The organism is Nocardia sp. NPDC003345 (assembly GCF_053589395.1).
Genome location: NZ_JBSFRU010000002.1, coordinates 1 through 57,671, shown reverse-complemented (window position 1 = coordinate 57,671; position 57,671 = coordinate 1). Strand labels below are relative to the sequence as shown.

The 57,671-nt window shown below is 69.5% G+C and carries 49 protein-coding genes and 1 pseudogene (1 of these 50 running past the window's edge); 30 read left to right on the top strand and 20 right to left on the bottom strand.

Features of this window, described 5'->3' with window-relative positions; all coding sequences use genetic code 11:
• Together ACWDU1_RS00680 and ACWDU1_RS00675 are read left to right on the top strand one after the other, a co-directional pair.
• On the top strand, positions 1-1,340 hold the 3' portion of the coding sequence (locus ACWDU1_RS00680) for a decarboxylase (RefSeq protein ID WP_449994576.1). The gene continues 142 nt to the left of window position 1, outside the view; 1,340 of the gene's 1,482 nt are visible here — the last part of the coding sequence; its start codon lies beyond the left edge, outside the window; its stop codon occupies positions 1,338-1,340.
• On the top strand, positions 1,337-2,656 hold the full coding sequence (locus ACWDU1_RS00675) for a pyridoxal-phosphate dependent enzyme (protein WP_449994574.1): 1,320 nt from the start codon (positions 1,337-1,339) through the stop codon (positions 2,654-2,656). Before ACWDU1_RS00680 ends, ACWDU1_RS00675 begins: the two co-directional genes overlap by 4 nt.
• Positions 2,657-2,660: 4 nt before the next feature.
• On the opposite strand, the gene ACWDU1_RS00670 is transcribed toward ACWDU1_RS00675, so the two are convergent.
• Complete coding sequence (locus ACWDU1_RS00670; RefSeq protein ID WP_449994573.1) at positions 2,661-3,353, bottom strand: phosphatase PAP2 family protein; 693 nt, start codon at positions 3,351-3,353, stop codon at positions 2,661-2,663.
• Positions 3,354-3,416: 63 nt separating this feature from the next.
• Between ACWDU1_RS00670 and ACWDU1_RS00665 the strand changes: the two genes are divergently transcribed.
• From ACWDU1_RS00665 to ligD, 7 genes are all read left to right on the top strand, one after another.
• Positions 3,417-3,728, top strand: a complete 312-nt coding sequence (locus ACWDU1_RS00665) for a DUF6191 domain-containing protein (RefSeq protein ID WP_449994571.1) — start codon at positions 3,417-3,419, stop codon at positions 3,726-3,728.
• 67 nt (positions 3,729-3,795) lie between these two features.
• Positions 3,796-4,419 carry a TetR/AcrR family transcriptional regulator gene (locus ACWDU1_RS00660; RefSeq protein ID WP_449994569.1) on the top strand — a complete coding sequence of 208 codons (624 nt, stop codon included), beginning with the start codon at positions 3,796-3,798 and terminating at the stop codon, positions 4,417-4,419.
• Positions 4,420-4,476: 57 nt separating this feature from the next.
• On the top strand, positions 4,477-4,704 hold the full coding sequence (locus ACWDU1_RS00655) for a hypothetical protein (protein WP_449994567.1): 228 nt from the start codon (positions 4,477-4,479) through the stop codon (positions 4,702-4,704).
• A 25-nt stretch (positions 4,705-4,729) separates the two neighbouring features.
• Positions 4,730-5,836: an SPFH domain-containing protein gene (locus ACWDU1_RS00650; RefSeq protein WP_449994565.1), complete on the top strand. Its 1,107-nt coding sequence runs from the start codon at positions 4,730-4,732 to the stop codon at positions 5,834-5,836.
• A 24-nt stretch (positions 5,837-5,860) separates the two neighbouring features.
• A complete protein-coding gene (locus ACWDU1_RS00645; protein WP_449994610.1) occupies positions 5,861-6,247 on the top strand; it encodes a cold shock domain-containing protein in 387 nt (128 codons plus the stop codon).
• Positions 6,248-6,354: 107 nt separating this feature from the next.
• Positions 6,355-7,440, top strand: a complete 1,086-nt coding sequence (locus ACWDU1_RS00640) for an ATP-dependent DNA ligase (RefSeq protein WP_449994563.1) — start codon at positions 6,355-6,357, stop codon at positions 7,438-7,440.
• Positions 7,437-8,450 (top strand): non-homologous end-joining DNA ligase, encoded by a 1,014-nt coding sequence (gene ligD / locus ACWDU1_RS00635; protein WP_449994562.1) that lies wholly within the window; start codon positions 7,437-7,439, stop codon positions 8,448-8,450. Before ACWDU1_RS00640 ends, ligD begins: the two co-directional genes overlap by 4 nt.
• A gap of 40 nt (positions 8,451-8,490) precedes the next feature.
• On the opposite strand, the gene ACWDU1_RS00630 is transcribed toward ligD, so the two are convergent.
• From ACWDU1_RS00630 to ACWDU1_RS00620, 3 genes are all read right to left on the bottom strand, one after another.
• The gene (locus ACWDU1_RS00630; protein ID WP_449994560.1) at positions 8,491-9,243 is read right to left on the bottom strand and encodes a hypothetical protein; all 753 of its coding nucleotides are present in this window, start codon (positions 9,241-9,243) and stop codon (positions 8,491-8,493) included.
• A 161-nt stretch (positions 9,244-9,404) separates the two neighbouring features.
• Positions 9,405-10,043, bottom strand: coding sequence for a TetR/AcrR family transcriptional regulator (locus ACWDU1_RS00625; protein ID WP_449994609.1), 639 nt, complete (start codon positions 10,041-10,043; stop codon positions 9,405-9,407).
• Positions 10,044-10,071: 28 nt separating this feature from the next.
• A complete protein-coding gene (locus ACWDU1_RS00620) occupies positions 10,072-11,217 on the bottom strand; it encodes an acyl-CoA dehydrogenase family protein (RefSeq protein ID WP_449994558.1) in 1,146 nt (381 codons plus the stop codon).
• Positions 11,218-11,422: 205 nt separating this feature from the next.
• Here ACWDU1_RS00620 and ACWDU1_RS00615 point away from each other — a divergent pair, with 205 nt between their 5' ends.
• The 3 genes from ACWDU1_RS00615 (at position 11,423) to ACWDU1_RS00605 (ending at position 14,722) form a co-directional block, all read left to right on the top strand.
• Positions 11,423-12,853, top strand: coding sequence for an SDR family NAD(P)-dependent oxidoreductase (locus ACWDU1_RS00615; protein WP_449994556.1), 1,431 nt, complete (start codon positions 11,423-11,425; stop codon positions 12,851-12,853).
• A 40-nt stretch (positions 12,854-12,893) separates the two neighbouring features.
• Entirely contained in the window at positions 12,894-13,280 is a 387-nt protein-coding gene (locus tag ACWDU1_RS00610) for a DUF2784 domain-containing protein (protein ID WP_449994554.1), read from the top strand.
• A gap of 95 nt (positions 13,281-13,375) precedes the next feature.
• A complete protein-coding gene (locus ACWDU1_RS00605) occupies positions 13,376-14,722 on the top strand; it encodes a CoA transferase (protein WP_449994552.1) in 1,347 nt (448 codons plus the stop codon).
• Here the strand turns inward: ACWDU1_RS00605 and ACWDU1_RS00600 are convergent, their stop codons facing one another.
• The 3 genes from ACWDU1_RS00600 to ACWDU1_RS00590 form a co-directional block, all read right to left on the bottom strand.
• Complete coding sequence (locus tag ACWDU1_RS00600) at positions 14,723-15,055, bottom strand: hypothetical protein (protein WP_449994550.1); 333 nt, start codon at positions 15,053-15,055, stop codon at positions 14,723-14,725. It abuts the gene before it with no gap.
• A gap of 433 nt (positions 15,056-15,488) precedes the next feature.
• Positions 15,489-16,106: a hypothetical protein gene (locus ACWDU1_RS00595; RefSeq protein ID WP_449994548.1), complete on the bottom strand. Its 618-nt coding sequence runs from the start codon at positions 16,104-16,106 to the stop codon at positions 15,489-15,491.
• Positions 16,107-16,365: 259 nt separating this feature from the next.
• Positions 16,366-17,385 (bottom strand): phage tail tip lysozyme, encoded by a 1,020-nt coding sequence (locus ACWDU1_RS00590; RefSeq protein ID WP_449994546.1) that lies wholly within the window; start codon positions 17,383-17,385, stop codon positions 16,366-16,368.
• A gap of 175 nt (positions 17,386-17,560) precedes the next feature.
• Between ACWDU1_RS00590 and ACWDU1_RS00585 the strand changes: the two genes are divergently transcribed.
• Positions 17,561-18,601: an alpha/beta hydrolase family esterase gene (locus ACWDU1_RS00585; RefSeq protein ID WP_449994545.1), complete on the top strand. Its 1,041-nt coding sequence runs from the start codon at positions 17,561-17,563 to the stop codon at positions 18,599-18,601.
• On the opposite strand, the gene ACWDU1_RS00580 is transcribed toward ACWDU1_RS00585, so the two are convergent.
• From ACWDU1_RS00580 to hpnE, 6 genes are all read right to left on the bottom strand, one after another.
• On the bottom strand, positions 18,588-19,511 hold the full coding sequence (locus ACWDU1_RS00580) for an NAD(P)H-dependent flavin oxidoreductase (RefSeq protein ID WP_449994607.1): 924 nt from the start codon (positions 19,509-19,511) through the stop codon (positions 18,588-18,590). The genes ACWDU1_RS00585 and ACWDU1_RS00580 overlap by 14 nt on opposite strands.
• A gap of 152 nt (positions 19,512-19,663) precedes the next feature.
• The gene (locus ACWDU1_RS00575) at positions 19,664-21,886 is read right to left on the bottom strand and encodes an acyl-CoA dehydrogenase (protein ID WP_449994543.1); all 2,223 of its coding nucleotides are present in this window, start codon (positions 21,884-21,886) and stop codon (positions 19,664-19,666) included.
• Positions 21,887-22,008: 122 nt separating this feature from the next.
• The gene (locus ACWDU1_RS00570; protein WP_449994541.1) at positions 22,009-23,607 is read right to left on the bottom strand and encodes a GMC oxidoreductase; all 1,599 of its coding nucleotides are present in this window, start codon (positions 23,605-23,607) and stop codon (positions 22,009-22,011) included.
• 290 nt (positions 23,608-23,897) lie between these two features.
• Positions 23,898-24,407, bottom strand: coding sequence for an SRPBCC family protein (locus ACWDU1_RS00565; RefSeq protein ID WP_449994540.1), 510 nt, complete (start codon positions 24,405-24,407; stop codon positions 23,898-23,900).
• Complete coding sequence (locus ACWDU1_RS00560; protein WP_449994538.1) at positions 24,404-25,012, bottom strand: TetR/AcrR family transcriptional regulator; 609 nt, start codon at positions 25,010-25,012, stop codon at positions 24,404-24,406. The genes ACWDU1_RS00565 and ACWDU1_RS00560 overlap by 4 nt, the downstream gene beginning before the upstream one ends.
• Before the next feature lie 31 nt (positions 25,013-25,043).
• A complete protein-coding gene (hpnE, locus tag ACWDU1_RS00555) occupies positions 25,044-26,462 on the bottom strand; it encodes a hydroxysqualene dehydroxylase HpnE (protein WP_449994536.1) in 1,419 nt (472 codons plus the stop codon).
• A 16-nt stretch (positions 26,463-26,478) separates the two neighbouring features.
• Between hpnE and ACWDU1_RS00550 the strand changes: the two genes are divergently transcribed.
• The 6 genes from ACWDU1_RS00550 to ACWDU1_RS00525 all read left to right on the top strand — a co-directional run bounded on the left by ACWDU1_RS00550 (position 26,479) and on the right by ACWDU1_RS00525 (position 32,909).
• A complete protein-coding gene (locus ACWDU1_RS00550; RefSeq protein WP_449994535.1) occupies positions 26,479-27,705 on the top strand; it encodes an oxygenase MpaB family protein in 1,227 nt (408 codons plus the stop codon).
• 93 nt (positions 27,706-27,798) lie between these two features.
• Positions 27,799-29,574, top strand: a complete 1,776-nt coding sequence (locus ACWDU1_RS00545) for an acyclic terpene utilization AtuA family protein (protein WP_449994533.1) — start codon at positions 27,799-27,801, stop codon at positions 29,572-29,574.
• A gap of 51 nt (positions 29,575-29,625) precedes the next feature.
• On the top strand, positions 29,626-29,856 hold the full coding sequence (locus tag ACWDU1_RS00540; protein ID WP_449994531.1) for a hypothetical protein: 231 nt from the start codon (positions 29,626-29,628) through the stop codon (positions 29,854-29,856).
• Positions 29,857-29,904: 48 nt separating this feature from the next.
• Positions 29,905-31,026, top strand: coding sequence for an ADP-ribosylglycohydrolase family protein (locus tag ACWDU1_RS00535; RefSeq protein WP_449994530.1), 1,122 nt, complete (start codon positions 29,905-29,907; stop codon positions 31,024-31,026).
• Positions 31,027-31,118: 92 nt separating this feature from the next.
• The gene (locus ACWDU1_RS00530) at positions 31,119-31,880 is read left to right on the top strand and encodes an SDR family NAD(P)-dependent oxidoreductase (RefSeq protein WP_449994528.1); all 762 of its coding nucleotides are present in this window, start codon (positions 31,119-31,121) and stop codon (positions 31,878-31,880) included.
• A gap of 147 nt (positions 31,881-32,027) precedes the next feature.
• Positions 32,028-32,909: an acyl-CoA thioesterase gene (locus tag ACWDU1_RS00525; RefSeq protein ID WP_449994526.1), complete on the top strand. Its 882-nt coding sequence runs from the start codon at positions 32,028-32,030 to the stop codon at positions 32,907-32,909.
• A gap of 23 nt (positions 32,910-32,932) precedes the next feature.
• On the opposite strand, the gene ACWDU1_RS00520 is transcribed toward ACWDU1_RS00525, so the two are convergent.
• Together ACWDU1_RS00520 and ACWDU1_RS00515 are read right to left on the bottom strand one after the other, a co-directional pair.
• A complete protein-coding gene (locus ACWDU1_RS00520) occupies positions 32,933-33,949 on the bottom strand; it encodes an oxidoreductase (protein ID WP_449994524.1) in 1,017 nt (338 codons plus the stop codon).
• Positions 33,950-34,092: 143 nt separating this feature from the next.
• Positions 34,093-34,938 carry an SAM-dependent methyltransferase gene (locus ACWDU1_RS00515; protein ID WP_449994522.1) on the bottom strand — a complete coding sequence of 282 codons (846 nt, stop codon included), beginning with the start codon at positions 34,936-34,938 and terminating at the stop codon, positions 34,093-34,095.
• A gap of 298 nt (positions 34,939-35,236) precedes the next feature.
• Between ACWDU1_RS00515 and ACWDU1_RS00510 the strand changes: the two genes are divergently transcribed.
• The 5 genes from ACWDU1_RS00510 (at position 35,237) to ACWDU1_RS00490 (ending at position 39,835) form a co-directional block, all read left to right on the top strand.
• Positions 35,237-36,514 (top strand): cytochrome P450, encoded by a 1,278-nt coding sequence (locus ACWDU1_RS00510; protein ID WP_449994520.1) that lies wholly within the window; start codon positions 35,237-35,239, stop codon positions 36,512-36,514.
• A 115-nt stretch (positions 36,515-36,629) separates the two neighbouring features.
• Positions 36,630-36,776, top strand: coding sequence for a DUF1059 domain-containing protein (locus ACWDU1_RS00505; protein WP_357421078.1), 147 nt, complete (start codon positions 36,630-36,632; stop codon positions 36,774-36,776).
• Between the two features lie 165 nt (positions 36,777-36,941).
• Entirely contained in the window at positions 36,942-37,655 is a 714-nt protein-coding gene (locus tag ACWDU1_RS00500; protein WP_449994518.1) for a 3'(2'),5'-bisphosphate nucleotidase CysQ, read from the top strand.
• A 51-nt stretch (positions 37,656-37,706) separates the two neighbouring features.
• Positions 37,707-38,528, top strand: coding sequence for a mycofactocin-coupled SDR family oxidoreductase (locus ACWDU1_RS00495; RefSeq protein ID WP_449994516.1), 822 nt, complete (start codon positions 37,707-37,709; stop codon positions 38,526-38,528).
• A gap of 179 nt (positions 38,529-38,707) precedes the next feature.
• Positions 38,708-39,835, top strand: coding sequence for an NDMA-dependent alcohol dehydrogenase (locus ACWDU1_RS00490; RefSeq protein WP_449994514.1), 1,128 nt, complete (start codon positions 38,708-38,710; stop codon positions 39,833-39,835).
• Between the two features lie 26 nt (positions 39,836-39,861).
• Here ACWDU1_RS00490 and ACWDU1_RS00485 read toward each other — a convergent pair whose 3' ends face one another.
• Positions 39,862-40,320, bottom strand: coding sequence for a MaoC family dehydratase (locus ACWDU1_RS00485; RefSeq protein WP_449994512.1), 459 nt, complete (start codon positions 40,318-40,320; stop codon positions 39,862-39,864).
• Between the two features lie 290 nt (positions 40,321-40,610).
• Between ACWDU1_RS00485 and ACWDU1_RS00480 the strand changes: the two genes are divergently transcribed.
• Positions 40,611-41,348, top strand: coding sequence for a sulfite exporter TauE/SafE family protein (locus ACWDU1_RS00480; RefSeq protein ID WP_449994511.1), 738 nt, complete (start codon positions 40,611-40,613; stop codon positions 41,346-41,348).
• A 348-nt stretch (positions 41,349-41,696) separates the two neighbouring features.
• Here ACWDU1_RS00480 and ACWDU1_RS00475 read toward each other — a convergent pair whose 3' ends face one another.
• Entirely contained in the window at positions 41,697-42,767 is a 1,071-nt protein-coding gene (locus ACWDU1_RS00475) for a DNA glycosylase AlkZ-like family protein (RefSeq protein ID WP_449994509.1), read from the bottom strand.
• A gap of 93 nt (positions 42,768-42,860) precedes the next feature.
• A complete protein-coding gene (locus ACWDU1_RS00470) occupies positions 42,861-44,381 on the bottom strand; it encodes an SDR family oxidoreductase (protein ID WP_449994507.1) in 1,521 nt (506 codons plus the stop codon).
• A 186-nt stretch (positions 44,382-44,567) separates the two neighbouring features.
• On the opposite strand from ACWDU1_RS00470, the gene ACWDU1_RS00465 reads away from it, so the two are divergent.
• Positions 44,568-49,178 carry a cation-translocating P-type ATPase gene (locus ACWDU1_RS00465; protein WP_449994505.1) on the top strand — a complete coding sequence of 1,537 codons (4,611 nt, stop codon included), beginning with the start codon at positions 44,568-44,570 and terminating at the stop codon, positions 49,176-49,178.
• 63 nt (positions 49,179-49,241) lie between these two features.
• On the opposite strand, the gene ACWDU1_RS00460 is transcribed toward ACWDU1_RS00465, so the two are convergent.
• A complete protein-coding gene (locus ACWDU1_RS00460) occupies positions 49,242-50,144 on the bottom strand; it encodes a DUF2382 domain-containing protein (RefSeq protein WP_449994503.1) in 903 nt (300 codons plus the stop codon).
• A gap of 410 nt (positions 50,145-50,554) precedes the next feature.
• Here ACWDU1_RS00460 and ACWDU1_RS00455 point away from each other — a divergent pair, with 410 nt between their 5' ends.
• From ACWDU1_RS00455 to ACWDU1_RS00440, 4 genes are all read left to right on the top strand, one after another.
• A complete protein-coding gene (locus tag ACWDU1_RS00455) occupies positions 50,555-52,222 on the top strand; it encodes an FAD-dependent oxidoreductase (protein WP_449994501.1) in 1,668 nt (555 codons plus the stop codon).
• Between the two features lie 13 nt (positions 52,223-52,235).
• Positions 52,236-53,669, top strand: coding sequence for an ATP-binding protein (locus tag ACWDU1_RS00450; protein ID WP_449994499.1), 1,434 nt, complete (start codon positions 52,236-52,238; stop codon positions 53,667-53,669).
• Positions 53,670-53,749: 80 nt separating this feature from the next.
• Entirely contained in the window at positions 53,750-56,470 is a 2,721-nt protein-coding gene (locus ACWDU1_RS00445; RefSeq protein ID WP_449994497.1) for a helix-turn-helix transcriptional regulator, read from the top strand.
• Between the two features lie 128 nt (positions 56,471-56,598).
• Positions 56,599-57,348: an SDR family NAD(P)-dependent oxidoreductase gene (locus ACWDU1_RS00440; protein ID WP_449994495.1), complete on the top strand. Its 750-nt coding sequence runs from the start codon at positions 56,599-56,601 to the stop codon at positions 57,346-57,348.
• A 53-nt stretch (positions 57,349-57,401) separates the two neighbouring features.
• Here the strand turns inward: ACWDU1_RS00440 and ACWDU1_RS00435 are convergent.
• A pseudogene (locus ACWDU1_RS00435) lies at positions 57,402-57,671 on the bottom strand (hypothetical protein); the annotation flags it as partial.

Below are 57,671 nucleotides of genomic sequence, written 5' to 3'. Positions count from 1 at the left end.
TGTTTCCCGAGGTCTTCGCCGGCAACCTCGGCCGGCTCCGCTCGGTACTGGAAGCGTCCCACGCCGGTCACCGGATCTGCTATGCGCACAAGGTCAATCGTTCGCGCGCACTCGTCCGGACGGCCGCCGCCGAGGGGATCGCCGTGGACGTGGCCTCGCCCCAGGAACTGGAATCGGCCCGTGCGGCCGGGTTCGCCGATTCCTCGATCGAGGTGACCGGCCCGAAGGGTGAGGCGTTTCTGCGGGCACTCACCGGTACCGGAATCACCGTCAATATCGACAATCAGTGGGAACTCGACACCCTGGCCCGGCTGGCCGGACCGGCGGCACCGGTTCCGGTGCTGTTGCGGGTCAGTGGTTTCCCCGGGTCACAGCCCAGCCGGTTCGGGATTCCGGTACCGGCGGTCGGCCGGGCGCTCGAGGTGCTGGCCACCCATCGCGACCGGCTGGCGTTCCAGGGGCTCGGATTCCATCTGGATACCGCCGATATCGCGGAGCGGATCCGGGCCGTGGACATTTGCCTGGCTCTGCTCGAACAGGCCTGGGCCCAGGATCTGACCCCGTCGGCGCTCGATATCGGGGGCGGATTACGCCAGGTCTTCACCGGCGACCCGACCCGCTTCGACGAGTACGCGCAGCGGCTGCGCGAATCGCTGGCCGGCCACGGCCCCCGGATGACCTGGGGTTCGGCCACCTTCGGCTACCAGGTGGACGCCGCGGGGGTACGCGGTACTCCGGTGTTCCACAAATACGCGAACACGGTCGGGGCGGCCGATATGCTGGCCGAGATACTCGCGGCGCCGCTGGAGGGGCAGGGCGGGCGCGGTTTCGCCCGGGTCGCGGCCGACAATCTGCTCGATATCTGGCTGGAGCCGGGGAAAGCGCTCGCCGACCACGCCGGGATCACGGTGGCCGGGGTGGAGTTCGTGAAGGAGGCCGCCGACGGCAGCCGGCTGGCCCATCTCGACCTCGGCCGGGACACGGTGACACCGGCCGACCAGGAGGTCATGGTCGACCCGCTGCTGCTGCCGGGCCCGGGGCGATCCGCCCCGGCCGTCGATCCCACCCCGGTGTTCCTCGCCGGGCGCCTGTGCCTCGAACGCGATCTCGTCACCACCCGCGCGGTCTGGCTGCCGTGGCTGCCGCGCCCCGGCGACCTGGTCGTATTCCCCAACACCGCCGGGTACAACATGGATCTCTCGGCCGCCTCGGCGGCCATGCACCGCACGCCGGACAAGGTGGCGATCGAGTTCCGCGACGGTGGTTTCCGGTCCACCCCCGACGCCGACTACCGGCCGCCCGCGTGGCGGCCCGGTTCCGGCCACTCCGAGGTTTCGTGACGATCCATCAGCACATCACCGAACTGATCGGTGATACTCCCCTGCTCCGCCTCGACCCGGCCGTGCACCGGCTCGCGGGCGTCGAACTGTACGCCAAACTGGAATCGCACAACCCGTTCGGTTCGGTCAAGGACCGGGTGGCGTGGGCGATGCTGCGCGACGAACTCACCACGCTGCGCGACGAGCGGCGCACCCTGATCGAGGCGTCCAGCGGCAATACCGCCAAGGCGTTGCGGATACTGGGCGCGATCCACGGGATCGGGCTGCGGGCGATGACCAACCGTATCCGGGTCGGCGAGGTCCGCGACCTGCTGCGGCTGTTCGGCACCGATATCGTCGAAATGCCCGGGCTCTCCGAATGCCCGGATCCCACCACGCCCAACGACGTCTACTCCGCCATCGACGCCGCCATGGCCGCCGAACCGGGCCGGTTCCGTCATCTGTCGCAGTACACGAGCGAGAAGAACATCACGGCCCATCACGACGGGACCGGACGTGAGATCCACGACGACCTCACGGCCGCGGGAATCACCCGGCTCGATTATCTCTTCGGAGGCCTGGGCACCACCGGGTCGAGCCGCGGTGCCGGCACCTATTTGCGCACCCGCCATCCGGCCCTGCGGACCGTCGCGGTGGTATCCGAACGCGCCGATTTCATCCCGGGGATCCGCTCCGAACGCGAGATGTGGGAGGTGGGCCTGTTCCAGCCGGATTTCTACGACGAGATCGTGACCGTCGAATCCGGGCCGGCCATCGAGTCCACTCTGGAACTGGCCACGGGATACGGGGTTCTCGCCGGGCCGACCAGCGGCGCCGCGTATGCCGCCGCCCGCCGGGTGCTGTCCCGGCGCTCACCCGCGGACGAGCCGGTGGTCGCGGTGCTCATCGTCTGTGACCGGCTCGAACCGTACCTGTCCTATATCAAGCAGCGGCGTCCGGAGTTGTTCGGTCACACCGGCGCGCAACACCCGCCGTCCGCGGCCGATATCGCCACCGCCGCCACGCTGACCCCCGCGGAGTTGACGGCGCTGACCGACACCGAGCGGCCGGTGATAGTCGACACCCGCGGCGCGATGGCCTACCGGGTCGCGCATATCCCGGGCGCCGTCAATATCCCCGACGACCGCCTTACCGAACTGTTCGCGCACGGCACCCCGTTCTCGCGCGCGTCCCCGGTGGTGTTCACCTGCCCCACCGGCGATATCTCGCGGCAATTCGCCGCTGCCGCGGGCCGGACCGGGCATACCGCCTTCAGCCTGGACGGCGGTATCGCCGGCTGGCGTGCGGCCGGGTATCCGCTGGAGCGCGGCGGCTGAGCGATCAGGACCCCGCGGAGCCGGTACCGGCCCGATGGTACGCATCCGGCGCGGCGGAGTTCTCCGGATCACGACTGCCGGCGCCGGACCGCGCCCGCCGGTATCGCGTCCGCGCCAGCGCGCCCAGTACCACCAGGAAACCTCCCAGCGTCCAGCCCGCGAGCACATCGGTCGGCCAGTGCACCCCGAGGTAGACCCGGGAGAGCCCGACCAGGATCACGAAGACGGCCGCGAGTATCGCGACCAGCCGGGCGACGGCACGGCGGTGGATGCGGAACCAGCACAGGGTCGCCAATACACCGATCACGGCCGCGGAGCCGGTGGCATGGCCGGAGGGGTAGGAGAGCTCGGCGACCGTGACCAGCCGGTCGGGCGCGGGCGGGCGCTGTCTGCCGATCAGATGTTTCGTCACCGGCACCAGCACCGCCGAAGCCGCCCCCACTCCCGCCACGAGCGCGAGGTCGCCGGTTTCGCCCCGGCGCAGAAGCAACCCGCACACCAGCAGCGCCAGTGCCCACATCGCGACGGACCCGCCCGCATGGGTGATCACGGTCGCCACCGTCGTGAGCGGATCATTACGCCAGCCCAGCACCGCCTCGTGTACCGGCCGGTCCACTCCGGACAGGGCCGCACCGGCGACCACGAAGGCGGTCGTCAGTGCCAGGACAGCGAAGAGCGCGACAGCGAGCACGACCATACGGTTCACCATAGTCATCCGGCATGGGCCCCTCGTGCCCCGCCGCGGCGCTACCCTGACAGCGTGGAATTCCTCTTCCTCGGCGCCCCCGCCCTGATGTTCCTGCTGGGAGCGGCAGTCGCGGTCCGGTGGGTCCACGCCCGTTTCCCCTCGACCCGCCGCGGTGCCCCTGCCGACCGGTCGGCGCGTCTCGCGGCCGCCGGGGTGGAGGAACTGACCGCTTTCTGGTATGGCACCAAGCGGGACGAACTCGATCACCGCGCCGCCCGGACCATGCTCCGTGACGAGGAATCCGACGGCGCCCCGCCGCGGACCCGCGTGGACCTGGACACCCGGCGGGCCGTACTGATCGCCCGCGCGACCTCCGGCACCTGATCGGCCCGCCACCGCCCACGCCGACCACCCGTCGGGCGCCGGCCCGCGTGCCCACTACTGTGGACGGGTGCATGCGGATCAGCGATCGGACGACAGCGGACCCCGGATCTGGGGTGGCACCACGCTTTCGGAGCGCAAGCAGGCACGGCGCACCGCTCTGCTCGAGGCCGCGCTGGATCTGATCGGCGAAGCGGGAGCGGCCGGGGTGACCATGCGCGCGGTCTGCCGCCGCGCCAACCTCACCGACCGATATTTCTACGAAAGCTTCACCAGCCGTGACGAACTGCTCGATGTGCTCTATCGGCAGATCGCCGACGATTTCCTGGAACCGATGACGGCCTTCGCGGTCGCCGACGATTCCTCCCGCGACCGTGCCCTCTCCGAAGCGCTCGTGGGCAAGGTCCTCGAAGACCCGCGGAAATCCCGGCTCTTCCTGGTGGAGCCCTATTCCAGCACCGGCCTCGGCCAGACCACCATCTCGGTGATGCCCGCCTTCACCCGCCTCATCCAGGACCATCTCTTCACCCGTATCGACGATCCGGTCCGGCGGCGCCTCGCCGCGGTGACCATGGCCAGCGGTAACGCGGGCATGTTCTCGGCCTGGCTCAACGGTTCGCTGCGCGCCACCCGCGACGAGATCGTCGACCATCTGGTCGCCATGCTCGGTGCCTATCGCAGCCTGTATCAGTAGGCTTCCGGGCACGGCACGGGTACGGAATCCGGGGTCCGGCAAGGAGGTTCGGGACAATTGCGGGACGAAGTCGTCGGGTCGACCGGTAAGCTGACCTCGCCGATCCGCGGCCCCGGGACGCTGGGTGAGGTCCTGGTGGCCGTACGCGGGGGAACCGAGGGGTACATCGCACGCGCCGCCGAAGCCATTCCGGCCGGCAGCACCGTGCTGATCATCGCTGTCGATTCCGGGCGCATCGCCGAGGTGGTGCCCTGGATACCCCTCGCTCCGGACCCGGCACCGTAGCGAAATACGACGCGAGGAGTCAGACGTGCTGGGCTATCACGTACCGGATCCCGATGAGGCGATGCTGGTCAGCGGCGCGAAGAGCAGCGACGACGCCCCCTTCCGGGTGATCATCGGCCGCGGCACCTGGGTGATGCCGTTGTTCCGCAAGGTCCGGTATCTCTCACTGGCCATGTTCGAGGCCGAGATCACCGAACGCTGTGTCACCAAACAGGCCATCGTCCTGCAGGTCCGGGCGGTTATCGCCTTCAAGGTGGCCAACGACACCGCCTCGATCGTCAACGCCGCCCAGCGCTTCCTCTCCGAGCAGGAGCAGGAGATGTCGGTGCTGACCGGCCGGATCTTCTCCGGCCATCTGCGCTCCATCATCGGTTCGATGACCGTGGAGGAGATCATCCGGGAGCGCCAGCGCCTCGCCGACGAGGTGCTGCTGGCGTCCAAGGTGGAGATGAGCAATATCGGGCTCTGGGTCGATTCGTTCCAGATCCAGTCCATCGACGACGGCAATCTGGGATACATCACCGCGCTCGCCGCCCCGCACAACGCCGCCGTCCAGCGCGACGCCCAGATCGCCGAATCCCAGGCGGCCCAGCGTTCCGCCGAAGCCGAGCAGGAATCACTGCGTAAACAGGCCGAGTACTCCCGGGAAACCGCCATCCTCAAGGCCGGATACCAGCGCGATATCGACAAGGCACAGGCCGAGGCGGCCGCCGCCGGCCCGCTGGCGGCGGCGCTGGCCCAGCAGGAGGTGCTCTCGGCCAAGGCCGCGCAGGCGGTCAAGGAAGCCGAGCTTCGGGAACAGCAACTGCAGGCCGAGGTGGTCAAGCCCGCGCTCGCCGAAGCGGAACGGGTGCGCATCCTGGCCGAGGCGGAAGCGGCGCGCACCCGGATCCAGGCCGAGGCCGCGGCCTCGCACAACCGCATCGCCCTGGATCAGCTGCTGATCGAGCAGCTGCCACTGATCGTCGAACAGGCCGCGCGCGGACTCTCCAACGCCAACCTGACCGTGCTGAACGGCCCGGACGGGGTGGGCGAACTCCTCAACGGGATGGTCGGGCAGGGTCTCACCGTGTTCAACTCGCTGCAAAAGGCACTATCGGCCGACGATGCGGAAAAACCGGAGATAAGGTAGCCGGTAACTGTGGCGAGGAGCGGTGTGGTGGCCAGCGGGAAATTGGTGTCGTTCGACGGATCGCGTGGATTCGGGTTCATCCGTCCCGAGGACGGAGGGCCCGACGTCTTCGTCCACGTGAACGATATCGGCCTGGGTGAAGGGGAACTCCGGCAGGGCCGGGTGTTCGAATTCGATGTCACCGAGGGCGATCGTGGTCCGAAGGCGGTCAATCTGCGGTCCCCCCGCGGCCATACCGCCCGCCCGGCCACCTCGGCGGGCGGGGGCGCCCGGCTGACCGCCGGGGCATACCTCCCGCTGGTCACCGAACTGCTACTGGACGCCTCGCCGGCGCTCACCGCGGGAGAGATCGTGGTCATCCGGGAGCGACTCACCGATTTCGCGGTGGAACAGGGCTGGATCGACGAGTAGCGCGCCGGATCCACCGCGGTGTCGGTGCGAACTCTTATCATCGGACGCGATGAATCGGCGCCGGCCGCGGCGTCGATACGGGTGAGGATCGACCCGAGGAGGATCGTGTGGATCTACCGGTGATGCCACCCGTCCGGCCCATGCTGGCCAAATCCGCGCCCGAGATACCGCCCGGGCCGGGCCTGAGTTACGAACCCAAATGGGACGGTTTCCGCTGCGTGGTCTTCCGCGACGGCGCGGAGGTGGAACTGGGTTCTCGTAACGATCGCCCGCTGACCAGGTATTTTCCGGAGATGGTGGAGTTGCTGCGCGAGGCGTTGCCACCTCGGTGCGTGGTGGACGGCGAGATCGTCGTCGTCACCGAGCACGGACTGGATTTCGATGTCCTGCAGCAGCGGTTGCATCCGGCGGCGTCCCGGGTCGCCAAACTCGCGAAGGAGACCCCGGCCAGTTTCGTCGCCTTCGATCTGCTGGCGCTGGACGACCGCGACCTCACGGACCGGCCCTTCACCGAGCGCCGGGCTCTACTGGAGTCCGTTCTGGACACCGCGCCCGGTCGCGTTCATCTCACTCCGCTCACCGGCGATCCGGATACCGCACGGGACTGGTTCACGCGCTTCGAGGGCGCCGGCTTCGACGGGGTGATGGTCAAGGCCGACGATCAGCCGTATCAGCAGAACAAACGGGTGATGCTGAAGGTCAAACACGAGCGCACCGCCGACTGCGTGGTCGCGGGTTTCCGCTGGCACAAGGACGGTGCGGGGGTGGGCTCGCTGCTGCTCGGCCTCTTCGACGACGAGGGCGCCCTGCACCACGTCGGTGTCGCCAGTAGTTTCACCGCCGCACGGCGCCGGGAGCTGGTCGGGGAGCTCGAACCGCTGCGCGAGAACGCGCTGGCGCGGCATCCCTGGCGCGACTGGGCCGACGCCGCCGCTCAGGCCGCCTCGGGTGGATCCATGCCGGGTGGAGTGAGCCGCTGGAGCGGCGGCAAGGATCTGTCGTGGGAGCCGCTGCGCACCGAACTGGTGGCCGAGGTGCGCTACGAGCATGTCCAGTCGGGCCGGTTCCGCCACGGTGGACGGCTGGTGCGTTTCCGCGCCGACCGCACCCCCGAATCGTGCACCTACGCGCAGCTCGAGGAGGTCGCGCCGGCGGAACTGCGCGAGATCTTCGGTGAGCCGGTGGCGAAATGAGCGAATCGGTCGAGGTCGAGGCCGCCGGGCGGGTCCTGACCGTCACCAATCCCGGCAAGGTGTATTTCACCCGCCGCGGCGAGACGAAACTCGATCTCGTGCGCTACTACCAGAGCGTCGGCGAGGCATTCCTCCGCGTCAACGGTGGCCGGCCGCTACTGCTGGAACGCTATCCCGACGGCGCGTCGGGGAAATCCTGGTTCCAGAAGCGGGTGCCGAAATCGGCGCCGGACTGGTTGCATACCGTCGAGGTGTCCACGCCCAACGGCACCACCAGTGACGCGCTGGTCGCGCACGATCTCGCCCATGTGCTGTGGGCGGTGAACCAGGGCTGTCTCGGCTTCCACGTCTGGCCGAACAAGGTCCCGGACCTGACCGTCGCCGACGAACTGCGTGTCGATCTCGATCCGTCGCCCGGGATCGGGTTCGGCGAATTACGCACCGCCGCTCAGCGCACCCGCGAGCTGTGCGCCGAACTCGGTATCGAATCGTGGGTGAAGACCTCCGGTTCGCGCGGTCTGCATCTCTACATCGCGCTCGAACCCCGCTGGGACGGCTATCAGGTTCGTGCGGCCGCGGTGGCGCTCGCCCGTGAACTGGAGCGCCGTTTCCCCGCCGACATCACCGCGCACTGGTGGAAGGAGGAACGCGGGCAACGGGTGTTCGTGGACTACAACCAGAACGCCCCGCACAAGACCGTGTTCGGTGCGTGGTGTGTGCGGCCCAAGGTCGGTGCGCAGGTATCCACGCCGCTGACCTGGGCAGAGCTCGAGACGGTCGTGCCCGAGGAACTCACTGTCGCCACCGTCCCCGCGCGGCTGGCCGCATCGGGCGATCCGTGGGCGGAACGCCCGCCGCAATCCATCGCGCCGCTATTGGAGATGTCGGAACGCGATATGGCCGCGGGTCTCATGGACGCGCCCTGGCCACCCCAGTACCCGAAGATGCCGAACGAACCACCCCGGGTTCAGCCGAGCCGTGCGCGTAAATCCGATGCGGTGCCGGAATGAGATCGTCCCGGCACGCCGCATACGATCCCGGAAACGCTGGTCAGGACACCCATAACGCCCAGGCGCCGTTCTCGCACACCAGCGCGTAACCGTCCGGGGTGCGGGCGGTCGTGGCCGGGTCGGTACCGCAGCGTGCTCCTTCCGCTCTCACCTGTTCGGCGACGCGGAACGGCCCCGCCCATTCGTATCCGGTGACCGAACCGGTATCGGTGAGGCACAGCAGCGTGCCACCGTCGGCGCCCGCACCCACCAGGGCCGGCTCGGGGCAGGGCGTGCCGCGCTCGGCGGCGGGCGCCGCGGTACCCACCGGACCGGACGGGGCAGGGGGTGTCGAAGTAGCCGCCGGGGGCGGTGTCTCCGTCACCGGTGTCTCCGCGGAGGGGGCCGGGGCGGCGGAGGTCTCGATCGTCTCGTCCCCCGAGCCGCCGAGCCGGGACCAGACGTCCGCGACGTTCTGTCCCGGCGTGAAGATCAATGCGGCCAGCAGCGCGACCTCGGCCAGGCCCAGCAGGAGCGCGAAGAACGCCATGAGCCGGCCCCGCGGGTGACCGAACGCGATCAGCCCGAAGACGATCGCCACCGGGAACAGCAGCAGCAGTGCGGCGACCAGGGCCACGATCGCGTACGGATTGACCACGGGACGGGTTTCGTAGGCCGGTGGATCGTCATACCGATCGTCGTATTCGTCGTACTCGCGCGCACCGCGTCGACCCATCCGCCCCGGGGCGATCTCGTCCCCGTCCGGCGTGACTTCCGGCCAGCGCCCCGTCGCCCAGCGCTGCTGGTCTGTCATGCCCGATCCCTTCGAACTGCCCCGGCGAATCCCGGAACTCTCGATTCGCCCGGCGCTGTAGCAGGATATGCCGGATCGGCGCGACGGTCCCCCGAAACAGCGGTGTTCCAGATACGGAAGTTCACCCCGCCCGGCCGTGACATCTCATCACGAGATCCGGATCAGCGCTCGGCGTGTACCCGGGGCAGTGATTCGGTGACCAGGGTCGTGAGCATATCGACCAGCAAAGCGTGGACCTGGTCGCGCGTCATGGTGCCGCGGGTGAGCCATTCGCGTCCGGCGACCTTCACCAGCCCGCCGAACGCCCGGACCATCGCGCGGCGCGGTTCGTCGTGCGCGGCGCCGTCGGCGAGCCCGATCATCGCCAGCAGCCGCTGCGCGGCGGCGTCGTCGGCGGCGTCCAGGATCTGCTGGACTTCGGGGTCGTCGCCGACACCCTCGTGACTGGTCACCTTCACCCAGGTGCTGCCGTGTTCGGAGATGGTGTCGAGCAGCCAGCGGACACTCGCGTCGATCCGGTCGCGGGTGCTGCCGGTGGGGGTCGCGAACTCCTCGGCGCGTGGCAGGGTCACCATCCGGCGCACCACCGCCAGATACAGGTCTCGCTTGTTGCCGAAATAGTGATTGATCAGGCCCCGGGCCACGCCGGCCCGCTGGGCCAGTTCGGCGGTCGATACCGCGGCGTACGGGCGCTCGCCGAACATCTCGATGGCCCGGGCCAGGATCTGGGCCCGCCGCTCATCGGGTTCGAGCCGGCGTCGCCGCGCGGGCACGCCGACGCCGCCGGACCCGTTCACCACGGGCCCGGCGGCGGGCGCGGAGCCGGGGTCAGAGCCCACGTGCGATGAGGTCTTTCATCACCTCGTTGCTACCGGCGAGAATCCGCAGGACCCGGGCGCCGGTGTACAGCTGGGAGATGGGGTACTCGGTCATATAGCCGTAACCGCCGAACAGCTGCAGGCAGCGGTCCACCACCACGCCGAGCTGATCCGTGGACCAGTATTTGGACATCGCCGCCGACTGGATATCCAGATCACCGCGCAGATGCCGGGAGATGCAGTCGTCCAGGAAAACCCGGTTGGTCCGCGCGATGGTCGCGCATTCGGCGAGTTCGAACTTGGTGTTCTGCATGGCGAACAGCGGTTTACCGAACGCTTCGCGGCCCTTGGTGTATTCGACGGTCAGCTCGACCGCGCGTTCCATCATCGCCACCGCCATGATCGCGGTGACCAGCCGCTCCTGGGCCAGCAACTGCATCATCTGATAGAAGCCCTGGCCCTCGGCGCCGCCCAGCAGGTTCGCCGCCGGTACCCGCAGACCGTCGAAGAACAGCTCCGCGGTGTCCTGGCCCTTCCCGCCGATCTTGGACAGGATGCGGCCCCGGGTGAAGCCGGGGGTATCGTCGCCGACCTCGGCGAACAGCAGTGAGACGCCGGCCGCGCCCTTGTCCGGGTCGGTTTTGGCGGCGATGATGATGCCGTCGCACAGCCACCCGTTGGAGATGAAGATCTTCGATCCGGTGATCACGTACTCGTCGCCCTCGCGCACCGCACGGGTCTTGATCGCCTGCAGATCCGAGCCGGTACCGGGTTCGGTCATTCCGATGGACAGCACCATCTCACCGCTGCATGCCTTGGGCAGAACCCGCTTCTTCAGCTCGTCGGAACCGAATTCGGCCAGGTAGGGCGCAATGATCGAGCTGTGCACCGGGATGCCGAGGGCGCCGTCGCCGGCCCGCACCTGTTCCTCGATGATCGCGGCCTCGTGGGCGAAGGTGCCGCCACCGCCGCCGAACTCCTCGGTGACCGCGGGACACAGCAGGCCCAGCTCACCGGCACGCCGGTACAGCGCCTTGTCCGGGTGGCCCTGTTCGATGAACTTCTCCTCGTGCGGCACCACTTCCTTCTCGAAGTAGTTGCGGGCGAGTTCCCGTACCGCCTCGACCTCGTCGTCGCTCCAAGCGGGGCGTGCCATAATCCGCGTCCTCTGTTCCGTGATCACCCGGGCCGGCCTCGTCGTGCCGGATATCCGGAACGACTGTCCCGCACTATTGGCGCATTGTCAACGAAGCGGGGGCCGGGATCGGCCGCCCGGGACGGCCCGGCTACGGCGACACCCGCCGCACTTGCCACAATGGTGGGCACGCTTGCCCAGCTCACGAAGGAATTCCCCGCTACCGATGGCCGACTCCAGCATCGACCCCCACGACCTCGCCACCTGTCTCCGTGTCCTCGACGAAGCCGGGCGACTGGACCCGGGCGATCCGGATTCGGTGACCGTCCAGCGGGCGGTGGGACGGATGTTCAAGGAGCTCAAACGACAGCGCCGGATCACCGCCCGCCAGGCCAAACTGGCCGCCGACCGCGCGGTGGTCGCCGCGACCGCCACCGGATCGCCGAACCGGATCGACGACGAGACCGCCGGGATCCCGATCAGTTCGGCGACCAGCGGCTCCAGCGCGGGCACCCTGCTGCGGCCGCGAGGGTGCTACATCTGCAAGGAGAAGTACACCCGCGTCGACGCCTTCTACCACCAGCTGTGCCCGGAATGCGCCGCGATGAGCCACCGGCGCCGCGACGCCCGCACCGATCTGACCGGCAGGCGGGCGCTACTGACCGGCGGCCGGGCCAAAATCGGCATGTACATCGCGTTGCGGTTGCTGCGCGACGGCGCGCAGACGACCATCACGACCCGCTTCCCCAACGACGCGATCCGGCGTTTCGCCGCCCAGCCCGACAGCGCCGAATGGCTGCACCGGTTGCGCATCGTCGGTATCGATCTGCGTGACCCCGCCCAGGTGGTCGCGCTGGCCGACGATATCGCGGCGCGCGGGCCGCTCGATATCCTGATCAACAACGCGGCCCAGACCGTACGCCGCTCCCCCGGTTCCTACAGCGCTCTGGCCGCCGCCGAATCCGGTCCGCTGCCCGCCGGGGAACTCCCCGAGACAGTGACCTTCGGCCAGACCACCCAGGCCCACCCGACCGCGTTGACGGCATCGCTGACGCCGGCCCTCACCGGCGCGGAAGTCGCCGAACTGGCCCTGGTGGCGGGTTCGGCGACCCCCGACCGGATCGCCCGGGGAGTGGCCATCGACGCCGGCGGGCTGGTCCCCGATCTCGCACACACCAACAGCTGGGTGCACACCGTCGGCGAGGTCGATCCCACCGAGCTCCTGGAAGTACAGCTGTGCAACTCGGTGGCACCGTTCATACTCGTCTCCCGGCTGCGTCCGGCGCTGGCCGCGGCCGCGGCCCGCCGCAAGTACGTGGTCAACGTCTCCGCCATGGAGGGACAGTTCTCCCGCGGTTACAAGGGTCCGGGGCATCCGCATACCAATATGGCCAAAGCCGCCCTCAATATGCTGACCCGCACCAGCGCCGCCGAGATGTTCGAGGCAGACGGCATTTTGATGACCGCGGTCGATACCGGTTGGATCACGGACGAGCGCCCGCACTACACCAAGATCCGGCTCGCCGACGAAGGTTTCCACGCACCGTTGGACCTGGTAGACGGTGCCGCCCGGGTGTACGACCCGGTGGTGCGCGGTGAGGCCGGTGAGGATTTGTACGGCTGTTTCCTGAAGGACTACCGCCCCTCCCCGTGGTAATTCGGATGCCGGGCACGCGCCGAGGACATACCCTGGAAGGGTGTGGTACCGGCTGCTCGCCGATCTGACCGCCGCCGTGCATATGCTGTTCATCGGCTATGTGGTGGCGGGAGGCTTCCTTGCCTGGCGATTCCCTCGCACCATCTGGGCGCACGGCCTGGCCGCGGCCTGGGGATTCGGCACGGTACTGGTCGGCTACGACTGCCCGCTCACCTACGCCGAGAACTGGGCCCGTGCCCGGGCCGGTGTCGCGGGACTGCCCTCCGAAGGCTTCATCGATCACTATCTGACGGGTGTGATCTACCCGGATAGCATGCTGGTTCAGGTGCAGATCCTGGTGGCCGCATGCGTGCTGACGTCGTGGGCGGGGCTGTGGTGGCGGTCCCGGCACCGCCCCGGCGGGATCACGGCCGGGGCGGCCGGATAACCGCCTCACCCGCACCGGTGACGGTGTGATGAAAATCGCTGTGCCGGCCGGTAACCCGGCGATCGCCGCCCGCTACGGCCAGTACGCTCGGTGCCGTGGATGTGGGCGCACGGCTGGTTCGTGACTACGAGGACGGCGCAGGTGTCGAGGAGTCGGCGCCGGTGGACTGGCCCGACCCCGGAGCACTGCTGGCCGCCACCCTGCCGGTATGGGGACTGGCCGCGGGCGCGGTCCAGGCCTTCATCGCGGCGACCGACAGGTATCGGCAGGTCACCGGCACCTCCCCGATCCGGCACCGACTCGATCCCGGGCGGATCGCCGCATCGTTCACCAGCGATCGTCTGCTGCGGGTGGACGGGGCTCCGGTCGACGCCTTCGCCGACCTCTCCGGCTTCTTCCCGACCTTCGACGGCTGGGTACGCACCCACGCCAACTATCCGCACCATCGGGCGAGTTTGCTCGCGGCACTCGAACTACCCGCCGACGCTCCCGTGGAACGCGCGGAAGCGCAGATGGCCATGATCCGCGCGGCCGATCTCGAGGAGCTCGCGGCAGCCCGCGGGGCGATCGCGGTACGGGTGCGGGACGAGACGCAGTGGCGGGCCTGCCCGCAGGCCGGCTCCGCGGCCGCCGGGCCGTTGGTGGCGGTGGTGGAACGCTCCGACCGCAGGCGCTATTCGCTCCCGATATCGGGCACGCCCTACCAGCCACTCCAGGGCGTGCGCGTACTCGATCTGACCCGGGTGATCGCGGGTCCGGTCGCCACCCGGGCACTGGCCCTGCTGGGGGCCGAGGTGCTACGGATCGACCCCCCGCATATCCCCGAGATTCCGTGGCAGTACACCGATACCTGCCAGGGCAAGAAGTCCGCACTGCTGGATCTGCGCGGCCCCGATACGCAGTGGGAGACCCTGCTGGACAGCGCCGATGTTCTGGTCACCGGCTACCGGCCGGGCGCCCTCGAGCGGCTGGGCCTGTCCGGGCGGCCGGGGCTCGTCCACGCCCGGGTGAGCGCCTGGGGGTTCACCGGGCCGTGGGCCGGGCGCCGCGGCTTCGACAGTATCGTCCAGGCGGCCACCGGGATCGCCGTTATCGAGGGTGCGTCCGCGGTACCGGGCGCCCTGCCCGCCCAGGCGCTGGATCACTCCTCGGGGTATCTGCTCGCGGCCGGGATCATCGACGCGCTCGCCGCCCGGACGAGCGACGGGCGCGGTCGCGATGTCCGGGCCTCACTGGCCCGCACCGCGACGTGGCTGCTTTCCGAACGCGGCCGCACACCCGGACACCCCGCACCCGCCGTCCCCGACCCGGGCGCGACGGTCACCCACGACCGTGTGGTCACGGCCGCACCGGCGCTGGCCGAGTTCCCGGACTACCCGAATCCGGCACCGGTCTACGGCAGCGCCGCAGCACGCTGGCCGGATACGCCCGGCGCGGGATGATCAGAGGCCGGTGGAGAGGCGCACGACCACTCGTTCCTGAGTGACCTCCTGCACCGTGAGATCCATGCCCTGCGCCGATCCGGTCTCCCCTCTGGGCACCGTGACCTCCTGTCCGGCGACGGTGAGCGTGACGAGATCCCCCTGCACACCGGTGAGCCGGACATCCACGCCGAGCACGCTGATCTGGGCATCCACGCCCCGGTCGAATGTCACCGTGCAACCACTGACCTCACATTCGCTGCTTGCACCGGGGCCGGTGACGGTGCAGGCCGAGATGCCCAGGGTGGCGGCGAACAGAATGGCGAACACGGCGAACAGCCGTCGAGCGGACATGCGCACAGTGTAGGGACTCACAGACCGGCCGGAAATGGGCCGGCGTGTCGGAAACGGTTCGCTTTCTGTCGCTTCGGCCTCTCGGCCACACTGTCGCGGGACCGTAGAGTCGGATGCGTAGCGGTGGCGATCGCGTGTCGTCACCGCTGTTTCGCGAGCGGGCAGCCCCGGTGCGCGGCCTGTCGCGCTCGCCGGTTCCCGCGCGAGCGGGCGGAAACGCCCCTGAGCTCGCCACCGGCCGGCGCCCTCCCGCGCGTCCGCCGGCGCCTATCGCCTACCCGTCCAGGTCCTGGATGCCGGATGGGTAGCGGCGTGTACGGGTGCGACAGCTGCGGCGCTGCGGGGTCGCCGTAGCGTGCACCCGTACACGCATCGGATCGGCGATCCACCCGGCGGGCGCGCGAGGTGCTGCGCGCCCACCGGGTACGCGCCGCTACGGCCCGTCCAGCCCGAACCCGGAATCCATTTCGATATCGGGATCGAGGATTCCGCACACTTTCCAGCCGTCCTCGTTCACCAGGTCATAGGTCATGGTCGAGGTGGTCTCCGTTCCCATCACCTCGACGGCGATCTCCATGGTGAAGGTCCCCGAATCACTGCCGGCGGGCACATCCACGCTCTTCAGCGTTGTCGTCGACGCCGGCAGATCGGAATCGGGAACGCCCGTGGGCTTGGTCGGATTCTCCTGCTCGTACTTGCTGATCTCGTCCATATCGGCCGCGCAGACCAGGTCCTCCGGGTCGCCCTTCTGGTCGACCCAGGCCTGTGCGACCTCCCGGGGATCGTCGTACCCGCCGCCGACGACACCGCCGCCGTCGCCGCCGAACAGGAAGAACGCTCCGGCTCCCACCGCGATCAGCACGACCGCGACACCGCCGATGATCAGCGCGATCTTGCCGCCGTTACCGCCGGACCGCGGTGGCGGGCCGCCGTATCCGCCGGGTGCACCGAATTGCTGCTGCCCCGGCGGATACGGCTGCTGCCCGTACTGCGGTTGCTGCCCCGGATAGGGGCCCTGCTGACCCGGATACGGGCCACCGGGGGGCGGCACGGGTCCGCCGGGTCGGTGATTATGCGGATTGGGCTGGTGCGGGTGACCCATCAGGACGTCCTGTTTCCTTGCGTTCGTGCACGACGCCCGATGCGACGTCGTGTCCCATACTCATTTCCCCGGGGCTTCGCGGCGTTAACCGCGACCGAAAGTCACTCTACGCACAAGCGAATCGCCTGCGCCACATAGGCGCCCGACCGGTGCCGAACACATCGAGACCGGCCGCGCGGGCAGTGCGCCGGCCCCCTCATCCGGATACTCATACCGCCACCATCGACGCGGCGATCGCCTCCGCGTTGGCCACCCGCTTGCCCCGGGCCTCGCCGGAACTGCGTTCGTAGTACTGATCGAATACCGCGGCCGCTTCCCCGGCCGTCGACGTGGCCTTGAGCCGGTTGTAGGCGCCCGATTCGCTGCCGCCCAACTCGTGCATCATGAAATCGATCTGGTTCTTCCAGCTGGTCACCCCGCCTTCGCGACCCGAGGCGAAGGCCTCCAGGTTCTCGCGGCGTCCGCCCAGCCACTGGGCCAGGCCGATGGCGCCTTCGTTCGGGTTGTAGGCGCCGGTATCGAATCCGGATTCGACCTGCAGATTTCCCAGGATCCCCGCGGCCTGTTCCGGTGTGAGGTGATATTTCTCGATCAGGTACCGGTACATGTCCTGAACGGTGGCCTTCTCACCTTCTCCGATGGGCTCGGCCGAGGCATCACTGTAGGCGCTGCCGGTGTCGGTGAGCCCGGGGAAATACGGTGATCCACCTCCCGAACCGCCGCCACCCCCGTTGGACCATTGCCCCGGCACCTCCTGGGACCTACCTTCCAGCGCCGCGTAGGCCACCCAGACCTTGTTCACCACATCACCGATGGCCTTGTCGATGGCGTCGACGGCGTCGATCTGCCGAGAAGGTGTCGGATCGTCGGGAACACTACGGGTGATCTCCATGACCGAATCGCGGAGTTCCTCGAATTCGCCGGTGACCAGATTGGAGTCATCGGCGGCGCGTGCGGCGAGAAACCCGACCTTGTCGTCGAGCGCGTACCAGTCCTCCTGGAACTGGTCGACCTGCCCCTCCTTGACCTTGTACTTCTCCTCCAGGTCGCTGGTCCCCGGGCGGTCCTTGGCCTTCTTCACCAACTCTCCGGGGGTGAGGGTCGCCGCCGACTTGTTCCCGAGCCCGGCCTCCAGCGCCTTCAGTACGTCCTCTGTATAGGCGATATAGGGGTTCAGAATCGGAGCGTTGCGCGGACGATGGAGCGTCCAGTCCTCCTTGGGGGCCATGCTCAACCTTCCTCACCCGATACCGTCACCTGCATAACAGAATTCCATTACCCGCCCGCGCGCCACCCTCCCGCTGGTGAGAATGGTTCCCCGGTCGGCGACGAGTTTTCAGGCTTTCGGTATAGCGGGGTTTCTTTCGCTACCGGAATCGCGGCGGTTTGCCACCATCGAAGCCGTGCTCGACTCTCTTCCCATCACGGTGGGCCGTTTCGCGAAATCTGTTCGCCGGGCGGTGTTCGTGGTTATCGCGCTGGTTCTCATGGCCGCGGCCGCCGCACCCGCCCCGGCGGCGCCCTCGACGGTGGCGCCGGTTCCGTCCGCCGGCTGCGCAACGCCGCGCCCGGCACCCGGGCCGGAGCCGGCGCTCTTCACGGCCCGCGGCCTGACGGGCATCTACCTGCGCGATATCCCGGCAGACACGAACCGGCCCCTGCCCGTTGTCCTGGATCTGCACGGATATCTGGAACCCGTCTTCATCCAGCACGCCGGCACCGGATTGGGCGACTACGGCCGCGCGCAGGGATTCATCACGATCACTCCGCAGCTGCTCCGGCCGGGACTGCCCCGCTGGGATTTCGACCGCGGTTCCGCCGATATCGGCTACTTGGCGGATCTGCTGACCGAGATGGAATCGACCCTGTGCGTCGATACCCGGCGGATCTACGCGACCGGCCTGTCCATGGGTGGTTTCACGACCTCGTCGCTGGGCTGTCAACTGGCCGACCGGCTCGCGGCCATCGCGCCGGTGGCCGGGCTCTCCGATTTCGCGTGGTGCGAACCCGCGCGGCCTGTTCCCGTGATCGCCTTCCACGGCACCGCCGATCCCATCGTCGCCTACGAGGGCGGTACGGGACCGAACGCGCGGCTGCTGCCGTCGCCGGACGGTTCCGGTTCGGCGGACCCACAGCACGACCGCCCGGATGTGGAGGGGCCCGGACCGCAATCGATCAGCGATAACGCCGCCGCGTGGGCACGGCGCAACGGTTGCACGACCGAACCGGCCGAGCAGCGCATCGCCGGCGATATCGTGCTGGCCACCTATCCGTGCCCCGAAGGGGCCGAGGTCCAGCTGTGGAAGGTCCTCGGCGGCGGGCACATCTGGTTCGGCACCCCGTCGGAGATCTTCCCGGCGGCGCTGGTCGGCAGCGATACCGACTCGATCAGCGCCACCACGATCATCTGGGATTTCTTCCGGGCGCACCCTATACGGAGCTGACCGGACCTCCACGGTGCAGGGCCGCGATACGGGTTGCGGCCCGGTCGTATTCGGCGACGAGGCGATCCACCACGACGGCGGCGGGCCGGATCTCGTCCACCGCGCCGATACCGTGGCCGGCGCCCCAGATATCGCGCCAGGCCTTGGCCTCCGAGGTGCCGGGGTCCAGGAATTCCAGCGAACCGGTACCGCCACCGGGCACCACCAGATTGTCGGGATCCAGGCCCGCGGCCGTAATGCTGGGACGTAGGTAGTTGCCTCGCACGCCGGTGAAGAAATCGGTGAACACGATATCCCCGGCCGTTCCGGTGACGATCATCTTCTTGTACTCCGGGACCGCGTTCGCCTCGTCGGTGGCGATGAACAGCGATCCGATGTAGGCGAAATCGGCCCCGGCCGCCAGGGCCGCCAGCACGCTGTCGCCGTGGGCGATCGCGCCCGACAGTGCCAGCGGCCCGTCGAACCACTCCCGGATCTCGCGCACCAGCGCGAACGGCGAGACGACACCGCCGTGACCACCGGCACCCGCCGCTACCGCGATCAGCCCGTCCGCGCCCTTCTCGACCGCCTTGCGCGCGAAGGTGTCACTGATGACATCGTGCAGGACCACACCTCCGTAGGCGTGGATCCGCTCGTTCACATCGGCACGCGCGCCGAGCGAGGTGATGACGATCGGAACCTCGAACTCTTCCAGGATCGCCAGATCCTCGAGCAACCGTCCGTTGGTCTTGTGCACGATCAGGTTCACCGCGAAGGGCGCGGATCCCGGGGCGGCGGCGAGTTCCGTGGTGACCCGGGTCAGCCAGTCCCGCAGCTGGCCGGTGGTGCGGGCGTTCAGAGCGGGGAAGGAGCCGATGACGCCCGCCTTCGCCTGCGCCAGGACCAGTTCGGGGCCGGACACGATGAACATGGGGGCGGCGATGACGGGCAGGCGCAGGTCGGCGCGCAGGATGGCGGGAAGTCGCTCGGTCACACAGCCGACATTAACAGCGGGCGGGTGCCATCAGTTGCCGATCCGGTGTGGGATCGGCCACGGGAACACCCGGAGCCGGGGCGCCGGGCCTATTTCCGGGGCAGCCCGAGGACCAGCGTCGCGATCGTATTCAACTGGATCTCCAGCGTCCCGCCGCCGATCACCCAGGTGGGGATATCGAGTTCGTGATGTACCGGTTCGGAGATCGCCTCCCCGAGTGCCGCCGCCGGGCCGATGAGATCGATGGCGGCCGCGGCCGCGTCGGTATGCAGCATCGAGGCAGCCGCTTTCGCGATACTCGTCGCGGGACCCACCGGATGCCCGTCGAGCCGCCGGATCGTCTCGCGCAGGTTCATCGCCGAGATGGCCGCGCCGCGAGCGCTGATCCGGCCGAGGGCGCGCACCGCGTCGTCGCGGGTGCCCGTGTACTCCTGCCGTTCGATGATGCCGCGCAGCCGTGCGTTATGACCCGGATCCCGCACGCCGCCGATGAAAAGCCGCTCCTGGGCCAGGGTTTCCAGGGTCAGCGCCCAGCCCTGGCCCGGCTCGCCCAGGACCATCGAATCGGGTACGAAGGCGTTGTCGAAGAAGACCTCGTTGAATTCGGCGTCGCCGCTGGCCTGGGTGATGGGCCGGACCTGCACTCCGGGCCCGTGCATATCGACCAGAAACATGGTCAGGCCGCGATGCCGTTGCGCGTCCGGATCGGTGCGGGCGAGCAGCAGTCCCCAGTGGGAGCGGTGCGCCAGTGTGGTCCAGATCTTCTGGCCGGCGAGTTCCCAGCCACCGTCGACCCGGGTGGCGCGCAGGCTCAGCGACGCGACATCGGATCCGGCCTCCGGTTCGCTGAACAGCTGGCACCAGATCTCCTCCCCGCGCAGCGCGGGCGCGGCCAGCCGGGCCAGCTGGTCGGGAGTACCGCGCTGGAGCACGATCGGCACCACCCACTGCCCGATCCCCATGGACGGGGCGGAGATACCGTGCCGGTCGTATTCGTCCTGCAGGATCAGCTGTTCCAGCGGCCCCGCCTCGATTCCGTAGGGCCGGGCCATCGGCGGGGACACCAGGCCGCTGTCGGCCAGCAGGGTCCGGCGCGGACCGGTGTTCACCGAATCGTGGTCACCGATGGTCGAAGGGTCCGGATTGTCCAGGTCGCCGGCCCGGTCCAGGATCTCCGACACCCATTCGCGAAAGGTCGAATCGTCTTCCGGGAGTGGTACGGCGAAGTTGCGTGGCCCGCCCAGAGCCGCTTCACCCAGCCGCTGTTCCCAGGTCCCCACCGGACCGGCGAGCCCGGCCAGGGAAATGGCCCGGCGCCAGTAGAGGTGCAGATCGTGTTCCCAGGTGAATCCGATGGCGCCGTGCAGCCCGAGGCATTCCACGGCCGCGTGGACCGCGTTGCCCAAGGTGGCGAGTGCCGCCCCCGCCACCGCGTGGAGGCGCTGGCGGGGTTCGTCACCCAATCCGCGCACCGCGTCCCATGCCGCCGCGGTGGCGAGCTCGCTGGTGATCAGCAACTGGGCGGTGCGGTGCTGTACCGCCTGGAACGCGCCGATGGGCCGGCCGAACTGTGTGCGGGACTTCACGTATGCGGTGGCGGTATCCGAGCACCAGCGGATGACCCCGGCGGCCTCCACCGCGGCCAGCGCCACCGCCAGCGCGGAAACCAGGTCGGTATCGAGGTCGACGGGTGCCGCCCCGGCGACCTCGCGCAACCGGACGGCGCCGATATCGCGTCCGAGATCGGCCGCCTCCCGCACGTCGACATCCACACCGGCCGCCGCGCGGTCCACCACGAACCACTGCGTCCGGGTGTCCGTGGCGGCGGCCACCAGGAACAGTTCGGCGGCGACCGCGCCGAGGACGATATCGGCCGAACCGGTCAGCACCGGGTTCGCGGGGTCGCCCCCGGCGGCGATCCCGTGCTCCGGCAGGATCACCGCGGCGGCGGCACCCGCGGTGAGGCGCCGCAGCACGGAGTCGATCGGCTCCGCACCCGCGGCCGTGGCGAGTGCTGCACCGGCGATCACTGTGGGCAGTAACGGGCCCGGCAGCAGCGCACGCCCCGATTCCGCGAGCACCACCGCGAGGTCGTCCAAGGTGCCGCCCTGCCCGCCGATATCTTCGGGCAGATGGATACCGGGCAGCCCGAGCGCCACCAGGTCGGGCCAGAAGGCGGGTAGCACGCCCTGTTTCAGGTCCTCGGCGTATTTGCGCGTGTATTCGCGGCCGGCGTGGCGGGCGGCGAAGCCCGCGACGGTATCGGCCAGCGCCGCCTGGTCTGCGGTCAGGGCAACAGGCACGGTTCTCATTCCGGTCGGGGGCTCGGTCGGTCCCGGGCCATGGCCCGGGACCTCCAGATTAGAACACGTTCTACACCGGGCGCCGGTATTCCGGAATCCTCGCGCCCGGGCCCCGGACGGCCGCGCCCGGCTCAGATGAGCGTGCCGACATCCTGTGCCACCAGGTTGTCCAGGGCGCGTTCGGCCACCGCCGCGATGGTCATCGAAGGGTTGCAGGCGGCGGCATTGCCCGGTAGCAGCGCTCCGTCCAGAACATAGAGGCCGCGCTGTCCCATGACCCGGCCGTCGAGATCGCAGACCGAGCCCATACACGCGCCGCCGAGCGGATGCCAGGTCGAGGGGAACGCCTTGTTGGTATCGCCCACCACCGAGGCCGCGCCCGCCACCTTGTGCACCGTCTTCTCGATATGGCCGTACTGGATGGCCGCGTCGCCGTCCGCCGGCCACGACAACCGGGCCGTTTCGGCAGCCGAATCGTAGACGAACCGGCCGCGGGCCTCGCTCACGCCGTAACCGACCAGCATCGTGGTACGCGCGTCCATCCCCAGCGGCGGAATCGAGGCCTGGATCACCGTATGCGCGGTCGCGGGATCGTCCCAGTTGAGACTGCCGTAGACGACGGGCCCGCCTTGCTCCGGCCCGAAATCCTCGGTCGGGTTCGTCCAGGTGTAGATGCGGTCGGCGTTGGTGCCCCAGCCGGTACCCAAGGCATCGGGCATATCCGGGACCAGCCCCTTACCCGCGGCCCGCATGAGCAACCGGGTGGTGTTGAGGCTGCCGGCCGCCATGATCAGCGCGCCGGTCGTGAGGATCTTCCGCTCCAGGATCCGCGCGGATTCGTCGGTCCGGTCGGCGTGCACGATCCAGCGCCCGCCGGGACCCCGCTCGATATCGGTCACATTGTGCATCACCTGGACATCGACCAGCCCGGTCGCCTCGGCCTCGGCGACGTAGGTGACATCCACCGAATGCTTACCGCCGTTGTTGACGCCGAACGCGCCCGCGCCGTTGGAATAGGAGGCCTTCATCTCGCCGCGGGTTTCGGCCAGCGCGTAGTTCCAGTCGATCGGCATCGGAATCTTCGATACCGGCAGCCCGGCGGCCTCGGCATTTCGCGCGAATACCCGCGCCGCCTTGTAGTTCGGGTGCGCGATCAAGTCGTCCGGCGCCACCGCCAGCCGCAGCATCGACGCGACACGCGGGTAATGGACGCGGTCCATTACCCGCCAGTCCAGTTCCGCCGGGAAATGGGTGTTGAACACCGCTTCGGACGGCTGCAGCGACATGCCCTGATAGAGCAGCGAACCGCCGCCCAGCCCCGCCGCGCACAGCGCGGTCATATTGTCGCCGACCACCGCGTCCAGCAGTCCGGTGTAGGGCTCGAGCGAAACCGGCCTCCCCAGGACCTGGGGCGCGGACCCGTACCAGAGTAGTCGTTTATCGGGGTCGAGCGGATTGCCGAAGGTGTTCGCGTCGGGTCCGGTGGCCCAGCGCTTTCCGCGTTCGAGTAGCAGCACGGGCACACCGGCCTGCGCGAGCCGCAGGGCCGCGATACCGCCGCCGAAGCCGGAGCCCACCACGATCACCCGATGTTCCTCGCGTACCACCGGGGTTCGCCGGCGCGGGGCCCGCGCGCCGCTGTCCGCCGTGGCGACCGCCGCACCGGTCAGTGAGATACCGGCCGCCGCCGCGGCACCTCCCAGGAACGTGCGCCGTGAGAATGCGGACAAGAGCGACCTCCGAACAGCCGTGCACACGACTCCGCGCAGGCGCGCCGCCGCTACCTCGCCCCGGACGCAGCGGCCGGGTAGCCGACAAGCGGAGTGCCCGCGAAGGTTTCGCGGGCGGGCTCAAAAGTAGATACGTGTCACAGCCGGTGTCAAGAACCTATCGGTCGATTGCCCAACTGTGCCCAACGGTCACCGCCATCTCCTATCACACCAGCTCAGAACGTTGTTCAGCGAGGCTGGAATGTGATATGGACACATGTCCATCGCAGGTGGGAGGAGGTTCCGCGCAGTCAGCCGGCGGCTTCGAGTTCCGCCTTCAACCGGTCGAGGGTGCGCCGGATATTGCCTTTCTGGAACTCGGCGAAACCCCGCTTTCCGGTGGCGATCCGGTCGAACCACAGCGCCGGGGTATCCGGCCAGGTGGTGCGGTCGTCGTACCACGTCTCGGTGATGCGGGTTCCACCGGCGACGGGCTCGAACTCGTATTCCCAGGTTGCCACGGCAACCGGCAGCACCGGCTTCCACAGCCCCCAGCGTCGTACCTCGAACCGGAACAGGCTCGGCCGCGTCGCCTCGGTCACCGTGCACTCGGTATGCCAGCGCATCGGGCCCCGGCGATTGGCCCCCACGAACGTCATTCCCGGATGGGCCGCCACACCGGGCTCGGCCACCACCGCGCCGGTGTTCTCCGGACTCCACCGGCCCATCTGCGTTACATCGCTCACCGCGTCGTAGGCGGCTTCCGGCCCGACCGCCACCACGACGCTGTCGGACACCCGAGTGGTCCGGCTGATGTTCACCACGGCTGTAACTCCTTACCGATGCCGTATTTCATGAGCGGGACGATCGTGCCCCGGATGAACGCCCGCGCCGTGTCCTCGTCGTCGAAATTCACACCGGCGGTCGGGGTGAGCATCAGCGAATGCGCCATCCTGGCAACCAGTTCGGCGACCGGACGCGGGTCGTAACGGGCCAGCAGGCCCTGCTCTTGCGCGGTCCGCAGGACGCCACCGATGTACTCGATGCCCTGCGATACCAGTTCCTCACCGCGCACCGTGTAGAAGCCGAGCGCTTCCTCCGGCGCCACCGCCAGCAGCTGGGTCACCAGCGGGTGGGTCCGGGTCAGCCGCAGCACGAAGTAGACGGTCTCCTCGATCTGGGCCTCGACCCCGGAGGTGCCGGCCGCGATCGCGGAGGCCTCCGCGAGCACCCGGCCGATCTCCCGGTACAGCGCCGCCTCGATGAGGTTGTCCTTGCCCGAGAATCGGCGGTAGATCGTCACCCGGTTGATCCCGCATCGGCGCGCGATATCGTCCAGACTGCTGCGCCGGATGCCGACCTGCAGGATCCGGGCCAACGTCGCGTCGAGGATGCGTTCGTCGACTTCGTCATAGGTGCGGACCATATGGCCGGAGTATAGACCGGGCAGAAGGAGGTCACCCCTGGTCATCGGCGGCGGTATGAGCGAGCAGGGCGGCCACCGCTCGTTCCGCGCTCTGCGCCGCGCTCTCCATCGTCGCCGACCAGTCGGTGCGGGTCCAATCCCCCGCCAGCATCAGGGTGGGCACCGAGGTCCGCTGATCGGGGCGCAGGCCGTCGGTGCCCAGCACCTGGGAGAAAGTGGCCTTGGGCATTTTCACGACATGCGCGTGCACCACATTCGCTTCGGCCGCTTCGGGATAGTAGCGCCGGATGAGCGCGACCTGCTCCTCGATGATCTCGTCGTTGCTCTTGTGGATCTGCTCGTAGGCGCCGCTGGTGGTGAGGCAGTAGAGCCACGCGCCGTCCGGGTCCCGGCCGTGCATCCGCTGCCGGTCGAAGACCTCGTCGATCACCCCGGTTCCGCCGATCAGCGCCTCCATGGCCGATTCGGTGGCCAGCGGGCGATCCAGATAGAGGTTGGTGCTGACGATGGGCGTCACATGCAATTTATCGGCCGCGGCATAGATCTCGGCGTGTTCGGGAAGGTCGTCGAGCAGCCCGTGGATACCGGTATTGGGCACCGCGCACACCACCGCGCCGGCCGGGATCTCGGTACCGTCGTCGAGCACCACACCGGTGACCACGCCGTCGGTCACGACGATCCGGCGGGCCACCGTCCGGAAGCGCACGTCCACGCCGTACTTCTCGAAAACCCGTTCCGCACCGGTGATGTAGAGCGTATCCAGATCCACGGTCGGATAGCCGATCGTGACTCCGGTGCGGTCACGGAAGCCGATGCGGATACCGGTGGCGAGCACATCAGCGAAGATCTTGGCGGATTCCCGGTCGACCGGTTCGGCCGCGATGCCGAGCGCCAGCCAATCCCAGAGCGCCTCCCGGGCTTTCGCCGGCATCCCGACCCGGCGGAACCACTGATCGGTGGTGAGATCGGCCAGGTCGGCGGGCTGGAACAGCGCCTCACGCCCCAGCCGCGCGGTGGCACGCAGCGCGCGCAGCCGATCGACCGGACCGGCGTCGGGGTGGGCGCCGAGCAGCGTCCGCAGCGCCCCGAACCCCCTGGTGTACAACGGCACCGCGCGGCCGCCCGGCCAGCGCAGCGTGCCCCCGCCCGGGAACTCCACGTATTCACGGGTCCCCACACTCTCCAGGTACCGGAACAGGCTGCGGTAGCCACTGGCCACGACATGCTGGCCGTTATCGGGGAGATCGCCGACCTCCGGCACCCGCATCGCCTGGGTCCGCCCGCCCAACCGGGCGCGCCGTTCCAGCACCGTCACCTGTTTACCGGCTTCCGCCAGCCATACCGCGGCGGCGAGCCCGGCCAGGCCGCCCCCGATCACAACGTACCGGCGCGGATCGTTCGACGGCCGCGCCCCGGCCTTCTGGGCATCCATTGACACAATGTAACGCATTCCATACATTCGTTTCATGGGCTTCGAAGACAACGGTGTTCCCGTTCCCACCCGCCACCCCGACGCCCCGGTCAAAGTGCCCGGGTTGCGGCCCTTCGCGATGCTCATGGGCATCGGGGCCCCGGACGCCGATCAGTGGGCGGCCATGGGCGCCTCGCTCCTCGTCGGCGACGAACCGATGGACGCGCTGGTCGGCTGGATGATCGATACGGGGATGGCCGCGACCCGGCCACTGTTCGAGCGCGCCCTGCGTTCCGGAATCGACACGGTCCCCGAAGCCCCGGCACCGCTGCGAGATTTCTTCACCGCGGTGGAGACCACGCCGGACTGGGTGGACCCGGACCTGGTCGCGCACGGCGAACAGGTTCTGCGCCGGGGCGGCTACGACGGCCTCTACCTGGCGCGGGATGTTTCGTTCCTGGGCGGGTACCTCGCCTCGGGATTCAACAAGACCCTGTTGCGCACCGGCGCGCTGGAGAAAGGCCCGGCCCAGCGCTTCGCCGAGACCATGCAGTGGGCGCTGGACGTCCAGAACGGTATGGAGAAATTCGGGCCCGGCTACCGGTCCACGCTGCACGTCCGTTTCGTCCATTCCCTGGTCCGCCGGCATGTGGCCGCGATGCCCGATTGGGACGGCGGCGCCTGGGGACTGCCGATCAATCAGACCGATATGGCCGCGACCCTGGTGGGCGCGCTCATCGCACCGTTCATCGGCGGTATGGCGATGGGCATCCTGCCCTCCCACACCGACCGGGAGGCCGCCGCGCATCTGGCCCGGTACGTGGGCTGGCTGATGGGCGTCGGCGACGAATGGCTGCCCACCGGCTTCCGGGACAGCGTCCGGATCCTGTACCACTGCATGTCGTCGATCACCAACCCGGACGAAACCACCAAGCGTCTCGCCGTGCCCATGGCCGACGATCCCCTCACCTGGAACTATCCGAATCTGCCGTGGTTACGCGGCCGCATCGCCCGCGCCCAGCACCTGTCGATCGCGAGTATGTATCTCGGCCCGGCGGCCATGCGCCGGCTCGGGCTGCCGCCGTATATGCCGCCCTGGTACCCGCTGATGCGGATGCCGGTCAATCTGGTTCGCAGCGCGGCGGTCCGGATCAGCCCGGCCGCCCGGCGTCTCGCCGAGGAGCGCGGGATCCGGGAACAAGAGGCCTTCAAACGACTCCTGGTCGGCAGCGGGCCCGCCGAGGTCGGGCGCTCGGCGCATCACCTCCAGCAGACGGCATAGCCCGGTACCGGGTATCGCGCAGGGATTCCCACCCCGATCTGACAGCACCCGCCCTCACACGGCACACTCGGCGGTGCACGAGGAGGTGTCGATATGTCGGACCGGCCGATCCGCCTGGCCAACTTCTCCGGATATCTCGGCGACCGGTTCACCGCGGTGGACGAGGTTCTCGCCGGTGACCCGGTGGATGTCCTGGTGGGCGACTACCTGGCGGAGATCACGCTGGCCGCACTGGCGGCACGGCACCACGCCGACCCCACGCGCGGGTACGTCGAATACTTCGTCGATCAGCTCCGTCCCCACCTGAGGACGATCGCGGACCGCGGGCTCAAAGTGGTCACCAATGCCGGCGGTTTCCATCCCGCCGGCCTGGCCGCCCGGCTGCGCGACGAGAGCGCGGCCGCGGGAGCGGGACTTCGAATCGCCTATATCGAGGGCGACAACATCGTGGCCGGACTGGCGGACCTGCAGGCGCGCGGACACCGGTTCGACAACCTCGACACCGGGAAACCGCTGTCGTCCTGGCCGGTCCGGCCCATCGCCGCCAATGCCTATCTGGGCGGCCGGGGTATCGCCCGGGCACTGGCGGGCGGCGCCGATATCGTCGTCTGTGGCCGGGTCACCGATGCCTCATTGACCGCGGGTCCCGCCGCCTGGTGGCACGACTGGCGGCCCGACGATTGGAACGCCTGGGCCGGGGCCGTCCTGGCCGGGCACATCATCGAATGCGGACCGCAGGCGGTCGGCGGCAACTTCTCCGGTTTCGCGGATATCGAGAATATGCTCGCACCCGGATTCCCGGTCGCCGAGATCGCCGCCGACGGCAGTTGTGTGATCACCAAACACAGCGGCGACGACGGAGCGGTGACGGTGGATACCGTGACCGCTCAACTGGTGTACGAGATCCAGGGACCGCGGTATCCGAATCCGGATGTCACGGTGCATCTCGACGCGGTCCGGCTCACCGAGACCGGACCGGACCGGGTGCGCGTCACCGGTGTCACCGGCTCACCGCCGCCACCCACCACCAAGGTCGCGATCTTCGGACAGACCGGATATCAGCAGGTCAACACCGTTTACGTCACCGCTCCCGATATCGCGGGCAAAGTCGACCTGCTGCGCCGCCAGCTCGCGCGCGTCACCCCGGACGGGGTCGAACTGCATCTCACCACCATCGGCACCCCGGCCCCCGACCCGGAGACCCAGTGGGACGCGACCGTCGCGGTCCGGATCCTGGCCACCGCTGCCGATCCCGAAGCGCTGGCCCGGCTGGCACCGGCCCGGACCCTGGGCAGCCTCTACCTGCAGAGCTATCCCGGTTTCTTCACCGATGTCGCCGGCGCCCAGCAGACCCGGCCGAAGCCCCGGATCGAGTACTGGCCGGGCGTGCTCGCGATGGACGCGGTCGGGCATCGGGCCGTACTCGACGATCTCGTATTCGATATCGCACCCGCCCCGGCGACAGCGGTCCCCGAACCGGTCCCCCACCTCGAACCCACCGGACTCCCCACAGCCGGTCCGGCGCGCCGGGTGCCGCTCGGATTGCTGGCCTATGCCCGCAGCGGCGACAAGGGCGGTAACTGCAATGTCGGACTCTGGACGCCCTTTCCGGCCGCCTGGCCGTGGCTGCGGCGATTCCTGTCCACCGACGAGATCCGCCGGCTCATGCCCGAGGCGAAGGACCTGGATATCGTCCGGCACGAATTCCCGGAGCTGCGCGCCGTGCATTTCGTCTTCCGCGGGCTGCTGGGCACCGGCGGCTCGGCGAACGACCGGGTCGACCAGGTCGGCAAGGCGGTCGGCGAATACCTGCGGGCCAAACATGTACCTATCCCCGAAACCCTGCTCGGCACCCGGACGGACCGATGACACTCACCGACCGTCTCACCGCGGCGGCGGGTCCACGTCTCGCTGACCCGGGTGGCCCTGCGGATCCTGTCGCCGGGCATCTTCGACCGCGACTACGCGCATGCCGTCGCGGGCAGCGGCGACCGGCACCGCTACCTCGATCCGGAAACCTTCACCGCCGATACGCCGCTGGGCCGGTACCAGGGCGTCACCGAGCAGGTGCGGATGTCGCGGACGCCCGGGCGCTATCGCACGATTCTGGTGCCGCGCGGCGCCGGCGCGCCCGAATGGCTGCCCCGGTGATCCGAAACCTGTTGTGCCACCCGGGTTGTGCTGCGAGGATCGCTGTTCGTGGATGAATACCGGGTACTGGTCGACAGGATTCGCGGCACGCTGGTCGGCGGCGCGATCGGCGATGCCCTCGGGTGGCCCATCGAATTCCGGTCGCTGACCGATATCCGCAACGGCTACGGGGACACCGGGATCACCGGGTTCCTGCCCGGTCCCGACCCCGCCGCCCCGCAGCAGGTCACCGACGACACCCAGATGACGCTGTTCACCGCCGAGGGGTTGCTGCGCTGCCCGCCCGGCAACGACCCGGTTCCGGTGCTGCGGCGGGCCTATCTGCGCTGGCTGGACACCCAGCAGCGGCCACTGCCGCCCGAACGACCCGACGGCTGGCTGGCCGGCCTGCCATTCCTGTACGCGGTGCGGGCGCCGGGCAACGCCTGTATGAGCGGGCTGCGCCGGCAGGCCGACGCCTATCGGGCGCCACGGCCTTTCGGGGAACCCGGGCCGGTGAACGCCGGGTCCAAGGGCTGCGGCACGGTGATGCGTTCGGCGCCTTTCGGTCTCGTGGCGGCCGGCACCCGGGGCGCTTTCGAGACCGCGGCGCGGTGCGCACAGCTCACCCACGGTCACCCCACCGGTTATGTGGCCGCCGGGGCACTGGCCGCGCTGATCGACCGCCTCGTCGCCGGAGACACCCTCGACGGCGCGCTGGCCGTTACCGAGGAGAGGCTCGGCGCGGTGCCCGGCGCCCGGGAAACGATCGACGCGCTCGCCTTGGCGCGTGCGCAGGCGGATGCCGGTCCGGCCACACCCGAGCGGGTGGAACTGGTGGGCCAGGGCTGGATCGCCGAGGAATGTCTCGCCGTCGCCGTGTACTGCGCGATGTACGCGGAGCGAACCGGCGATATCCGGGGCGCGTTACTGCTCGCGGTGAACCATTCCGGCGATTCCGATTCCACCGGCGCCGTCGCGGGCAATCTCCTCGGCGCCCGGCACGGGCTCGCCGCGCTCCCGGCGGAGTGGGTGGCCCCGGTGGAAGGCCGGGATATCGCGATCCAGGTGGCCGACGATCTCGCGGTGGGTTTCCACTACGGGCAGCGGGACCGCCTCGGCGGCCGTTACCCACTCGACCTCGCGCCCGGGACCGAATCCGGCCCGGCACTATCAACGACGCTTCCGTGAAAGATGCGTCCGGGCCCGCCCGGCCGCTATAACGTAGGCCGGGTTATGTCCGGCGCGATGCCGGGCCCCGCAGGACCGAGAAGGACGGGAATATGGAGATTCAGGGATCACGGGCCATTGTCGTCGGCGGCGCCTCCGGGATGGGACGTGCGAGCGCCGAGGCCCTGGCCGCACGCGGCGCCGAAGTCGCCATCGTCGACCGGACGGCCGCCGAGGGCACCAAGGTCGCGGCCGATCTGGGTGGTTCCTTCTTCGAGGCCGATGTCACCGATCACGCCGCCGTGGAGTCGGTCCTCGCCGCGGCGGTCGCGGAACTGGGCGGCCTGGATATCGCCGTCAACACGGCCGGCGGTGGAATCGCCAAGCGCACACTGTCCAAGGACGGCCCGCACGATCTGGAGTCGTTCACCAACATCATCAATCTCAATCTCATCGCCACCTTCAACCTCAACCGGCTACAGGCGTGGCATATGAGCAAAGGTGAGCCCAACGCCGACGGGGAACGCGGCGTGATCGTCAACACCGCCTCCATCGCCGCGTTCGAAGGCCAGATCGGACAGGTCGCCTATACCGCGGCGAAGGCCGGGATCGCCGGCATGGCGCTGACCATGGCCCGCGACCTGGGTTCGGTGGGTGTGCGGGTGCTGGCCATCGCGCCGTCGCTGTTCGATACCGGAATCCTGGCGGGCGTGCCCGAGGAGATGGTGACCCCGCTGGTCGCCGGCAACGCCTTCCCGAAGCGGATGGGCCGGCCGGAGGAGTACGCCAAACTCGCCTGCGCGATCGTCGACAACGCGATGCTCAACGGGCAGTGCCTGCGACTCGACGCCGGGATGCGATTCGCGCCCAAGTGACCCGCGCCCCCGCCGCGCATCCGGTGCACGCGCCGGCGGCGCGGCGGGGCCACCGGCGCGCGCGTGGGCGCCGCCGACCATAATGGGCTCGACGGTAGTCCCGAACTCCGCGGCTCGTGGCCGCACTTCGCACCACTGGAGGTGGCCATGACGCTGGAAGCCGTGCGGCCCGCGGAATCGATCGCCGACCGGATCGGACTCGAACGCCTCGCGGACTTGCGGTTTCGCGGGCGTATCCACCCGGGCCCACCGCAGCGCAGCTACGGCGGGGAGGTCGCGGGCCAGGCCGTGCTGGCCGCCGGTCTCACCGCGCCCGCCGACCGTCCCATCCATTCCGCACAGACCTATTTCCTGTTGCCCGGTGACACCACGGTTCCCACCGATTTCCTGGTGGAGCCGGTGCGCGACGGCGGTTCCTTCTCGACCCGCCGGGTGGAGGCCGTTCAGAACGACCGCGTGATCTTCACGATGCTCGCGTCCTTCCACCGGTCAGAGGAGGGACTGGCCCATCAGGTCGCGACGCTCGATACCCCCGCACCCGAAGACGTGCCCGATCTCGCGGAAGTGTTCGCCGGCCATCCGGACGCGCTCCAGTGGACCAGCCACTTCCTCGACGCGCTCGGGATCGATGCCCGTTTTCCCGACCCACCGGCCCGGGCGCACGCCATGCGCGGCGAAGCGTCCTCGCCCCGGCAGCGCGTCTGGCTGCGAACCCGGCAGCCGGTGCCCGACGCCGGGCTCGAACAAGCGGCCTGCCTGATGTATCTCAGCGATCTGCTGTTGCTCTCGGCGGCCACCGGCCCGCACGGCGAGGCGCTCGAGCGGGTGGAGTTGCAGGTGGCCACCATCAACCATTCGATCTGGTTCCATGCGCCGATCCGCGTGGACGAGTGGTTCCTGCACGATCAGTACGGCCGCTGGGCCGGCGGCGGCCGGGGGCTCGCGCACGGCGAAGTCCTGGATCGATCCGGACGACTCTGCGCCACCACCGTGCAGGAGGGCCTGATCCGGCCGCGCGGGCCGCGGTGACCGGATGATTCCGGCCGGTCCGGTCAGGGGGTTTCGCCGCCGGCTTCCGTCGCCACCGCGTCACCGGACACCGGCGCGGCCGGCCGTGGCGGTTCGGCGCCGAGACCGAAGGTCACACCGGTCAGTTCCTCGGCGATCTCCCACAACCGCCGGCCCGCCTCGGGATCGGACGCACCGGGCGGCGTATCGAGTAGCTCGGGCGGGCCCACCAGGCCCCACCGCTTCTCGGGACCGTAGAACCCCGCGCCCCGGACCTCGGGGTCCAGCGCCGCCCGCAGAATCGACTGCGCACCGGCCTCGGGCGTCTGGGTGACCAGACGGGCCAGCGTCATCACGATATCGCTGTAGGCGATCCGCACCAGCAGGCTCTGGTCCCGCAGAATCGTGGAGCGCACCCCGCCGGGGTGCGCTCCCACCGACAGCGCCCGCGAACCGGCGGCGGCCAGTCTGCGTTGCAGTTCGACCATGAAGGTCATGGTCGCGGTTTTCGAGCGCGAGTAGGTGACCAGCCGGCCGAAGCTGTGTTCGGATTGCAGATCGTCGAAATCCAGTGCCGCGCTCCGCCGCCCGTGACTCATACTGCCCACGCCGACGATCCGCCCGGCCGGAGCGGCGGTGATCAGATCCGCCAGCCGGGCACTCAGTGCGAAATGGCCCAGGAAATTGATCCCGAAATCGCTTTCGAAGCCATCCACGGTGAGTGTCCGCGTACCGGCCACCACACCCGCGTTGTTGACCAGCAGGTCGATCGCGGGCAGATCGTCGTGCAGACGGCGCGCGCAGTCGGCGACCGAACCCAGATCTCCGATATCGACGTGGACCGTCCGGATATCCGAACCCGGCTCGGAATTCTCGATATCGGCTTTCGCCACCGCGGCGGCGGCGTCGTTGCGGCAGGCCAGTACGACCGTCGCCCCCCGGCGTGCCAGGCCGCGGGCCACTTCCAATCCGATCCCGGTGTTCGCACCTGTCACCACTGCGGTGCGGCCCGACTGATCGGGTGCGTCCGCCACTGTCCACGGTTTATTCGACGAGCTCACGGCACCTATCCAGTTCCAGCACGGTCTACGCCGCCCCTCGTGGAGAACGTCCGGGGGCGGCCGGTCCAGCGAAAAGTATAGGACAGTTCTCTCGCTGAGAGAACGTTATTTCCGCGCTGTCGTGACGCCGACCGGCCGCCGGATCACGGCTTTCGCGCGACCCCGCCGAGCATCAGCCGTTCCTCCCGCGTCGCCGGCGGGCGCGCCGGCCCGGAGGGCCACCACTGATCGAGCGGCACCACACCCGGCTCGACCGGTTCCAAACCGTCGAAGAACGAGACGATCTCCTCCCGGCCTCGGAACCACCCGGTTCCCAGCCCGCGCTCCAGGAACCGCCGCTCCATTTCGCGGGCGAGGGCATGGTCCGCGGCGCCGGGGCCCGGATCCCAGAAATGCGTGATCGCCACGAACGATCCGGGACACAGCGCTTCGGCACAGCGCGCGACGATATCGCGTGGCGCCTGCGCGTCCTCGATGTGATGCAGTACCGCACCCAGGATCAACGCGACCGGCCGCCCCGGATCCAGATAACGCCACACCTCCGAATCCGGCGCCGCCAGCTCCGGATCCGTGAGATCGCCACGCAGGTAGACCGTGTCCTCGTTGGTCTCCAGCAGCACGCGCCCGTGGGCGCTGACCATCGGATCGTTGTCCAGATACACCACCCGCGCCCACGGATTCACCAGCTGGGCTATCTCATGGGTATTGCCGACAGTGGGCAGACCGGCGCCCGCGTCCAGGAACTGCTCCACCCCCACTATTCCGGCGAGATAGCGAACGACACGGCGTAGCCAGGCGCGGTTGCGCCGCGACATCCCACAGATGCCGGGTGCGACCTCGCGCACCGCATCCAGCACTCGGCGGTCGACCTCGAAATTGTCCTTGCCGCCCAGGCCGGCGTCGTAGACGCGCGCGATACTCGCGCGGGTCGTATCGACGCCGACCGGCGAACGGCCGGGGGATGGCGAACGGAACGGTGTATCCGGCATCGCTTTCTCTCTATCCGGTTGTCCTGGCTACACGATCGACAGATAGGGCTCGACGGATAGGACGACGCCGGTTCGCCGAATTGATCGCCGCGCGAGACGATTTCTCGAAGGAAATTTTTCCGTTCGCCGTTTGCGCTGGTAGAAGGGCTGTTTCGCGACCGAGTTTCGGGACCGTCTCGATTCCGCCGAAGCGACCGACGCGAGCCGGATCGCGTTCTATGGTTGTCCATTACAGACGCGCGGGGGCCGGCCGTGACCACCCGCGCACGACCCTGGATCACCGAGCTCGGAGCCGCTCATGAGCCCTACCGACAGCGCCCCGGTCACCCCACGCAGCCCTCACCGGCTCGATATCTCGGAACCGGACTTCTGGACACGCGATTTCGCCACTCGCGACGAGACGTTCGCCCGGCTCCGCGCCGAACCCGGCCTCACCTGGCACGCGCCACCACCCGCGCTGTTCCCCCATGACGAGCCCGGTTACTGGGCGGTGACCCGGCATCACGATATCGCCCATATCAGCCGCCATCCCGAACTCTTCACCTCCACGCTGGGTATCAGCATGGATCCGATGCCGGTCGAGGTACAGCGGCCCACCACGTTCTTTCTCATGATGGACCCGCCGCAGCACACCCGGTACCGGAAACTGATCAGTTCGGCGTTCACCCCCCGTCAGGTGCGGCGGATCGAATCGCAGATCGGCGCCAACGCCACCGAGATAGTGGACGACTTCCTGGCGCGGTTGAGCGTCGGTGAACCGCTGGATTTCGTCGACTGTGTATCGCGCGTACTACCCATGCGCACCATTTCCGACATGATCGGTATCGAGGGCGCGCAGCGCGACGCCGTGGCGTACGCGGCCGAGGCCATGTTCGGATCGAGCGATGACGAATACGCGAGCCTCGAGCAGCGCGCCGAGTTCTTCATGACCCAGTTCGGCATCCTGCACAACGCCGGCACCGATCTCGCCCGGCAGCGCCGCGCGCACCCTCGCGACGACCTCATGTCCGCCGTCGTCGCCGCCGAGGTGGACGGGCAGGGGCTGACCGACGAGGAGGTCGGCGCCTTCATGGTGCTGCTGGCCTCGGCCGGCAACGACACGACCAAGCAGACCACCTCCCACGCGTTCAAGGCACTCGCCGAACATCCCGCCCAGCGGGAATGGCTACTCGAGGATTTCGACACCCGGATCGGCGGCGCGGTGGAGGAGTTCATCCGCTGGTCGACACCGGTGATGCATTTCGCCCGGCACGCGGTCACCGATACCGAGGTGGCGGGCACCCGTATCCACGCCGGCGAGAAACTGGTGCTGTTCTACTGTTCGGCGAACCGCGACGAGACCGCCCTCGACGATCCGCATATCTTCGATATCACCCGCACCCACAACCCGCATTCCGGGTTCGGGGGCGGCGGCGCCCATTTCTGCCTGGGCGCCTGGCTGGCCCGGATGCAGCTGCGGCTGCTGTTCCGCGAACTGCTGACCCGGGTGCCGGAGCTGGTACTCGGCGAACCGGAGTACGTGCACAGCGATTTCATCCACGGCATCAAACGCATGCCGGTACGCCCGCGTACGTAGGGACTCCCGGTCGGAGGCACCGCGCCGGAACAGCGCACGGATACCGATCGGCCGTCGCGGCGCCACGGGGCGCACTACGCTGAGGCCGACCGACCATCCAGGAGAGGAATCATCCATGAAGACCCGGCTGAACTGCCCCTGCGGCGAGCACATCACCGGTAGCACCGAGGACGAACTGGTCGAGGTGGTGCAGAAGCATCTGAAGGAGAACCACCCCGGCCACGACTACACCCGCGACGAGATTCTGTTCATCGCCTACTGACCGCCCGACCGGCGGCCCGCAGCCCGGCCGATGATCCCGCGGCGGATCACGGCGCGGCGCCGCCGCGCACCGGTTGCCGCCGCCCGCCGGCGGCAACCGCGGCACAGGCACCCGGGCATACCGTGGTATATGGATCTGGGCGGTATCCCCGCCGGGAAGGATCCCATGGACGACCACACACTCGCCGCCACGCTGGCGAAAGAAGCCGGCGAACTCCTGCTCTCCATCCGCGATCTGGGCGGCCGGGTCGGCGATCAGCGGTCCGATCGGCTGCTGCTCGGGCGGCTCGCCGAGGAACGCCCGGCCGACGCGGTGCTCTCGGAGGAATCACCGGACGACCCCGCCCGTACCGAACGGTCGCGGGTATGGATAGTCGACCCGCTCGACGGGACCCGCGAATACGGCGAACCGGGACGTCCGGACTGGGCCGTGCACGTGGCCCTCGCGGTGGACGGCGAACCCGTGGCCGGCGCGGTGGCACTACCCGCCGAGGGCACGGTCCTGCACACCGGACGGCCGCCGATCCTGCCACCGCCGCCGCCACCGGGCACCATCCGGGTCGCGCTCTCGCGGAGCCGGCCCTCCTTCGAGGTGCGCCAACTGGTGGCACGACTGTCGGCGACCCCGGTACCGATGGGGTCGGCGGGTGCGAAGGCGATGGCGGTCGTGCGCGGCACCGCCGATATCTACGCGCATTCGGGCGGGCAGTACGAATGGGACTCCTGCGCGCCCGTCGCGGTCGCGGCGGCCGCCGGGCTGCACGTCTCCCGGCTCGACGGCTCGCCACTGCGCTACAACCGGCCCGATCCCTACCTGCCGGATCTGCTGATCTGCCGCCCCGAGTTGGCCGGAATGGCATTGGAGGCGTTGACCGGATAGGTGTCCGCGGGATCAGATCGGTAGGACGTATCCGATGACAGGAGTGATGCAGTGAGCGGTCGACTATCCGGCAGAGTGGCATTCGTAACCGGCGCGGCACGGGGTCAGGGACGAGCCCACGCGGTCCGGCTGGCCACGGAGGGCGCCGATATCATCGCGGTGGACCTGTGCGGGCCGCTGCCGCCCGCGGTGCCCTACGATTCCGCCACCCCGGACGATCTGGACGAAACCGTCCGGCTGGTGGAGGGCACCGGCCGCAAGATCCTCGCCTCCGTCGCCGATACCCGCGATCTGCCGGCGCTGCGCGCCGCCGTCGACAACGGTGTCGAGGTGTTCGGCCGGCTCGACGTGATCGTGGCCAACGCCGGGATCTGTATACCCGAGCCGTGGGACGCCATCACGCCGGAGTCGTTCCAGGCCGTTCTCGATACCAATGTCACCGGCACCTGGAACACGGTGACGGCGGGCGTGCAGCGCATCATCGACGGTGGCCGCGGCGGATCGATCATCCTGATCAGCTCGGCCTCCGGTGTGGCGATGCAGCCGTTCATGGTCCACTACACGGCCAGCAAGCACGCGGTCACCGGGATGGCCCGGGCACTCGCCGCCGAGCTCGGCAGGCATTCGATCCGGGTCAACAGCATCGCTCCGGGCCCGGTCGCCACGCCGATGGGGTCCGGGGATATGGTCGGCGCGCTCACCCGGGCCGCCGAAACAAACGGCCTGCTGGCCAATATGAACACCCCGCTGCTCCCGGAGGGCATCGCCGGGCCCGAGGACATCTCCGACGCCGTGTGCTGGCTGGCCGGCGACGAATCCCGTTTCGTGACCGCGAGCAGCATATCCGTGGATCTGGGCGCCTCGCAGTACTGAACCGTCTCGCTACCCCGCGCGGGGCGGGCGCGGCGACCAAATCGTGCCCGCCCGCACCGCGTCGTCGGGAAAAGCCGAGGAAAATTCCATATAACACTTTCCGAGAACGCCATTATCGGGCAACCTGGGTACTGCCGTGTACCGACCCACGGCATCGCCACGAGAGCAAAGGGACGCCGATGAAATCCAAGGGTGCATTGATCTGGGATTACGCGCAGCCGTGGTCGGTCGAGGAAATCGAGATCGGTGACCCGCAGCAGGGCGAGGTCGTGGTCCGGGTGGAGACCGCGGGGCTGTGCCAGTTCGATCAGCGTCTCGCCAGCGGCGACGTCCCCACCGCGGCCTTCCCGATCCTCGGCGGACACGAGGGCGCCGGCGTGATCATCGAGGTCGGCGCCGGAGTCGACCAGCTGGCCGTGGGCGACCATGTGGTGTTCTCCTTCATTCCGGCCTGCGGACTATGCCAATCCTGCCTATCCGGACATCACAATCTCTGCGACCGCGGGCAGGATCTGCTCACCCGCGGCGCCGTCTCCGACGGCACGTTCCGGATCCGCGCCCGGGGCGAGAACGTCCACCCGACCTCGCTGATCGGCGCCTTCGCCCCCTACGCGGTGGTGCACAAGAGCTCGGTGATCAAAATCGACCCGTCGATCCCCTTCGATATCGCGTGCCTGGCCAGTTGCAGTGTCACCACCGGGTACGGCGCGGTGGTCAATACCGCCACCGTCCGGCCGGGCGAGGACGTCGCCGTGGTCGGCGCGGGTGCCGTCGGCGCGGCCGCGGTGCAGGCCGCGGTGATCTCGGGAGCGCGCCGGATCTTCGCGATCGATCCGGTGCAGAGCAAACTCCACCAGGCGGCGAAATTCGGTGCCACCCACACCTATTCCGATATCGACAGCGCGATCGGCGGAATCGAGGAGGTCACCGGCGGTCAGATGTGCCGGACGGTGATCGTCGCCGTGGGCCGCTGCGACGGTAACGATCTCGCGAAATGGATGCGGATCACCGCCAAGGCCGGCAGTTGCGTCCTCGCCGCCACCGGGGATGCCGCCGAGACCAATCCCAGGATGAACCTGTCCGCGATGACCTTCCAGCAGAAGAGCCTCTGCGGGACACTCTTCGGCGGCGGCAACCCCCAGCTGCTCATCCCCGAGGTACTCGCGCTGTACAAGCTCGGCGACCTCGGCCTGGGCGAGATGATCACCCGGGAATACTCGCTCGAACAGATCAACGAGGGTGTCGCGGATATGCTCGAGGGCCGCAATATCCGCGGACTCATCCGGTTCACCGACGCCGACCGCTGAACGCGGCCGGCGTCCGGCCCGGACCGTCAGAACACGACCCGGCTCACCGCCTCGGCGATCAGCGCGGGCTTCGCGCCGCCTTCGATCTCGACGGTGTGCTGCACCACCAGCTGCAGCGCGCCGCCACCCACTTCCTCGGCGTTCGCGAGGACCGCGGTGGAGCGGACCTTGGCGCCCACCGGCACCGGGCTGGGGAACCGGACCTTGTTCGAGCCGTAGTTGATCCCGAGCTTCGCGTTCTCGAATCCGAAGATCTGCGAACCCAGCAGCGGCAGCAGCGACAGTGTCAGATATCCGTGCGCGATGGGCCCGCCGAACGGGCTCTCCCGTTTCGCACGCTCCACATCGACATGGATCCACTGATGGTCTCCGGTGGCCTCGGCGAACTGATCGACCATCTGCTGGGTGACCTCCACCCAGTCACTGGTTCCGAGGGTGTCGCCCACGGCGCCGAGTACCTCGTCCTTGCCGGTGAATGTGCGCACAGTTGTCTCCTTCGATCCCGTGCCGCGCGCTGTCGCGGCATCGCAACTCACCTACTAGGTATTCCGCACTTCGCCGCCGAGTACAAGCCCAAATGAGACATTTATTGAAATAGTCGCAAATTTCACCGCTCGTGGCTGCCTGATCAGCCAATTCGTCCGGGCGTTATGCTGCGGCTGGGTCGTCACGGCCCCGATCCGGCCGCGGCCGCGATTCTCCGAGGCACCCGCGCCCCGGCCCCACCACCCACGGTGGCGGCGCATCCACCCGGTGATCAGGAGACCCGCGCCCGTTGACAGTCCTCACTCTCTGCCTCGTCACGGTCGCCGGATTCTTCGCCGGCCTCGTCGGATACGTCACCGGAATCGCCTCGCTCATCTCCTATCCGGCTCTCTTGGCCGCCGGGCTGTCCCCGGTATCGGCCAATGTGACCAACACCGTGGCCATGGTCGCGGTCGGGGCCGGCTCCACCGCCAAGGCGGGCGCCGCGGTCGGCGGCAATCCGCGCGCACTACTGCTGCACGCGGCGTGCGCCGCCCTCGGCGGGATCGGCGGCGCAGCCCTGCTCCTCACGACCTCGGCCGAGCTCTTCGCCGCCGTGGTTCCGGTACTCATCGCCGGAGCCTCGGTCAGCCTGCTGCTCCAGCCGAAACTGCGCGAACTGGCCGGGGGCAGATCCTTCCCGCGACTCTATCCACTGGCCACCGTGGCGGTCGGGCTCTACGGCGGCTACTTCGGCGCCGGTGTCGGCGTCATGTTCCTGGCGCTGATCCTGGTATGCACCTCCGAGACGATCTGGCGCGCGAGCATCCTGAAGAGCGTGCTCACCGGCGCCGCGAATCTCGTCGCCGCGATCGGCTTCGCCGTCTTCGGCCCGGTGCACTGGATCGCCGCGATCGCCATGGGCCTCGGTGCCTTCGCCGGCGGCTGGTTCGGCCCGCCCCTCGTCGCCCGCCTGCACCCCGGCGCCATGCGCATCGGGGTCGCGCTGTGCGGGGTGGGTCTGGCCGGCTGGCTCGCGTTCACCTAGTAGGCGTGGTTGGTCGTGACCGCAGCTCAGGTCAGCCAGGATTTGTTGCCACCCGGATAGTCATCGAAATCGTCCGGCCAGTCCGAGGGACCGACCACGCCCGGATCCCGGCGCCCGGGTGCGGGATTCGTCGGCCGTGCGGTCCGCCACTGCGGGGTCGAGTCGTGGGTTGCGGCCGGTGGGGTGTGGCAGGGGCTTCTTCCGCAATTCATGAGTGAAGGTGGACAGGTCCGCCAGCGAACCGCGGAACTGCCGGATGGCGGCTTCCGCTCCGGGTGGAATATCGCCGCGCATGTGGATCAGGACCAAGGGACGGCCGCTTCCCGCACAGCCCTGTCCGGCTATCCCCTATCCGGGGCCGAGAAAGCTTTGCAGGCGGCGCTTCTCGGCTTCGAGCGCGGTGGCGAAGGCCCTGCCCTTCGGGGGGCCGTCCACGAAGCCCACCTCCACCTCGCTACCCGGACCGGCGCAGGTGGCCCAGCCGATCACCCGGTCGCGCCACAGCATGGGCATGGCGTAGTAGCCGCGGACCCTCTTGGCGACCGGGGTGTATGCCTCGAAGCGGTAGTCCCAGCCCCAGATCCGGCCGAAGCGGCGGCGGTCCCAGACCAGGGGGTCGAACGGGGCGAGGATACGGACCCGGGCCGGGGCGTCGCGGTCGACGGGCAGTAGGTCGGAGGGCCACAGATAGCGCACACCGTCCACGACGGTGGCGGACAGTTCACCGGTGGCGAGCAGTTCACGCAGGGTGGCCGATCCGGTCGCGCCGCCGATCGATCGGAGGGCGCGGTTCACGGTGGCGGAAAGGGTCGGTTCGGCGGCGGGGGCGAGTGTGCGGGCGATCCGGAGGGCGAGGAGGCGCCGGCGCTCACCCGGTTCGAGAAGCCGCTCGGGTTCCGGCGCCGTTTCGTAGCGCCGGATTCCCGATACCCGGTCGGCGACCCGCAGAAATCCGTACCGGTGCAGTTCCTCCAGAGCGACGGTGGTCGCGGAGGAGGTACCGCCCCAGGCGTTGACTACGCCGCGGTGACCGAAATGCGCTTGGAGATCACGGGGATGCACCACGCCCCGGTCCCGGACGAAGGCGAGCACATCGGCGGTGCCGGCGTCGTGCGGGAAGGCTCCGTTCACGGCCCGCGGATGGATCCGGGGATGCAGTACCGGTCGCAGCGCGGGAACGGTGTAGCCGTAGGCGTAGAGGAGATCCTCGTCGATGCCGAGCGCCCGGTAGTGCCGGTCCAGATCGCCGGCCCGGTAACCGCGGACCCGCTGCCGCAGGATCAGATCCTGGGCGCGGGCCGGGGAACGGATCGGGTCGGCCTGGACGAACTCCATCTCGGCGAGGACCTCCGCGAGCGAACCGGAGGAACGGGGCAGCGACCAGGCCACCGCGTGGGAACGCAACCATGCCAGCGACATACGCCGAGAGTAACGACGGGCTCCGACACCCACGCAACGCCGCGGCGCCGGCGGACGCGACGTGGGCGGACGCCGCGCGATACCGCGCGGACGCTAGGTCCGGCCGCGGCCCAGGGCCCGGGTCAGGCGGGCGCGCACGGAACGTTCGGCGCCCCCTCCGGCCGCCGACTCGGCGGCGCCGGTGATATTGCGGGCCATCCCGCCGAATATCACCGCGTGGAAGGGTGCGATGGATTTCCAGTACAGATGTCCGGCCAGGCCGTGCGGTTCGAAGACCGCGCGCTGCCGGTAGACCGCGCCTTCCTCGCCGGTCCCGACGCACAACTCCAGCCAGGCCCGGCCGGGCAGGCGCATCTCGGCCCGCAACCGCAGCAGGGTGGGTCGTTCGATCCGCTCCACCCGCCACCAGTCCAGCGCCTCGCCCTCCCGTAGCCGCTGCGGATCGCGACGCCCGCGGCGCAGCCCGACGCCGCCGGCCAGCCGGTCCAGCCAGCCGCGCAGCGACCAGGCGAGCGGGAACGAATACCAGCCGTGTTCGCCGCCGATCGCCTCGATCACGGCCCACAGCGCGGCGGGATCCGCGCTGGTGGGGCGTTCGCGGACGTCCTGATACAGCGATCCGCCCGACCACTCCGGGTCGGTGGGCAGCGGTTGTGACGGTTCCATGCCGGTCGTGTCCGCATCCGACCAGCGGGTCGGCACATCGAGGTTGCGGATCCTGGTCAACGCCAGTTCCACCGCCCGCCGGTACCCGATGAGCCCGCGATCGGGGTCGGGGATATGGGCCGCGATCTCGTGTTCGGCACACACCACGTCGTTGACCAGCGATTCCATCAGAGGGACGGCGATCGCTCGCGGTACCGGCGTCACCAGGTTCACCCATTGCGCCGACAACCACGGCGTCAGCACCGGAACCGGCACGATGATCCGCCGCGGCAGCCCGGCGACCTCGGCGTACTCACGCATCATCTGTTCGTAGGTGACCACGTCCGGCCCCCCGATATCGAAGGCCCCGGTCACCGTGGCGGGCAGTTCCGCGGCCCGGGTCAGGTAGTAGAGGACGTCACGCACGGCGATGGGCTGGATGCGGGATCGCACCCAGCGCGGGGTCACCATCATCGGCAGTCGCTCGGTGAGATAGCGCAGCATCTCGAAACTGGCCGATCCGGAGCCGATCACCACCGCCGCCTGGAACACCAGCGCCGGAACCGCGCCGTCGAGCAGGATCCGGCCCACTTCCGCGCGGGAGGACAGATGCCGGGACAACTCCTGGCCCGCGGGTGCGATACCGCCGAGGTAGACGACGCGCTCCACCCCGGCCGCTTCCGCCTCCCGGGCCACCAGGCCGGCGGCGCGGCGATCGACCTCGTCGAAATCCGACCTGGTCAGCGAATGCACCAGATAGTAGAGCACCTGCCGGTCGGCCAGCGCGGCACGGACATCCTGCTCGACGGTGACATCACCGCGGACGATCTCGACCTGCTCGCACCACGGCGTATCGGCCAGTTTCCCCGGGGTCCGGGCCAGGACCCGGACGGTATGCCCGGCCGCCAGCAACTCCGGCACCAGCCGGCCACCGAGATAACCCGTGGCCCCGAACACCACACAACGCATCGGACGACCCCTCACCTCGGACGGCTTCGCCGGGTACTGCGCCGGGACAGCGCACTCCCTGCAGGCTAACCGCCCGTCGGCGGCCACGCGGCGCGCGACACCGCGCCGCACCGGAAACCGGTTCGCCACCGGGGCCGCGACCGCCGGGCGCTGTTTGCGGCGGCCGATGCCGGGTAGCGCCCGTCTATGGGCCCCTCTGTTCGCAGCATCCTCTCGCCTCGCTCGATCACCGCCCCGGTCACCGCTGTCGGCTCCGCGGTCCGCGCCGGAGCGGAACTCGCGGCCGATACCGGCCGCCAGGCGGCGCGGGTCCCGCGGCGGGCCGCCGAAATGGCGGGCACTGTGGCGACCGGCCTCGCGCCGCTGGGACCGGATGAACGCAGCCGGATCCGCGATGATCTCGCCGCACTACTCGACCCCCGCGACCGTCGCGCGCAACGCCGGGTCGCGCTGACCGACGACCTCGCGGCGATAGAGATCCAGGGGCTGGCCAACGGGCAGGGCTCCGCGGTGACCCGGTCGCTGGACCGGCATCTCGGCCGGCTCCGGGAGGTGCAGTGGTGGCGGGTCAACGCGGTCACCGGGCGGATCGTCACCGCGCTGTCGACGGGGGCCGATCTCGACCGCCTGCTGGCGGCCATCGAGGAGGTGGAGCAGGAAACCGAGGTCGCCGACGAGGGCTGGAGCCGGGCGGCCGAATTCCCCGCCGACCGGGAGCCGGTGCTCGCCGCGGCCATCGAGGTGGCCGGCGATGTCTGCGCGATCGCGGTATCGGCCGCGGGCGCGGTACCGCCGCTGCGTGGATTGATGCGCGGGGTGCGGGCCGCGGCCGCCTTCACCGATGCCCAGCCCCGGCTGCGGGCCCATCTCGAGGAACGGCTGGGCGGCGTCCGCACCGATCTCGTCCTGGCCATCGCCAACGCGGCGGGTTCGGCTCTGGGCGAGGGCGCGGGTGGCGGCGTGTCGAATCTGGTCGCCGATGCCGTCCAGCGCGGGTTCGTCCTCACCGAGGCGGTGGCCCGCCACGCCCAGTGGCGGCGCTGGCAGGCCGACATCATGGACGCCGAACATTTCGGGGTCGCGGAACCGCTGCCGGAATTCACCCGGCCCGCCGACCTGCCGCGCGGACCGGTGGAGCGCGTGGCCGATGAGACCGCGACCGCCTCCCTCGCCGGCGCCGCCACGCTCGCCGGACTCGGCCGCTCCCACGATATTCCGGACGCGCTGCTGCTCGGCGCGCCGAAGGCGGCGCGCGCGGGACGCGAGGTCTTCGCGGCGACGGTGTCCACGACCCTGGCCGCCGCCGGGGTCCTGACGCTGCATCCGGTGGCCTGGCGGCGGCTGGACCGGCTGTCCGCCCTGGTCGTGGACGCCGAGGCCCTGTCCACCGACCGGCGGGTGGTACTGGAGGCCGAGACCACCGAGGACGACTGGCCTGCCTCCCGGGTCTGGAATACCGCGCAACGGCTGCTGTGGTCACCGGGCGGCGGAGCCGGCGGGGAGCCGGGCGCGGCCCTGGTGCACGCCCAATCGGGGACTCCCGACCAGGGGATCACCACCCGTCCGGTCTGGCGGGAGCTGCGCGAGGGCGAACGAGCCGTGGGCCGGGTGCTGGTGGGCCGCGAACTCGATCCGCGGGCCCACTCGGTTCTGCATGCCGCCCGGCGGGCCGGTTTGCGGGTGGTCCTCGCCGGCTATCGGGACGCGGGGGAACTACGCGGTCTCACCGACGAGTTCGTCTCGGCGCGGGGGTCGCTGAGCGCCCAGGTCGAACGGCTGCAGCAGGACGGCCACGGGGTGGCCGTACTCAGTATCCGGGCGCACAAGGCTCTCGACCACGCCGATGTCGCGATCGGGCTGCTCGGCAGCAAGAGCAGCGGCACCCATATGCCCTGGACCGCCGATCTGCTCTGTCGCGACCTCACCCAGGTGGAACGCACCCTCACCGCGATAGGGCCCGCCCGGCAGGTCAGCGAACGCGGCCGGACCCTGGCCCTGTCGGCGTGCAGCCTCACCGGATTGCTGCTCACCGCCGTGCCCACCTCCCGCTCGCGTGGCGCGCCCATTATCGCGGCCAACGTCGCCGGCCTGTTCAACGGCGCGCTGAGCGGTCTGCGCGCTACCGGTGACGGGCCGGCACCGGACCTCGCCCCACTGCTGCCGTGGCACGCACTCGAACCCGCCGAGGTACTCGACCGGCTGCCCGAACCGGGAGCCGCTGCCACCGAGCGCGCCTCGGCCGAGCCGGTGACTCGCGGCCGGTTACCGCAACTGGTCGGGCCGATCGCGGGCTATCTGGGGCATATGCGCCGGGAGCTGGCCGATCCGCTCACGCCGGTGCTGGGTGTCGGGGCGGCGGCCACCGCGATATTGGGTTCCCCGTCCGACGCGGTATTGCTGTCCTCGGTGCTGACCGTCAACGCGATGATCTCCGCCCGGCAGCGCCAGGCCGCCGAGAACGAACTACACGAACTCATCGAGGGTGAGCGACTGAGCGGACGGGTGATCGCGCGCGGCGATATCGACAACGACGACCCGGACGCCACCGAGCTACCCGCCGACCGGTTGTCGGTCGGCGATATCCTGCTCGTCCGGGCCGGCGAAGTGGTGGCCGCGGACGCGCGGTTACTGCGGGCCGACGATCTGGAAATGGACGAATCCGGCCTCACCGGGGAATCGGTGACGGTCCCCAAGAGTATCGACGCCACTCCCGGCGCGGCGCTGGGGGAACGCTCCTGCCTGATCTTCGAGGGCACCACGGTGGTCAGCGGGTCCGCGGTGGCCCTGGTGATCGCGGTCGGCTCCGATACCCAGGCGGGCCGGGCCACCGCGGGCGCGGTACCGCCCGACAAGGGCGGTGTGCAGGCGCAACTGCGCTCGCTCACCGATCGTGCCCTGCCCCTGACCCTCGCCGGTGGCGGCATCGTCACCGCGCTCGGCGGGCTGCGGGGACGCACCCTGCGTGACGCCATCTCCGACGGTGTCGGCGTCGCCGTCGCCGCGGTACCCGAGGGTCTGCCGCTGGTGGCCACCGTGGCGCAGCTGGCCGCGGCCCGGCGGCTGTCCCGCTACGGTGTCCTGGTCCGCGCCAACCGGGCGGTCGAGGCACTCGGCCGTATCGACACCTTGTGTTTCGACAAGACCGGAACCCTCACCGAGGGCCGGCTGCGGCTCACCGCGCTCGCCGACCTCGATGAGCAGTGGGAACCCGATACCGACTCCCCGGATGCCAGGCGGCTGCTGCGCGCCGCCGCACGCGCCTGTCCCGACCCGGACGACGGCCCGGTGCTGCATGCCACCGACCGCGCCGTCCTGGACGCGGCGGCCGAGATGCCCGACGGGGCGGCACACCGGTGGGATCCACTCGACGAAGTGCCGTTCGAATCCAACCGGGGCTACGCGGCCGCGATCGGGAAGACCGCGCACAAACTGCGGTTGATGGTCAAGGGTGCCCCCGAAGTAGTGCTGTCGCGCTGCACCGCCGTGCGGACCGCCGACGGTTCGGTCCCCCTCGACACCCGGACGCGCCGACGCGCCGACGCGATGGTCCACGAACTCGCGGAACAGGGATTGCGGGTGCTGGTGGTGGCCCGGCGGGATCTGTCCGGGCGCCCCGGGGATACCGAGGACGCGGTGGCGGAACTCACCCTCCTCGGCTTCCTCGGCATCGCCGACACTCCGCGGCCGCAGACCCCCTACCTGGTGCGTTCCCTGCAGGACAATGGCATCGCCGTCCGGATGATCACCGGCGACCACCCGGTCACGGCCGCCGCGGTGGCGCGGCAACTGGGCATCACCGTCGATACCGTCGCCACCGGCACCGATCTCGACGAACTCGACGAGACCGGTCGCACCGAACTGATCCAACGCAGCACCGTCTTCGCCCGCGTCGATCCGGAACAGAAGGTGCGGATCGTGAGCGCGCTGCGGCGCTCCGGGCATGTCGTCGGGATGGCCGGCGACGGCGCCAACGACGCGGCGGCCATCCGCACCGCCGATATCGGTATCGGCCTGGCCGCCCACGGCTCGGCCGCCGCCCGCAATGCGGCCGATCTGGTACTCACCGAACCCGATCCGCGGATTCTGCTGCACGCACTCGTGGAGGGGCGCAGTATGTGGCAGCGGGTCGCCGACGCGGTGGCCGTCCTGGTGGGCGGTAATGCCGGGGAGATCGCGTTCACGCTGTTCGGTACGGCCATCGGTGGCCGCGCCCCGCTGGGCACCCGGCAGTTCCTGCTGGTCAACCTGTTGACCGATATGTTCCCCGCGCTCGCCCTCGCACTGGCCGGTGACCAGGAACAGCCCGCGACCCAGAACGGCGACGAATGGGTCGAACAGCGCGCCGCGCAGCTGGCCGCCGTTCCCCCGGCTCATCTGGGCGCCGATCTGATCCGCACCATCGCGGTCCGGGGTGTGGCCACCGCCACCGGCGCCTCGGCCGCGTGGATGACCGGCCGCTTCACCGGGACACAGCGCCGCGCCGACACCATCGGGCTGGTCGCTCTCATCGGCACCCAGCTCGGCCAGACACTGGTCGCCGGATATCGCAGCCCGCTGGTGTGGGTCACCACCGCCGCCAGCGGCGCGGTACTGGGGGTCGTGGTGATGACACCCGGGCTGGGCGCCTATTTCGGCTGCACACCGCTGGGCCCGGTGGGCTGGACGATCGCGACCACCGCGGCCGCGGCCGCCACCGCGGGAGCCGCCGTCCTGCCCCGGTTCCTGACCGAGGAACAGGATGCGGACACCGCATCGGAGCCGATCACCGGCCCGGAGGAGGCCGCGCGGCTCGCATGACCGGACCGAGGGGCCCGGGTTCGCCCGGGCCCCTCGGGGGGATGTACTACTCGTGGACGACGGTCAGCGGCGCCGGTCGTCGCGATCGATACCTTCGATATCGATCCGCTCCTTGCGGACGGTATCGGAGACGGTCTCCTCGTCGGCGACCTCGTCGACCGCCAAGCGCACCCGCTCCACCGGGACCGATTCCTTGCTCACCGTCACCCGCTGGGCGTGCAGCGTGACCTCCTGGACCTCCTCACCGAAATGCGGTGTCACCGCGGACGGATCGGTGATGGGTTCCCGTTCGATATGGACTTCCTGGCGGGTGACCGGAACCGTGATCGTCTGTTCCTCGGTGACCACGTACTTCCGCAGCCGGGCCCGGCCCACGACATGGTCCTCGGTGCCGATGTTCAGATGCTCTTCCGAGCGCACCAGCGACTCCGGCGACCGCGCCGCCCGCGTATGCTCGCCGGTCGCCGGGCGTTCGGGTGTGGCCGGGCGTTCGGCGGTGCGGGCGGGTTCCGGTGGCGCGGGCATCCGCGCGGCCGTCTCACCGGTGGTCTTCTCCCGGTCCGCGGTGAGACCGGCGATTCCGGCGGTGGTCCCCGCGGCGGTGCCGGCGCGGGTGGTCTCGGCGTGCCGCCCGTGGTCCGGCGTATCGGTACCACCGTGACCTATTCCGTAGTGGACGAACAATTCGTCCTCCGATTCCTGGGTGATCAGTCCGTCGTGCGCCAGATGCGGAGCGGAGCGCACCGCGTCCTTGTGGACCCGGACCTGTACTTCGTGGGAACCCTCCCGTACCTGGGCACCGGCCAGCGGGACCAGCGAGTCCTCGCTGAACATCCCGGTACTCACCGCGGCCCACGTCGGTGCGCCGGAACTGTTGTCGACGTAGACCCGTTTCACCTTGCCGATCTTCGCGCCGCCCAGGTCGTAGACGGCGTCTCCGATCAGATCCTCGACATGCTGAGCCATGGTTCCTCCTCGCTTGTCCTCCGATGCGCGGTCGGCGAGTCGATCGGCGGTACCGTCCCGGATATGCCGGTCCGGAGGTGCCGGCCCCTGCAGGCGGTCGGCCACCCGCGGTCGGTGTACTCGTCGCTTCCGTTCCTGCGGAAGTTCGCATCGGTCACGGCGTCGGCTCATCTCCTCGTAGCGGGCCGGCCGGCGCTGCCGGTCGGCGGTGACACAGCTACATCTGAGCAACTACCCGGTGTGGCGATCGGCAAACACGCCGATCAGGTAATTGAAACCGGCCTACTCCTGGTGTAAAGGCGGCCGATCCAGGAAACTGTCGCGGTCCGGCAAACCATCGGCGGCGATCGTGGCACGATCCGGGCGCACCGAGATGCCACGCCCCCGCGAATCGGGGCATACTCGTCGGAGTGAGCGCCCCGACTGTGTCCAAACCCGCCATCCTGAGCGTCGACGACGATCCCGGGGTTTCCCGGGCGGTGGTCCGCGATCTGCGGCGCCGCTACGGTGCCGACTACCGGATCCTGCGCGCGGAGTCGGGCCCGCAGGCGCTGGAGGCCCTGCGGGAGATGAAACTGCGGGGGCAGGCGGTCGCGGTGCTGATCGCCGATTTCCGGATGCCGGGTATGGACGGTATCGAATTCCTCGAGCAGGCCATGGACCTGCACCCGCACGCGCGCCGGGTACTGCTCACCGCCTACGCCGACACCAACGCCGCGATCGACGCCATCAATGTCGTCGACCTCGATCACTATCTGCTCAAACCCTGGGATCCACCCGAGGAGAAGCTGTACCCGGTGCTGGACACTCTCCTCGACGCCTGGCGCAGCAGCGACCACCGTCCGGTGCACGGCACGAAGGTCGTGGGCAATCGCTGGTCGCCCCGGTCCTCACAGGTGCGCGAGTTCCTGGCCCGCAATCAGCTGCCCTACCGCTGGTTCGCCGCCGAGGAGCCCGAGGGCGCGCGGCTGCTCGAGGCCGCGGGGGCCGATCCGGACCGGTGCCCGGTGGTGATCACCCAGGAGGGGCAGGCCCTGATCCAGCCCAGCGACGGCGAACTCGCGCAGAGCGTCGGCCTGAGCACCCGGCCGTCCGAGGATTTCTACGATCTCATCGTCGTCGGCGGCGGGCCCGCGGGCTTGGGTGCGGCGGTCTACGGCGCCTCCGAGGGGTTGCGCACCGTACTGGTCGAGCGGACCGCGACCGGCGGGCAGGCCGGGCAGAGTTCCCGGATCGAGAACTATCTCGGGTTCCCCGACGGACTGTCCGGCTCACAGCTCGCCGACCGGGCGCGGCGGCAAGCGGCCAAATTCGGTGCCGAGGTGGTCACCACCCGTGATGTGGTGGGGCTGGAGGTGAACGGTTCGGCGCGTGGGGTGCGTTTCGCCGACGGCGGCAGCCTGGCGGCACATACGGTCATCATCGCCACCGGGGTCGACTACCGGCGCCATCAGGCGCCGGGCGTCGACGAATACACCGGCCGCGGCGTCTATTACGGCTCGGCGATGACCGAGGCCGCCGAATGCGCGGGGCAGGACGTCTACATCGTCGGCGGGGCGAATTCGGCGGGTCAGGCCGCGATGTTCCTGTCCCGCAACGCCCGCACGGTCCATCTGGTCGTGCGGGCGGATTCGCTGGAGAAATCCATGTCCTACTACCTGATCCAGCAGATCGCGCAGGTGCCGAATATCCAGGTGCATGTGGAGACCGAGGTGGTGGCGGTCGACGGCGCCGACCATCTGCACACGATCGTGCTGCGCAACAATCGCACCGGAGCCGAGGAGAAGGCGCCCGCCGAACGGCTGTTCCTCTTCATCGGCGCCGCCCCGCAGACCGAATGGCTCGACGGGGTGGTCCATCGCGATCCGGCGGGTTACGTACTGGCCGGCCCGGACCTGCTGGTGGACGGCGACCGCCCGGCCGGCTGGGAACTGCCGCGACCGCCCCACCATCTCGAGACCAGCGTGCCCGGGGTCTTCGTGGCCGGTGACGTCCACGCCGAATCGGCGAAGCGGGTGGCCTCCGCCGTGGGCGAGGGTGCCATGGCGGTGATGCTCGTGCACAGGTACCTGGCCTAGGAGAAGGTGAGCGATGACCATCTGTGATCCCGCCGAACTGCGGACGCTGTTCCTGTTCGAGAAGCTGGACGACGGACAACTGGCCTGGCTGTGCGCCGACGGCCGGATCGAGGAGCTGGGACCGGGCCCGGTGTTCCAGGAGGGTGACCCGGCGACCTGCTTCTACGTGCTGATGGACGGGGAGGTGCGGATGACCAAACTCTCGGCGGGGCGGGAGATCGAGATGTCGCGCACCGACCACCGCGGCTCCTACGCCGGCGCCTGGACGTCGTACCTGGGTGAACACGCCGAAACCCATTACAGCGCCTCGCTGTATGTCACCCGCCCCTCGCGGTTCTTCGTACTGGACGCGCAGATCTTCTCGCAGATGATGCACGCCTGGTTCCCGATGGCGGTGCACTTGCTCGAGGGCGCGTTCTTCGGTAACCGCAATACCAATGCCCGGATCGCCCAGCGGGAGCGGCTGCTGGCGCTGGGGTCGCTGTCGGCGGGCCTCACCCACGAGCTCAACAATCCGGCCGCCGCCGCGGTCCGGGCCACCGCCGGGCTGCGGGACCGGGTGGCGGGTATGCGGCACAAGCTGGCCATGATGGCGCAGGGAAAATTCGACACCGCAAGTCTCGAAACCCTGGTGCGGTTGCAGGAGGAAGCGGCCGCGCAGGTCGCCAAGGCGCCGGAGCTGTCTCCGCTCGAGGCGGCGGACCGCGAGGACATCCTCGGCGACTGGCTGGAGGAGCACGATATCCCCGGGGGCTGGGAGCTCGCGCCGAATTTCGTGCAGGCCGGATTCGATACCGACTGGCTCGAACGGGTGGCCGCCACACTCGAGGGCGCGCAGCGGCAGGTGCTCGAGGGCGCGTTCCGCTGGCTGAACTACACCATCGAGACCGAACTGCTGATGAACGAGATCGGCGACTCCACCAGCCGTATCTCCACCCTGGTGGATGCCGCCAAACAGTATTCGCAGATGGATCGGGCCCCGTTCCAGGTGGTGGACCTGCACGAACTGCTCGACAGCACGCTGGTGATGCTCAGCCGCAAGATCGGCGATTCGATCACGGTGGTCAAGGAGTACGACCGCGCCCTGCCCGAGGTGCCCTGCTACGCGGCGGAACTCAACCAGGTCTGGACGAATCTCATCGACAACGCGGTGTACGCGATGGAGGGCAGCGGAACGCTGACCGTGCGCACCCGGCACGACTCCGATTGCGCGGTGATCGAGATCGGTGATACCGGGCCCGGTATCCCGGCCGAGGTGCAGAGCCGGATCTTCGAGCCCTTCTTCACCACCAAACCGGTCGGCGAGGGTACGGGTCTCGGCCTGGATATCTCGTTCCGGATCGTGGTCAACAAGCACGGCGGGGATATCCGGGTGGAGTCGCGGCCCGGCGATACCCGGTTCACGGTCTGGCTGCCGCTCACCCGCCCCGAAACCGAGCCGGACTAGATTGCCGCGGACCGCGGATCCCGCGATACGGCGACCTGCGCGCTGGCTGCCATGCCCCACAGGTCATTACGCTGACGCCCATGTTGGTGGGGCGCGACGACGAGCGCACCGAAGTGGACAGCCTGATCGCGGCCGCCGTGAACGGCCGGGGCCGATCGCTGGTCGTCCGCGGGGAAGCCGGTATCGGTAAATCCGCTCTGGTCGACTACGCCGCCACCGCGGCCACCGGTCTGCGGGTGATGCGGGGTATCGGAATCGAATCCGAGGCCGAACTGGCCTTCGGCGGTCTGCATCTGCTGCTGCATCCGTATCTGGACCGGCTGCCGCGGTTACCGGCGCCCCAGGCGGCCGCCCTGCGCGTCGCGCTGGGCTACGCGGAAGCGGCCGAGACCAACCGGTTCCTGGTGGGCGCCGCCACGCTCACCCTGCTGGCCGAACTCGCGGCGGAGAAACCGACCCTGCTGCTGTGCGATGACGCGCAGTGGCTCGACCAGAGTTCATCGGACGCGCTGTTGTTCGCCGCGCGCCGGTTCCACGCCGATCCGATCGCCGTCCTGCTCACCGTCCGCGATACCGCCGTACCGTTCGCCACCCCCGGTATCGACACCCTGCGACTGTCCGGTCTGCCTGCCGAGGCGGCGGCGGAACTCCTGACCCGGCACGTTCCCGGACTCACCGTGCCCGGCCGGGAACGAGTCCTCGCCGAGTCGGCCGGTAATCCGCTGGCACTCATCGAACTCGGCACAGCCCGGTACACGGCGGAACGCGCGGGTGAAACCGATCCGGGACACGAGGTGGGGCCGCTGCCGGTGACTCGGCGGGTACAGGAGAGTTTCCGGGCGCAGATCGCGGACCTGCCGGAAGGCACTCGCCGCCTGCTCGCCGTCGCCGCCGCCGATACCGGCGCGGGTCTGGCGACGATCTTGCGCGTGGGCGCGGAGTTCGGTGTGGGCGCGGCGGATCTCGAACCGGCGGAGCGGGCGGATCTGATCGCGATCTCGACCGATACGCTGCGGTTCCGGCACCCGCTGATCCGGTCGGCCGCGTACCAGCAGGCACCCCACCATCACCGTCTCGCCGTTCACTCGGCGTTCGCGGGACTACTCGCCGCGGCCGGGGACGCCGATCGCCGGGCCTGGCATCTCGCCGCGGGCACCGGCGGACCGGACGAGGCGGTCGCGGCGGAACTGGAGCGCACCGCGCGCCGGGCCGAACATCGCGGCGGCGCCATGGCGGTCTCCGCGGCCTACGACCGGGCGGGTCGCCTCAGCGTGGACCCGGAACGCAAGGCGCATCGTATTCTGCTGGCCGCCCGGGCGGCCTACGACGCGGGCAAACCGGATCGTGCCACCCGGCTCGCCGCCGAGGCCGCCGCCCTGACCCACGATCGCGGGATCGCGGCCGCGGCCACCCATATCCGCGCCCAGGTCGAATACGAGCGCACCTCCCCCGGCACCGATGCCGAACTGGCACTCGCGGCCGCCGCGCTGGTCGCCGGGTCCGACCCCGAGCGCGCGGTACCGATGCTGGCGGAAGCGGTCTGCGCCGCCCGCGACGCCGCCGACCCGGGTTTGCTGGCCCGGGCCGCCGAGTTGCTGCGGGCACTGGAGCTGCCCGCCGATTCCGGATCGGCGGTGCTGGTCCGGGCGCAGCTGGCCTGGCCGGATTTTCTCGGTGGCCGGCCCGCGCCCGCCGTAGCGGCGATGCTCGGGCAGTTGCGGGCGGCCGGTACCGACACCGGCGACTACCTGGGTGAGGTCGTCGCCGCGTTCAGCGGGCTGATGCTGGGGCACGACGGCGAGGCCGTCGCCGTCATGGAGCGGGCGGTCGGCCGGGCCCGGGCCTCCGGTGCGGTCGCCTGGATCCCCTACACCGCCGAAGTCGTAGCGCTGGCCCAAGCCATGGGTGGCCGGTTCCACCGGGCCCGGACCTCGATCGCCGAAGGCCTCGCGATCGCTACCGAACTGGATATGAGCACCGAGATCGCGGCGCTGCGGGCGATCGAGGTGTGGGAGGCGGCGGCCTGCGGCGATCTGCCCCGCTGCCGGGACCTGGCCGACCGGATCCTGCCACTGCTGGCGGACCGGCACCGCACCCATGCCGCCCTCGCGGTCTGGGGTCTGGGTGCCGCCGATCTCGGCGACGGCCGGTTCGACGACGCCTGCGCGCGTCTGGAACAGGTATGTTCCGGCCCGGCCGCGCACGATTTCCTGATCCGGGCCGTTCCGGACCATATCGAGGCAGCGGTCCGGGGCGGTCATCTCGCGCGGGCCGGGAAGTATTTCGCGGGCCTGCGGGAGTGGGCGGCGCAGACCGCGAGCCCGCTGGCGCGGGCGCTCGTCCACCGGGGACACGCACTGCTCGCCGACGGCGATGCCGAACAGCACTACCTGTCCGCGCTGGCACACCACGACGGCCACGACGGCCCCTACGATCGGGCCCGCACCGAATTGCTGTTCGGAGAGTGGCTGCGCAGGCGCCGGCGGCGCACCGATGCCCGGACCCGGTTACTGGCGGCGGCGCGGACTTTCGACCGGATCGGCGCCCGGCTGTGGGCAGAGCGCGCCCGGAGCGAGCTGGCGGCGCTCGGCGAACAACCCGTCGCACCGCGCGGGGATCCGCTCACGCGGCTGACGCCGCAGGAAACCCAGGTGGTGCGGTTGGCGGCCGCCGGTTTGAGCAACAAGGAGATCGGGGCCCAACTGTTTCTCAGTCCCCGGACAGTGGGTCACCATCTCTACAAGGCGTATCCGAAACTCGGGGTCGGACGGCGGATCGAGCTGGCGCAACTCGAACTCTGAGACGGGCCGTCGACTTATACTTCCGCGCCGTGGCGTCTCCGGACACCGGTCATCCGACCGATGCGGCGGCCGTGACCGCCGCCTTACGTTCTCCCTGCCGGGCACAACCGAACGAACAGGAGAGCGATATGTCGCTGGAGAACAGAACCGCCGTGGTCTACGGTGCGGGCGGATCGATCGGATCGGCGCTGGCGAGCGGATTCGCCGCGGCGGGCGCCACCTGCCATCTGGTCGGCCGCACCGCGGCCACCCTCGACGCGACGGCGGAGAAGATCCGCGCCGCGGGGGGCCGCGCGGAAACGGCCGTGGTCGACGCATCCGACGAGGCCGCGGTCAACGATCACGCGGCGGCGGTCGTGGAAAAGCACGGCAGTCTCGATATCTCGGTCAATGTCATCTCGCAGGCCGCGCATTTCGGCCCGCTGCTGGACCTCCCGGTCCGTGACCTCGCCGAGTCCATGGCCGCGCTGATGACCACACAGCTGATCACCACGAAGGCCGCGGCCCGGCATATGGTGAAACAGGAGTCCGGGGTGATCCTGTTCTTCGGCGGTTCGGATCCGTCGCAGAAATCGCCCGGCCTGGGCAATGTCCAGATCAGCATGGACGCGATGGAAGGACTGCGCCGGCAGTGGGCCTGCGATCTCGCCCCGCACGGTATCCGCGTGGTCACGCTGCTGACCGGCGGTATTCCGGAATCCTTCCCGGATATCCCCGAAACCGCGCAGGCCCGGCAGAGCCTGATCGACGCCACCCTGCTCGGACGCGCGGCCTCGCTGTCCGATGTCGGCGATGTCGCGGCGTTCCTGGCCTCGGACCGGGCCCGGTCCATCACCGCGACCCAGATCAACATCTCCTGCGGGGCCTGCGTGGGCTGACACGCGGCGGGACGGTTCGCCGGGGGGGCGAACCGTCCCGGCCGACGCCGCGGTCAGCGGTGACGGCGGTAGATGATCGGCTGTGCGGCTATCCCGTTGGCCGCGAAATTGGCCAGGACGAACGAGCGGAAGCTGGGCCGCAGCACCAGACCCGGCAGGAACGCGCGCAGCGACTGCCAGGACGCGTGGTTGATCAGGGTGTAGTCCTCCGGTTCGCCGGGCAGCGGCCGCATCGGCACCGAATTCGGCAGCGCGGTCTTGCGCTGGAACCAGCCGGCGGTGTATTCCCAGACGTCGAGCACGGTCCGCCGGTCGGCGCAGTG

Coding starts and splice junctions, on each gene's coding strand:
- ACWDU1_RS00615 (WP_449994556.1), top strand. CDS start 11,423: ATGGCCGACTCCAGCATCGACCCCCACGACCTCGCCACCTGTCTCCGT.
- ligD (WP_449994562.1), top strand. CDS start 7,437: ATGAGCGAATCGGTCGAGGTCGAGGCCGCCGGGCGGGTCCTGACCGTC.
- ACWDU1_RS00560 (WP_449994538.1), bottom strand. CDS start 25,012: ATGGTCCGCACCTATGACGAAGTCGACGAACGCATCCTCGACGCGACG.
- ACWDU1_RS00545 (WP_449994533.1), top strand. CDS start 27,799: ATGTCGGACCGGCCGATCCGCCTGGCCAACTTCTCCGGATATCTCGGC.
- ACWDU1_RS00630 (WP_449994560.1), bottom strand. CDS start 9,243: ATGACAGACCAGCAGCGCTGGGCGACGGGGCGCTGGCCGGAAGTCACG.
- ACWDU1_RS00590 (WP_449994546.1), bottom strand. CDS start 17,385: ATGGCCCCCAAGGAGGACTGGACGCTCCATCGTCCGCGCAACGCTCCG.
- ACWDU1_RS00490 (WP_449994514.1), top strand. CDS start 38,708: ATGAAATCCAAGGGTGCATTGATCTGGGATTACGCGCAGCCGTGGTCG.
- ACWDU1_RS00445 (WP_449994497.1), top strand. CDS start 53,750: ATGTTGGTGGGGCGCGACGACGAGCGCACCGAAGTGGACAGCCTGATC.
- hpnE (WP_449994536.1), bottom strand. CDS start 26,462: ATGCGTTACATTGTGTCAATGGATGCCCAGAAGGCCGGGGCGCGGCCG.
- ACWDU1_RS00510 (WP_449994520.1), top strand. CDS start 35,237: ATGAGCCCTACCGACAGCGCCCCGGTCACCCCACGCAGCCCTCACCGG.
- ACWDU1_RS00440 (WP_449994495.1), top strand. CDS start 56,599: ATGTCGCTGGAGAACAGAACCGCCGTGGTCTACGGTGCGGGCGGATCG.
- ACWDU1_RS00475 (WP_449994509.1), bottom strand. CDS start 42,767: ATGTCGCTGGCATGGTTGCGTTCCCACGCGGTGGCCTGGTCGCTGCCC.
- ACWDU1_RS00575 (WP_449994543.1), bottom strand. CDS start 21,886: ATGAGAACCGTGCCTGTTGCCCTGACCGCAGACCAGGCGGCGCTGGCC.
- ACWDU1_RS00505 (WP_357421078.1), top strand. CDS start 36,630: ATGAAGACCCGGCTGAACTGCCCCTGCGGCGAGCACATCACCGGTAGC.
- ACWDU1_RS00525 (WP_449994526.1), top strand. CDS start 32,028: ATGACGCTGGAAGCCGTGCGGCCCGCGGAATCGATCGCCGACCGGATC.
- ACWDU1_RS00470 (WP_449994507.1), bottom strand. CDS start 44,381: ATGCGTTGTGTGGTGTTCGGGGCCACGGGTTATCTCGGTGGCCGGCTG.
- ACWDU1_RS00500 (WP_449994518.1), top strand. CDS start 36,942: ATGGACGACCACACACTCGCCGCCACGCTGGCGAAAGAAGCCGGCGAA.
- ACWDU1_RS00450 (WP_449994499.1), top strand. CDS start 52,236: ATGACCATCTGTGATCCCGCCGAACTGCGGACGCTGTTCCTGTTCGAG.
- ACWDU1_RS00465 (WP_449994505.1), top strand. CDS start 44,568: ATGGGCCCCTCTGTTCGCAGCATCCTCTCGCCTCGCTCGATCACCGCC.
- ACWDU1_RS00600 (WP_449994550.1), bottom strand. CDS start 15,055: ATGTCCGCTCGACGGCTGTTCGCCGTGTTCGCCATTCTGTTCGCCGCC.
- ACWDU1_RS00530 (WP_449994528.1), top strand. CDS start 31,119: ATGGAGATTCAGGGATCACGGGCCATTGTCGTCGGCGGCGCCTCCGGG.
- ACWDU1_RS00580 (WP_449994607.1), bottom strand. CDS start 19,511: ATGTTCATCGTGTCCGGCCCCGAACTGGTCCTGGCGCAGGCGAAGGCG.
- ACWDU1_RS00460 (WP_449994503.1), bottom strand. CDS start 50,144: ATGGCTCAGCATGTCGAGGATCTGATCGGAGACGCCGTCTACGACCTG.
- ACWDU1_RS00670 (WP_449994573.1), bottom strand. CDS start 3,353: ATGGTCGTGCTCGCTGTCGCGCTCTTCGCTGTCCTGGCACTGACGACC.
- ACWDU1_RS00515 (WP_449994522.1), bottom strand. CDS start 34,938: ATGCCGGATACACCGTTCCGTTCGCCATCCCCCGGCCGTTCGCCGGTC.
- ACWDU1_RS00620 (WP_449994558.1), bottom strand. CDS start 11,217: ATGGCACGCCCCGCTTGGAGCGACGACGAGGTCGAGGCGGTACGGGAA.
- ACWDU1_RS00550 (WP_449994535.1), top strand. CDS start 26,479: ATGGGCTTCGAAGACAACGGTGTTCCCGTTCCCACCCGCCACCCCGAC.